General features: G+C 72.1%; 52 protein-coding genes, 3 tRNA genes and 2 pseudogenes (1 of these 57 only partly in view). 36 read left to right on the top strand and 21 right to left on the bottom strand.

Translation table 11 applies throughout. The features are described from left to right. Positions 1 to 1,162: the 5' portion of a Wzz/FepE/Etk N-terminal domain-containing protein gene (locus tag IEY96_RS33220; protein ID WP_189197389.1), read on the bottom strand. Its footprint begins 632 nt before the window's first position; 1,162 of the gene's 1,794 nt are visible here — the first part of the coding sequence; it begins with the start codon at positions 1,160 to 1,162; the stop codon falls past the left edge of the window. Positions 1,163 to 1,661: 499 nt separating this feature from the next. Between IEY96_RS33220 and IEY96_RS25670 the strand changes: the two genes are divergently transcribed. The 4 genes from IEY96_RS25670 to IEY96_RS25655 all read left to right on the top strand — a co-directional run bounded on the left by IEY96_RS25670 (position 1,662) and on the right by IEY96_RS25655 (position 4,758). Then, positions 1,662 to 2,138, top strand: a complete 477-nt coding sequence (locus IEY96_RS25670) for a glycosyltransferase family protein (RefSeq protein ID WP_091265599.1) — start codon at positions 1,662 to 1,664, stop codon at positions 2,136 to 2,138. Positions 2,139 to 2,252: 114 nt separating this feature from the next. Beyond that, the gene (locus IEY96_RS25665; protein WP_189197388.1) at positions 2,253 to 2,834 is read left to right on the top strand and encodes a glycosyltransferase; all 582 of its coding nucleotides are present in this window, start codon (positions 2,253 to 2,255) and stop codon (positions 2,832 to 2,834) included. Continuing rightward, positions 2,831 to 3,847, top strand: a complete 1,017-nt coding sequence (locus tag IEY96_RS25660; protein ID WP_189197387.1) for a sulfotransferase family protein — start codon at positions 2,831 to 2,833, stop codon at positions 3,845 to 3,847. Before IEY96_RS25665 ends, IEY96_RS25660 begins: the two co-directional genes overlap by 4 nt. Beyond that, positions 3,844 to 4,758, top strand: coding sequence for a glycosyltransferase family 2 protein (locus IEY96_RS25655; RefSeq protein ID WP_189197386.1), 915 nt, complete (start codon positions 3,844 to 3,846; stop codon positions 4,756 to 4,758). Before IEY96_RS25660 ends, IEY96_RS25655 begins: the two co-directional genes overlap by 4 nt. Positions 4,759 to 4,816: 58 nt before the next feature. Here IEY96_RS25655 and IEY96_RS25650 read toward each other — a convergent pair whose 3' ends face one another. Continuing rightward, on the bottom strand, positions 4,817 to 6,466 hold the full coding sequence (locus IEY96_RS25650) for a hypothetical protein (protein ID WP_189197385.1): 1,650 nt from the start codon (positions 6,464 to 6,466) through the stop codon (positions 4,817 to 4,819). Between the two features lie 103 nt (positions 6,467 to 6,569). Next, positions 6,570 to 7,448: a 3'(2'),5'-bisphosphate nucleotidase CysQ gene (locus IEY96_RS25645; RefSeq protein WP_189197384.1), complete on the bottom strand. Its 879-nt coding sequence runs from the start codon at positions 7,446 to 7,448 to the stop codon at positions 6,570 to 6,572. A gap of 199 nt (positions 7,449 to 7,647) precedes the next feature. Here IEY96_RS25645 and IEY96_RS25640 point away from each other — a divergent pair, with 199 nt between their 5' ends. Then, positions 7,648 to 8,742 (top strand): aminotransferase-like domain-containing protein, encoded by a 1,095-nt coding sequence (locus IEY96_RS25640; protein ID WP_091316567.1) that lies wholly within the window; start codon positions 7,648 to 7,650, stop codon positions 8,740 to 8,742. Positions 8,743 to 9,112: 370 nt separating this feature from the next. After that, a complete protein-coding gene (corA, locus tag IEY96_RS25635; RefSeq protein ID WP_189197383.1) occupies positions 9,113 to 10,261 on the top strand; it encodes a magnesium/cobalt transporter CorA in 1,149 nt (382 codons plus the stop codon). A gap of 73 nt (positions 10,262 to 10,334) precedes the next feature. On the opposite strand, the gene IEY96_RS25630 is transcribed toward corA, so the two are convergent. Next, a complete protein-coding gene (locus IEY96_RS25630; protein ID WP_189197382.1) occupies positions 10,335 to 11,171 on the bottom strand; it encodes a hypothetical protein in 837 nt (278 codons plus the stop codon). An 84-nt stretch (positions 11,172 to 11,255) separates the two neighbouring features. On the opposite strand from IEY96_RS25630, the gene IEY96_RS25625 reads away from it, so the two are divergent. Together IEY96_RS25625 and IEY96_RS25620 are read left to right on the top strand one after the other, a co-directional pair. Further along, the gene (locus IEY96_RS25625) at positions 11,256 to 11,786 is read left to right on the top strand and encodes a peptidylprolyl isomerase (RefSeq protein WP_107075444.1); all 531 of its coding nucleotides are present in this window, start codon (positions 11,256 to 11,258) and stop codon (positions 11,784 to 11,786) included. A gap of 25 nt (positions 11,787 to 11,811) precedes the next feature. Further along, positions 11,812 to 12,756, top strand: a complete 945-nt coding sequence (locus IEY96_RS25620) for a rhomboid family intramembrane serine protease (RefSeq protein ID WP_189197381.1) — start codon at positions 11,812 to 11,814, stop codon at positions 12,754 to 12,756. A gap of 14 nt (positions 12,757 to 12,770) precedes the next feature. Here IEY96_RS25620 and IEY96_RS25615 read toward each other — a convergent pair whose 3' ends face one another. After that, entirely contained in the window at positions 12,771 to 13,205 is a 435-nt protein-coding gene (locus IEY96_RS25615) for a PH domain-containing protein (protein ID WP_229791904.1), read from the bottom strand. A gap of 99 nt (positions 13,206 to 13,304) precedes the next feature. Here IEY96_RS25615 and IEY96_RS25610 point away from each other — a divergent pair, with 99 nt between their 5' ends. The 6 genes from IEY96_RS25610 to IEY96_RS25585 all read left to right on the top strand — a co-directional run bounded on the left by IEY96_RS25610 (position 13,305) and on the right by IEY96_RS25585 (position 18,991). Further along, the gene (locus IEY96_RS25610) at positions 13,305 to 14,477 is read left to right on the top strand and encodes a thiolase family protein (RefSeq protein WP_189197380.1); all 1,173 of its coding nucleotides are present in this window, start codon (positions 13,305 to 13,307) and stop codon (positions 14,475 to 14,477) included. 42 nt (positions 14,478 to 14,519) lie between these two features. After that, positions 14,520 to 15,497, top strand: a complete 978-nt coding sequence (locus IEY96_RS25605) for a phosphotransferase (RefSeq protein ID WP_229791903.1) — start codon at positions 14,520 to 14,522, stop codon at positions 15,495 to 15,497. 116 nt (positions 15,498 to 15,613) lie between these two features. After that, positions 15,614 to 16,126, top strand: coding sequence for a hypothetical protein (locus tag IEY96_RS25600; RefSeq protein ID WP_189197378.1), 513 nt, complete (start codon positions 15,614 to 15,616; stop codon positions 16,124 to 16,126). A 69-nt stretch (positions 16,127 to 16,195) separates the two neighbouring features. Then, complete coding sequence (locus tag IEY96_RS25595) at positions 16,196 to 16,888, top strand: response regulator transcription factor (protein ID WP_189197377.1); 693 nt, start codon at positions 16,196 to 16,198, stop codon at positions 16,886 to 16,888. After that, positions 16,881 to 18,326 carry a sensor histidine kinase gene (locus IEY96_RS25590; protein WP_189197376.1) on the top strand — a complete coding sequence of 482 codons (1,446 nt, stop codon included), beginning with the start codon at positions 16,881 to 16,883 and terminating at the stop codon, positions 18,324 to 18,326. The genes IEY96_RS25595 and IEY96_RS25590 overlap by 8 nt, the downstream gene beginning before the upstream one ends. 56 nt (positions 18,327 to 18,382) lie before the next feature. Continuing rightward, entirely contained in the window at positions 18,383 to 18,991 is a 609-nt protein-coding gene (locus IEY96_RS25585) for a hypothetical protein (protein WP_189197375.1), read from the top strand. A 49-nt stretch (positions 18,992 to 19,040) separates the two neighbouring features. Here IEY96_RS25585 and IEY96_RS25580 read toward each other — a convergent pair whose 3' ends face one another. Next, positions 19,041 to 20,639, bottom strand: a complete 1,599-nt coding sequence (locus IEY96_RS25580; protein ID WP_189197374.1) for a ricin-type beta-trefoil lectin domain protein — start codon at positions 20,637 to 20,639, stop codon at positions 19,041 to 19,043. A 239-nt stretch (positions 20,640 to 20,878) separates the two neighbouring features. Between IEY96_RS25580 and IEY96_RS25575 the strand changes: the two genes are divergently transcribed. After that, positions 20,879 to 21,586, top strand: coding sequence for a glycosyltransferase family 2 protein (locus IEY96_RS25575; protein ID WP_091316602.1), 708 nt, complete (start codon positions 20,879 to 20,881; stop codon positions 21,584 to 21,586). A gap of 69 nt (positions 21,587 to 21,655) precedes the next feature. On the opposite strand, the gene IEY96_RS25570 is transcribed toward IEY96_RS25575, so the two are convergent. Both IEY96_RS25570 and IEY96_RS25565 read right to left on the bottom strand, forming a co-directional pair. Beyond that, positions 21,656 to 22,549, bottom strand: coding sequence for a transketolase family protein (locus tag IEY96_RS25570; protein WP_189197563.1), 894 nt, complete (start codon positions 22,547 to 22,549; stop codon positions 21,656 to 21,658). 8 nt (positions 22,550 to 22,557) lie between these two features. After that, positions 22,558 to 23,250, bottom strand: a complete 693-nt coding sequence (locus IEY96_RS25565; RefSeq protein WP_189197373.1) for a thiamine pyrophosphate-binding protein — start codon at positions 23,248 to 23,250, stop codon at positions 22,558 to 22,560. 46 nt (positions 23,251 to 23,296) lie between these two features. Between IEY96_RS25565 and soxR the strand changes: the two genes are divergently transcribed. Beyond that, positions 23,297 to 23,755, top strand: a complete 459-nt coding sequence (gene soxR / locus IEY96_RS25560) for a redox-sensitive transcriptional activator SoxR (protein ID WP_189197372.1) — start codon at positions 23,297 to 23,299, stop codon at positions 23,753 to 23,755. 4 nt (positions 23,756 to 23,759) lie between these two features. Here the strand turns inward: soxR and IEY96_RS25555 are convergent, their stop codons facing one another. Together IEY96_RS25555 and IEY96_RS25550 are read right to left on the bottom strand one after the other, a co-directional pair. Beyond that, entirely contained in the window at positions 23,760 to 24,734 is a 975-nt protein-coding gene (locus IEY96_RS25555) for an NAD(P)H-quinone oxidoreductase (RefSeq protein WP_189197371.1), read from the bottom strand. A gap of 9 nt (positions 24,735 to 24,743) precedes the next feature. Further along, positions 24,744 to 25,283 carry an AAA family ATPase gene (locus IEY96_RS25550; RefSeq protein WP_229791902.1) on the bottom strand — a complete coding sequence of 180 codons (540 nt, stop codon included), beginning with the start codon at positions 25,281 to 25,283 and terminating at the stop codon, positions 24,744 to 24,746. Between the two features lie 98 nt (positions 25,284 to 25,381). Here IEY96_RS25550 and IEY96_RS25545 point away from each other — a divergent pair. After that, positions 25,382 to 25,470: transfer RNA gene (locus tag IEY96_RS25545), tRNA-Ser, on the top strand. Positions 25,471 to 25,552: 82 nt separating this feature from the next. Here the strand turns inward: IEY96_RS25545 and IEY96_RS25540 are convergent. Continuing rightward, a pseudogene (locus IEY96_RS25540) lies at positions 25,553 to 26,290 on the bottom strand (class I SAM-dependent methyltransferase); the annotation flags it as partial. 203 nt (positions 26,291 to 26,493) lie between these two features. On the opposite strand from IEY96_RS25540, the gene IEY96_RS25535 reads away from it, so the two are divergent. Continuing rightward, positions 26,494 to 27,027 (top strand): YbhB/YbcL family Raf kinase inhibitor-like protein, encoded by a 534-nt coding sequence (locus tag IEY96_RS25535; protein WP_189197370.1) that lies wholly within the window; start codon positions 26,494 to 26,496, stop codon positions 27,025 to 27,027. Between the two features lie 40 nt (positions 27,028 to 27,067). Here the strand turns inward: IEY96_RS25535 and IEY96_RS25530 are convergent, their stop codons facing one another. Then, a complete protein-coding gene (locus IEY96_RS25530) occupies positions 27,068 to 27,778 on the bottom strand; it encodes a class I SAM-dependent methyltransferase (RefSeq protein ID WP_148428940.1) in 711 nt (236 codons plus the stop codon). A 210-nt stretch (positions 27,779 to 27,988) separates the two neighbouring features. Here IEY96_RS25530 and IEY96_RS25525 point away from each other — a divergent pair, with 210 nt between their 5' ends. Next, on the top strand, positions 27,989 to 29,800 hold the full coding sequence (locus tag IEY96_RS25525; RefSeq protein ID WP_189197369.1) for a glycosyltransferase family protein: 1,812 nt from the start codon (positions 27,989 to 27,991) through the stop codon (positions 29,798 to 29,800). Positions 29,801 to 29,814: 14 nt separating this feature from the next. On the opposite strand, the gene IEY96_RS25520 is transcribed toward IEY96_RS25525, so the two are convergent. Then, the gene (locus IEY96_RS25520) at positions 29,815 to 30,597 is read right to left on the bottom strand and encodes an IucA/IucC family C-terminal-domain containing protein (RefSeq protein ID WP_189197561.1); all 783 of its coding nucleotides are present in this window, start codon (positions 30,595 to 30,597) and stop codon (positions 29,815 to 29,817) included. 322 nt (positions 30,598 to 30,919) lie between these two features. Here IEY96_RS25520 and IEY96_RS25515 point away from each other — a divergent pair, with 322 nt between their 5' ends. Further along, positions 30,920 to 32,452 carry a peptide deformylase gene (locus IEY96_RS25515; RefSeq protein ID WP_189197368.1) on the top strand — a complete coding sequence of 511 codons (1,533 nt, stop codon included), beginning with the start codon at positions 30,920 to 30,922 and terminating at the stop codon, positions 32,450 to 32,452. Between the two features lie 116 nt (positions 32,453 to 32,568). Here IEY96_RS25515 and IEY96_RS25510 read toward each other — a convergent pair whose 3' ends face one another. Then, positions 32,569 to 33,690, bottom strand: coding sequence for a globin domain-containing protein (locus tag IEY96_RS25510; RefSeq protein ID WP_189197367.1), 1,122 nt, complete (start codon positions 33,688 to 33,690; stop codon positions 32,569 to 32,571). 144 nt (positions 33,691 to 33,834) lie between these two features. On the opposite strand from IEY96_RS25510, the gene IEY96_RS25505 reads away from it, so the two are divergent. Beyond that, entirely contained in the window at positions 33,835 to 34,608 is a 774-nt protein-coding gene (locus tag IEY96_RS25505) for a CPBP family intramembrane glutamic endopeptidase (protein WP_189197366.1), read from the top strand. Positions 34,609 to 34,698: 90 nt separating this feature from the next. Here the strand turns inward: IEY96_RS25505 and IEY96_RS25500 are convergent, their stop codons facing one another. Next, positions 34,699 to 35,370: a hypothetical protein gene (locus tag IEY96_RS25500; protein ID WP_229791901.1), complete on the bottom strand. Its 672-nt coding sequence runs from the start codon at positions 35,368 to 35,370 to the stop codon at positions 34,699 to 34,701. 406 nt (positions 35,371 to 35,776) lie between these two features. Here IEY96_RS25500 and IEY96_RS25495 point away from each other — a divergent pair, with 406 nt between their 5' ends. From IEY96_RS25495 to IEY96_RS25460, 8 genes are all read left to right on the top strand, one after another. Then, positions 35,777 to 36,553: a hypothetical protein gene (locus tag IEY96_RS25495; protein WP_189197581.1), complete on the top strand. Its 777-nt coding sequence runs from the start codon at positions 35,777 to 35,779 to the stop codon at positions 36,551 to 36,553. Next, a tRNA-Ser gene (locus IEY96_RS25490) sits at positions 36,539 to 36,629 on the top strand. The genes IEY96_RS25495 and IEY96_RS25490 overlap by 15 nt, the downstream gene beginning before the upstream one ends. 35 nt (positions 36,630 to 36,664) lie before the next feature. Beyond that, positions 36,665 to 36,737: transfer RNA gene (locus tag IEY96_RS25485), tRNA-Arg, on the top strand. Positions 36,738 to 37,171: 434 nt separating this feature from the next. Beyond that, positions 37,172 to 38,710, top strand: a complete 1,539-nt coding sequence (locus IEY96_RS25480; RefSeq protein ID WP_189197365.1) for a type I restriction-modification system subunit M — start codon at positions 37,172 to 37,174, stop codon at positions 38,708 to 38,710. Continuing rightward, positions 38,707 to 39,903, top strand: coding sequence for a restriction endonuclease subunit S (locus tag IEY96_RS25475; RefSeq protein WP_189197364.1), 1,197 nt, complete (start codon positions 38,707 to 38,709; stop codon positions 39,901 to 39,903). Before IEY96_RS25480 ends, IEY96_RS25475 begins: the two co-directional genes overlap by 4 nt. A 45-nt stretch (positions 39,904 to 39,948) precedes the next feature. Continuing rightward, entirely contained in the window at positions 39,949 to 43,365 is a 3,417-nt protein-coding gene (locus IEY96_RS25470) for a DEAD/DEAH box helicase family protein (protein ID WP_189197363.1), read from the top strand. A gap of 233 nt (positions 43,366 to 43,598) precedes the next feature. Continuing rightward, positions 43,599 to 43,862, top strand: a complete 264-nt coding sequence (locus IEY96_RS25465) for a hypothetical protein (RefSeq protein ID WP_189197362.1) — start codon at positions 43,599 to 43,601, stop codon at positions 43,860 to 43,862. Between the two features lie 569 nt (positions 43,863 to 44,431). Next, the gene (locus tag IEY96_RS25460; RefSeq protein WP_189197361.1) at positions 44,432 to 44,578 is read left to right on the top strand and encodes an EamA family transporter; all 147 of its coding nucleotides are present in this window, start codon (positions 44,432 to 44,434) and stop codon (positions 44,576 to 44,578) included. 210 nt (positions 44,579 to 44,788) lie between these two features. Here the strand turns inward: IEY96_RS25460 and IEY96_RS32895 are convergent. Further along, positions 44,789 to 45,121 (bottom strand): annotated as a pseudogene (locus tag IEY96_RS32895) (NUDIX domain-containing protein); the annotation flags it as partial. A 192-nt stretch (positions 45,122 to 45,313) separates the two neighbouring features. Then, entirely contained in the window at positions 45,314 to 45,874 is a 561-nt protein-coding gene (locus tag IEY96_RS25450; RefSeq protein ID WP_189197360.1) for a metal transporter, read from the bottom strand. A gap of 164 nt (positions 45,875 to 46,038) precedes the next feature. On the opposite strand from IEY96_RS25450, the gene IEY96_RS25445 reads away from it, so the two are divergent. From IEY96_RS25445 to IEY96_RS25425, 5 genes are all read left to right on the top strand, one after another. After that, positions 46,039 to 47,043: an ABC-2 membrane transporter-related protein gene (locus IEY96_RS25445; protein ID WP_189197359.1), complete on the top strand. Its 1,005-nt coding sequence runs from the start codon at positions 46,039 to 46,041 to the stop codon at positions 47,041 to 47,043. Between the two features lie 172 nt (positions 47,044 to 47,215). Beyond that, on the top strand, positions 47,216 to 48,133 hold the full coding sequence (locus IEY96_RS25440; RefSeq protein ID WP_189197358.1) for an ABC transporter ATP-binding protein: 918 nt from the start codon (positions 47,216 to 47,218) through the stop codon (positions 48,131 to 48,133). Next, positions 48,130 to 49,149 carry an ABC-2 membrane transporter-related protein gene (locus IEY96_RS25435; protein WP_107075419.1) on the top strand — a complete coding sequence of 340 codons (1,020 nt, stop codon included), beginning with the start codon at positions 48,130 to 48,132 and terminating at the stop codon, positions 49,147 to 49,149. Before IEY96_RS25440 ends, IEY96_RS25435 begins: the two co-directional genes overlap by 4 nt. 172 nt (positions 49,150 to 49,321) lie before the next feature. Then, positions 49,322 to 49,507 carry an SRPBCC domain-containing protein gene (locus IEY96_RS25430; RefSeq protein ID WP_189197560.1) on the top strand — a complete coding sequence of 62 codons (186 nt, stop codon included), beginning with the start codon at positions 49,322 to 49,324 and terminating at the stop codon, positions 49,505 to 49,507. Positions 49,508 to 49,588: 81 nt separating this feature from the next. Beyond that, a complete protein-coding gene (locus tag IEY96_RS25425) occupies positions 49,589 to 49,954 on the top strand; it encodes a VOC family protein (RefSeq protein ID WP_189197357.1) in 366 nt (121 codons plus the stop codon). 84 nt (positions 49,955 to 50,038) lie between these two features. Here the strand turns inward: IEY96_RS25425 and argS are convergent, their stop codons facing one another. The 4 genes from argS to IEY96_RS25405 form a co-directional block, all read right to left on the bottom strand. After that, entirely contained in the window at positions 50,039 to 51,757 is a 1,719-nt protein-coding gene (gene argS / locus IEY96_RS25420) for an arginine--tRNA ligase (RefSeq protein WP_189197356.1), read from the bottom strand. A 282-nt stretch (positions 51,758 to 52,039) separates the two neighbouring features. Beyond that, on the bottom strand, positions 52,040 to 53,098 hold the full coding sequence (gene trpS, locus IEY96_RS25415; protein WP_189197355.1) for a tryptophan--tRNA ligase: 1,059 nt from the start codon (positions 53,096 to 53,098) through the stop codon (positions 52,040 to 52,042). Between the two features lie 89 nt (positions 53,099 to 53,187). Then, a complete protein-coding gene (locus IEY96_RS25410) occupies positions 53,188 to 53,355 on the bottom strand; it encodes a hypothetical protein (protein WP_167364291.1) in 168 nt (55 codons plus the stop codon). A gap of 86 nt (positions 53,356 to 53,441) precedes the next feature. Further along, positions 53,442 to 53,888, bottom strand: coding sequence for a PRC-barrel domain-containing protein (locus IEY96_RS25405; protein ID WP_189197354.1), 447 nt, complete (start codon positions 53,886 to 53,888; stop codon positions 53,442 to 53,444). 287 nt (positions 53,889 to 54,175) lie between these two features. On the opposite strand from IEY96_RS25405, the gene IEY96_RS25400 reads away from it, so the two are divergent. Beyond that, the gene (locus tag IEY96_RS25400) at positions 54,176 to 54,643 is read left to right on the top strand and encodes a hypothetical protein (protein ID WP_189197353.1); all 468 of its coding nucleotides are present in this window, start codon (positions 54,176 to 54,178) and stop codon (positions 54,641 to 54,643) included. Positions 54,644 to 54,868: 225 nt separating this feature from the next. After that, the gene (locus tag IEY96_RS25395; RefSeq protein WP_189197352.1) at positions 54,869 to 55,123 is read left to right on the top strand and encodes an SCO4848 family membrane protein; all 255 of its coding nucleotides are present in this window, start codon (positions 54,869 to 54,871) and stop codon (positions 55,121 to 55,123) included. Positions 55,124 to 55,752: the final 629 nt, after the last annotated feature.

Raw genomic sequence — 55,752 nt, 5'->3', positions numbered from 1 at the left:
GGAGCACCGAGGCCAGGCTGTGCCGTCCCTCGGCCACCCCGGTGATGCTGCTCAGCGCCGAGTCCGGCTTGGTGGTGATCAGGGCGACCTGCTGGCCGGTGCGGGCGTACGCGGCGGCCAGGTTGGCCGCCACGAACCCGGCGGCGGTGCCGGCCGAGCCGTCGCAGAGCAGCAGCTGGCGCCCCCGACCGGCCTGCGCCGGCTCGGGCACCGCGGAGAGCAGCACGTTGCGCAGCCGGCCCAGCTCGCGGGAGATCTTGTGGGTGGCCGGCAGCACCGTCAGCGACTGGGTACGCCCGGGCAGCTCCAGCAGCAGCGGCAGGCCGACCCGGTCGGAGATGTCGCGCCCACGGCGGATGCGGGTGTCGAGCCGGTCCAGCACCAGCGCCAGCACGATGCCGAGCAGCAGGCCGGCACCCATGCCGCTGGCCAGGTTCAGGGTGCGGTTCGGCGAGCTGGGGCTCTCCGGCAGCCGGGCGTCCGAGATGATCTCGCCCGGGTCGGAGTCGGCGGAGAGCAGCGGGCTGAGCCGGTTGTTCAGCGAGGTGAGCTGGTTGGTCAGCACGTTCCGGTCGGCCTCGGCGCGCTCGCGCTCCGGGCTGTTGGCCGGCGCCGCGGCGATCCGCCCGGCGACCGCGCTGAGCTGCTTGTTCACGTCGGTGATCTGCTGCTTGAGGGCGGTGGTCTCGTTCTCCAGCGCCTTCTGCGCGGTGGCCTTGCGCAGGTCGAGGTAGGCCTGCGCGAAGGCGTGCGACCCGGACTGCGCCTGGGCGGGGCTGTCGGCCTCGTAGGACACCTGGAGGATCTGGCTGTTCGGCGGGACGGTGACCGTCACCGACTTCACCAGCTGGTCGGCCCCGGTGCTGACCTTCATGAGGCCCTTGGCCCGCTCGGCCACGACAAGCGAACGGACCACCTGGGCCTCGGTGTCGAGGTTCACCTTGGCGTTGGGGTTGCTCTCCGCGCCGGCGCTGAGCGGGCGGACCAGCAGCGACGTGCCCGACGTGTAGCGCGCGTGCTGGAGCTGGCTCACCGCCAGGCCGCCGGCCAGGCCGAGGACCGCGGCGAGCACCAGGATCCACCAACGGCGGCGCAGCCAGCCCAGGTAGGCCATCAGGGCAAGACCGTCGGAGTCGCTCTCGGCCAAATGGGGTGAGGGCATCAGAGTCTGTCGCTCCCTTTCGACCGAGCCGGGCAGTCCACGGCGCAGCTGGACCTGACCGTGACCTTGAGTGTCCCCGATCCGAACGACGAGGGAAAGTCTGCTCACGTTCCGGTAAGCCTGCCCAGGTGTAGGCAGCCCGCGTAGATATGGCCGATCGGCGCTGGCCATTCGGCGGGTTTCCCGGCATGGGGCCCGACCTGCCCCCGTGGCCGGCGTCGTCGCCGGCCCTCGTGCGGAGCGGTGACGGAATCCTGACACATGCCCGGCCCGCGTGGTTGGCCCGGCCCGTCGTGCCGGTCGTGACCGGGCTGACCTCGGCCGTCGCACGCCCGGCCGGATCCCGGCGCCGGGAGTCCCGGGGTGACCCGACCGGTAGGTGGGGATCCGTCCAACGGCCCCTTCAGTTGGCCACCCCCGCGCCAGTAGGTTGTCATGGCGCGTCCGAGGGTCATTCGCGAAAATCCGGACGCGGTCGCGGCCTACGGGGAGGAACGTTTTGGTGAGCGGGTCAATCGACGACTCGGGGCAGGTCCTGCTGGTCGGCTCCAGTGGCGGGCATCTCGCCCAGCTCCTGGCGCTGGAGCCCTGGTACCGGGAGCGGCGACGGGCGTGGGTCACCTTCGACACCCCGGACGCCCGCTCGCTGCTCGACGGCGAGGACGTGGTCTGGGCCCACCACCCCACCACCCGGAACGTCCGGAACCTGGTCCGCAATGCCTTCCTCGCGCTGAAGGTGATCCGCCGGCGCCGGGTCGACGCCGTGGTCACCACCGGCGCCGGGGTCGCGCTGCCGTTCGTGGTCGCGGCCCGGCTGCGCCGGATCCCGACGGTCTACATCGAGGTCTACGACCGGATCGACAGCGCGACGCTGACCGCCCGGCTCTGCCGCCCCTTCCTCTCCGCGATGCTCGTGCAGTGGGAGGAGCAGCGCCGCATGTACCCGGAGGCGACCGTCGTGGGGAACCTCCTGTGAGCGCGAGGAGTGAGCCGGTTCTGCGAGCCCCGCAGTCGCGAACGAAGGTGGCGCTGTGAGCGCGAGGAGTGAGCCGGTTCTGCGAGCCCCGCAGTCGCGAACGAAGGTGGCGCTGTGACCGTTAATCTGCCCCGGCAGCGCGACGGCCGGCCCGCGCCCTACGTGCTGGTCGTCGTCGGCACCGACGTGCACCGGTTCGATCGCCTCGTGGGCTGGCTGGAGCGGTGGCACGCCGACCGGCCCGGCGTCCGGCTCGTCCTCCAGTACGGCCACAGCCGCACCCCGGCGCTGCCCGAGGCCACCCCGTTCCTCGGCCACGAGGAACTCCAGCGGGCGATGGCCGAGGCGACGCTCGTGGTGAGCCACGGCGGCCCGGCCACCATCACCGAGGCCCGGCGCACCGGCCACCTGCCGATCGTGGTGCCCCGCGACCCGGCCCACGACGAGCACGTCGACAACCACCAGCAGCTCTTCTCCCGACGGTTGGGCGCGGCCGGCATGGTCCGGCTCTGCGAGACCGAGGCCGACCTGGTCGCCGCCCTCGACGAGGGGCTGGCCGACCCGGCCCGGTTCGTCCTGGCCGCCGACCCGGGTCGGCCCGATCCGCGCGCCGAGGCGGTGGCCCGGGTCGGCGCGGTGATCGACGACCTGGTGGCCCGCCGGGTACGCCAGCGCGCCGGCGGGCGGCGCGGGTGAGCGCCGCGGAGACGGCTGAGCCCCGCGTCCTCTTCGTCGGCGGCCTCGGCCGCAGCGGCTCCACCCTGCTGGAGCTGCTGCTGGCCCAGAGTGCCGACGTGTGCGCGGTCGGTGAGGTGGTGCACCTCTGGGAGCGGGCGCTCGGCGCCGACGAGCGGTGCGGCTGCGGTGAACGCTTCACCGTCTGCCCGTTCTGGCAGCAGGTCGGCGAGCACGCCTTCGGCGGCTGGTCCGCCGTCGACCGGGACGACGTGCTGGCGCTCAAGGACCGGGTCGACCGGACCCGGCACATCCCCCGGCTGGCGAAGAACTCGCTCTCCGCGGAGCAGCTCGCCGACGTCCGCCGCTACGCCGACCTCTACACCCGCATCTACCGGGCCGCCCTCGCGGCGACCGGCGCCCGGGTGGTGGTCGACTCCAGCAAGCACGCCTCGCTGGCCTTCGCGCTGAGCTGGGCAGAGGGCCTCGACCTGCGTGTGCTGCACCTGGTCCGGGACAGCCGGGCCGTGGCGTACTCGTGGGGCAAGCAGGTGCGCCGGCCCGAGGTGGTCGACGGCGAGGACTTCATGCCGACCTTCTCGCCGTTCGAGGTGAGCAAGCTGTGGACCGCGCAGAACGCCGCGTTCCACCTGCTCGCCGCCCGGGCGCAGGTGCTCCGGCTGCGCTACGAGGACTTCACGGCCGACCCGGCCGGCACGGTCCGCCGGCTGCGCGAGTTCGCCGGCCTGCCCGACGACCCCGAGGCGCTGAGCATTCTCACGTCCGGCGACTCCGGCTCGCCGCGCCCCGACCTGGCGCCGTCGCCGCCCGCCGCCCCCTTCCGGGCGCACAGCGTTGCCGGCAACCCGCTGCGGTTCAGTGGTGGCCCGTTGACCGTGCGGCGGGACGAGGCGTGGCGGAGCCGCCTGCCGCGCCGCAGCCGGGCCGTGGTCAGCCTGGCCACGCTCCCCTTCCGAGTCCGCTACGGCTACCTGGGCCAGCGGGGATCCGACGAGTCCGTGGAGAAATCATGAGTGGGCCGAGCATCTCGGTCGTCGTACCGACGCGGGACCGTCCGGAGCTGCTGCGCGCGGCGCTCGACGCGATCCTCAGCCAGGCGCACCCCGGGTTGATCGAGGCCATCGTGGTCTACGACCAGTCCGAGCCGGACCGGTCGCTGGAGCGGGACCGGGGCGACCGCCGGGTCCGGGTCATCACCAACACCCGCAGCCCGGGGCTGGCCGGGGCGCGCAACACCGGCATCGAGGCGGCCACCGGCGACCTGGTGGCGTTCTGCGACGACGACGACGAGTGGCTGCCGGGCAAGCTCGCCGCCCAGCTCGGCGCGCTCGACGTGCACCCGGACGGCGCGCTGGTCAGCTGCGGCATCCGGGTCAGCTACGACGACCGCACGGTGGACCGCTCGCTGGACCGGTCCCGGGTGTCGCTGGAGGCGCTGCTCCGTGACCGGCTCACCGAGCTGCACCCGTCCACCTTCCTGATCCGCCGGGCCGCCCTGCTCGACGCGATCGGGCTGGTCGACGAGCAGATCCCGGGCAGCTACGCGGAGGACTACGAGTTCCTGCTCCGCGCCGCCCGGTACGCCCCGCTGGTCAACGTGGAGAGCCCGTACGTGCTGGTCCGCTGGCACAAGCGGTCGTACTTCGCGCAGCGCTGGGAGACCATCTCGACCGCGTTGCAGTGGCTGCTGCGCCGCTACCCGGAGTTCGCCACGGTGCCGCACGGCGAGGCGCGGGTGGCCGGCCAGATCGCCTTCGCGCAGGCGGCCATGGGCAACCGGCGGGACGCCGTGCGCTGGGCCCGGCGCACCCTGGCCCGCAACCCGCGGGAGCCGCGCGCCTACCTGGCGCTGGCGGTGGCGAGCCGCGCCGTGCAGGCCGACCGGGTGCTGCGCACCCTGCACAAGCGCGGCCGGGGCATCTGAGCCGTACGCCGAACGGGCGGGCGACCAGCAGGTCGCCCGCCCGTTTCCGTGCGCGGGGTCAGGCCACGCAGAAGGACTTCCACGCCTGGATGCTCGGCTGGTCGAGCAGCCGGAAGTCACCCTGGCTGACCACCTGGTTGTAGTAGGCCACGAACTCCGGCCGCTGGCCGTTGAGGAAGCCGGTCATCGAGCGGATCCAGGTCGCCCGGCCGCTGCCCGAGTCGCCCGGCACCAGGTCGCTGCCGGTCTCGGCGACGCCCCAGGGCTTGCCCAGCGCCTTGGACTTGCTGATCATCTCGCCGTAGATCTCCTGCGGCGAGGCGTACCGCTTCCACTTCGCGCCCCAGTTGTAGCAGTCCCAGCCGAGCGTCTCGATGACGTCGCCGCCGGGGTAGAAGGCGTCGAAGCTGCGCCCGGACTTCGGGTCGAGCGTCCAGCACATCAGGATCAGCGTGTTGATCAGCTTCGGGTTGTTCGCCCGGTTCGCCAGACCGGCGACCCGCTTCCAGGCCGTCCGGTACGCCGCCGTGGTGAACGCGCCCCGCTCGACGTCGTCCTCCGGCTCGTGGAAGTACGACCAGTACACGTTGTGCTCGCGCGGGATCGAGGCGAACCAGGAGGCGAGCCGGGAGTCGTACTTGCCGGAGTTGATCTCCTGCGGAGAGGCCTTGAAGGAGACCACCACGGTCCGGTCCACCACGTCGGCCCGGCTGCCGTTCCAGGCCGGCGGAAGCCCCGGGAAGAAGACCCGGGCCATGCGCAGCTTGCCGAACGTCCGGTCGGAGCGGCTCAGCGCCTGCCCGAAGGTCTCCCCGTTCTGCACGCCGATCGACGCGCCGGGGAGGGTCAGCCGGGTCCCGGCGAAGCCCGGGGTCGAGCCCGCGGAGGTCGACGGCGACGCGGCCGGCTTGCCGCCGAGGCCCTGCTCGGCGCTCGGGGTCGGGGCGCCGGGGGTGGCCGCGCCGCTCGGGCCGGCCGACTGCGCCGGGGCGACGGTGCCCGGCGCCTCGCCGGCCTGCCGGGTCTCCTCGGGACGCAGGGTCGCCACGGCGACCCCGCCGCCGGCGACGGCGAGCACGAGGGCCGCGGCGATGGCGACCCGCCAGCGGCGCCGGGATCCCCCGGGCGGTGTCGGAGTCGGCGCGACCGGGGGAGGCGGCGGCTGGTCGACGCCACCGGTGCCGGTACGCGGCTCGGCCCAGAGGTCCCCGGGCGGCGGCCCGGGCAGGGTGGCGGTGGCGGTGGGCGTGCCCTCGGCCCAGCCGGCCTCCGGGCCGGGACCGGCCGGCGGCCCCCAGCCGTCGTGCCCCCCGGGACCGCCCTGCGGCGTCAGGCCCACCGGACCGCCCTGCGGCGCCCAGTCGGCGTCCCCGCCGTGCGGTGCCCAGCCGGCATCCCCGGTCTGCGGCGCCAGGCCCGCCGGAGCGCCCTGCGGCGCCCAGTCGGCGTCGGGGTGCCCGGCCGGGCCGGCCTGCCGCGCCGGCCAGGCGTACCCCCGATCGGCGCCGGCCCACTGGGGATCGGCGTGACCGGCGGCCGGCCCGCTCTCCGGCCAGGGCAGGCTGGATCGCGCCTCGGCCGGTGGCACCGGCGGCGCGGCCTCGGGCCAGGGCAGGGCGGGCGCGCCCTGCTGGCGCGGTACGTCCTGCCCCGGCCAGAGACCGGTCGGCTGTTCGAAGGCGTTGTGCTGGTCTCGCTCGGCCGGCATGACCCTCCCTGGCTGGCGGCGGCCCGTCTCTCGGGGCTCAGGTCGGACGTGCATTCCGACCGACGATACTTCCCGGTCACCTGGGCCGTGCGTACCGCAACACTCAGCCGAACGCCCCACCCGGGGTGCCGGTAACGGTCGAAGCGGGCATCTCGACCCCGGTGCGGGCGATCGCGTCGAGCAGTTGGTCGGCCAGCTCGGGCCGGCAGACCAGCAGGTCGGGCAGGCGCGGGTCGGCCCGGTTGTAGCGCAGCGGCGACCCGTCGATCCGGGACGCGTGCATCCCGGCGCCCAGGGCCACCGCCACCGGAGCGGCGCTGTCCCATTCGTACTGGCCGCCCGCGTGCACGTACGCGTCGACCTCACCGGTCACCACGGCGCACACCTTGACCCCGGCGGAGCCCATCGGGACGGCCTGCGCGCCGAGCAGCTCGACCAGCTCGCCGACGAAGGCAGGCGGGCGGCTGCGGCTCACCGCGATCCGGATCGGCCCGTCGACCGCCTTCGGGGTCGGGCAGCCGGTGCCGAGGATGAGCTGGTCACCGTCCACCGTGGTGCGGGCCGGCATGCCGACCGCGCCGGCGACCAGGGCGCCGTCCGGGGCGGCGGAGCGCTGCCAGAGCGCCACGTGCACCGCCCAGTCGTCCCGGCCGGCCTCGGAGAACTCCCGGGTGCCGTCCAGCGGGTCGATGATCCAGACCCGGTCGGCGTCGTGCCGGGGCGCCCGCTCGCCGTCCGCCCAGGCCCGGCGCGAGTCGGCCTCCTCCTCGGAGAGCACCGCGTCCGCGGGTCGCCAGCGGGCCAGCGCCGCGGTCATCAGCTCGTGCGACGCGCGGTCGCCGGCATCCTTGAGCGCCTTCGGGTCCGTGAAGCCCTGCCGGTCCCGCAGCGCGGTGAGCGCCTCGCCCGCCCGCCCGGCCAGCCACTGCGCGAACTGCTGGTCGTCGAGCCGTCCGGCCTCGTCCTCGGTCACGAGCCTCACCACCTGTCTCCCCGGGTCTGCCGCGACCCGCAATCCTTCGGCGGCCGGTGGTTCCGGCGCCAGCTTCCGGTCGGATGGTAGACAGCCGTGAACCTCGTTCGGATCTCCGCCGGCCCTGGTGGACGGAGCGGCCGCCCGCATGTTGAACTTCGCGTGTATGGCGGTCGGACCCGCCGGACCAGGCCCTAGGCTCGTGCGCATGACCGCCGAGCAGCTGATCTCCTTCGCCCGTGGCGCTCCCTCGCTGGACATCGTCGATGTCGAGGGGCTCAAGGCCGCCGCCGTCCGCGCCTTCGACGCCGACCCCGCCGGGATCACGGCGTACGGCACCTCCGTCGGTTACCCGCCCCTGCGGAAGTGGATCGCGGAGAAGCACGGCGTCGAGGCCGACCAGGTGCTGATCACCAACGGTTCGCTCCAGGCCGACGCGTTCCTCTTCGACCACCTGGTCCGGCGGGGTGACGCCGTGGTGGTCGAGCGCCCGACGTACGACCGGACGCTGCTCAACCTCCAGCAGATGGGCGGCGAGATCCACGGTGTGACGATCCAGCCGGACGGTCTGGACACCGCCGAGCTGCGCAAGCTGCTGGAGTCCGGGGTCCGGCCGCGGCTGGCCCACGTCATCCCGAACTACCAGAACCCGGCCGGCGTGACCCTCTCCCTGGAGAAGCGTCGCGAGCTGCTCGACCTGGCCGCCGAGTACGGCTTCACGATCTTCGAGGACGACCCGTACGCGGACATCCGGTTCCGGGGCGAGCCGCTGCCCTCGATGCTGTCGATGGACACCCGGGGCGTGGTGGTGCACGCCTCCAGCTTCACCAAGACGGTCTGCCCGGGCGTCCGGGTCGGCTACCTGGTGGGCCCGGCCGACGTGATCGCGACGATCGCCAAGCGGGCCACCAACCTCTACATCTCGCCGGGCATGGTCTCCGAGGCGATCGTGCACCAGTTCTGCGTCTCCGGGGAGATCGAGCGGTCGATCCACACCGTGCGGACGGCGCTCGGCGAGCGCGCCGTGGTGCTCGCCGAGTCGCTGCGCCGGCACATCCCGGAGGCCCGGTTCGTGGAGCCGGACGGCGGCTATTTCCTCTGGGTTGAGCTGCCCGAGGACGTGGAGGTCGACCGGCTGGCCCCGGCCGCCGCGGAGCGCGGCGTGGCGGTGGTGAAGGGAAGCGACTTCATGATCGACGGCGGGCGGCACGCCCTCCGGCTGGCCTTCTCCGCGGTGACCGCGGACCGGATCGACGAGGGCGTCCGGCGGCTGGCCGAGGCGATGGCGGCCGTCCGAGGCTAGATTTCTGTCGGGTTTCTGACAGAACGGCGATACCGGCCGGCCCGGGTCTCCCGCTGGGCCGGCCGGCGGCCCACAATGCTGCGAGCGCCGCTCACCTTTTGCCGGTGACCGGTCCGCCGACCGGCAGCCGCATGGGCTGCCCCGGTCCGGACCGTCGGCGCTCACAGCAGAACTCCCGCCCCCAATGGGTGCCGGGTGGGCCGTGTCGCCCCTCACCCCCCTGACGCGGCCGGCCCGCCCGGCGCCGTCACCGTCTCCTGCCCGGTGTGACGCGGCTCGCAGCCCGGTCGCCGGCTCCGCGCTCGCCCACGCTCCGCCCCGCCCTCACCGGCGTAACCTGCAAGCCGCAGCTTCGTGGAGAGGGGGCGAGATGACGGACCGGGTGGCACGCGACCGCACCGCCGGGCAGAACGGTGACCGGGCGCCCAGACCACGGGCCTGGGCCGCGCCGGTACGCGCCATGTCGCGCATCCTCAACGCCGACGGCTCCCCCCGCACGCCCCAGCCGGCCGACCCCGGCCGGAGCGGGATCGTCGACTGCGGCCTCTACGTCGACGGCGAGCGCCAGCCGGGCGAGTGGCACTACGCGGACGCCCTGGCCGCCGCCCGCCAGGAGCGCAGCGGCTTCGTCTGGCTCGGCCTGCACGAGCCGGAGCTGGACGAGATGACCGCGATCGCGGCCACCTTCGGCCTGCACGAACTGGCCGTGGAGGACGCGGTCAAGGCCGAGCAGCGGCCCAAGCTGGAGCGCTTCGGCGAGGTGGTCTTCCTCGTGCTGCGCACCGCCCGCTACTGCGAGCACACCGAGCTGACCGAGAACTCCGAGGTGGTAGAGACCGGCCAGGTGATGCTCTTCATCGGGCCGAACTTCCTCATCAGCGTCCGGCACGGGGACGCCTGCCGGCTGTCGCCGGTCCGCGCCGACCTGGAGGCGAAGCGGGACCTGCTGGAGCACGGCCCGTGGGCCGTCGCGTACGCGATCACCGACCGGGTGGTGGACCTCTACCTGGAGGTGGCCGACCGGCTGGAGGACGACCTCGACGTGCTGGAGGCGGACGTCTTCGACCGGCAGAGCAGCGGGCGGATCCAGCGGATCTACCAGATGAAGCGGGAGCTGGTGGAGTTCAAGCGGGCGGTGGTGCCGTTGCAGCGCCCGCTGCTCACCCTCACCTCGCAGGTCAACCGGGAGGTGCCGCAGGAGGTGCGGCGCTACTTCCGGGACGTGCAGGACCACCTCAGCCGCACCGTCGAGCAGGTGAACTCCTACGACGACCTGCTCAACTCGATCCTCCAGGCGCGGCTGGCCCAGGTCACCGTCGACCAGAACAACGACATGCGCAAGATCGCGGCCTGGGCGGCGATCGGCGCGGTGTGGACAGCCATCGCGGGCATCTACGGCATGAATTTCGAGAACATGCCGGAGCTGAAGTGGACGTACGGCTATCCGGGCATCTGGGCCGTGAACCTGGGCCTGTCGTTCGTCCTGTACCGCTGGTTCCGCCGCAACGGCTGGCTGTAGCCCGTCCGCACACGGAAGCGCCGGCCGCGCGGGGCGTACCCGCGCGCGCCGGCGCTTTCCGTGACCGTGCGGGTCAGCGGCGGCCGCTGGCCTTGGCGGTGTTCTTGCCGTTCTGCATCGCCTTGGTGACGTCGTCGGCCGGGCGGCCGGAGACGTCCCGGGCGCCCTCGGCGACCGAGGGGACCTTGTCGCTCGGGTGGATCTTGGGCTGGGTGCCCGGGGTGGTGGTCGAGGCGCTGTCGCCCCCGGCCACCGCCGAGCTGCCGGCGCCGGTGGGGCCGCCGGCCACGCCCGACTTGCTGGACATGGTGGACGCGTCGGTCACCTTCGCGGTCGCGTCGGGGGTCTCCACCACGATGGTGTCCACGTCCTCGCGCATCGGCTCCAGCTTGCCGGCCGGGTCGTACTCGGCCCACTCCTGCTGCTCGCGGCGGCGCCGCATGGCCATCGCGCCGGCCAGGCCGGCGACCGTGCCGGCGAGCAGCAGGCCAGTCGTCATGCCGCGCGACTTCTTCTGCTTCTTCTTCGCGGCCTTCATGTTCTTCGCCTTCACCTTCTTGCTCATGGCGGCCTGCTTGGCGGTGGCGGCCTTCCGGCCGGTCAGGGCCTTGCCGGCGGCCTCGGCCTGCGCGTTGCGCATCGCCATGAGCAGCGGCGCGAGTGCGGCGGCTGTCGATGCGACACCGCTCGACGCCCGGTCCCGGACGACGATCGCGGTGGGCGCGACGGCGCCCCGGGCTGCCTGGACCCGCGGGCCGACCGAGGCGCCGGCACCCTTCGCCGCGTGCGTGGCGGCCTGCCTCAGGTGACCGATGCCCTGGTTCAGCTCCGCCTTCGCGAGCTGCCCCTGGGTCTTACGCCGCCCGATTCCAAACACGGTCCCACCTCCTGGGAGTTGTTCCTTCGTCATCCTCCACCTTCGGATGCCTCCGCATGGCCAGATCGGGCACATGGGAGGATCCGCATGGAACTGACCAACGAGTGAGGAGTACCCGTGGCCGAGGCTGTCTACGCCACCTTGCACACCAACGCTGGCCCGATCCGGCTGGAGCTCTTCCCGAACCACGCGCCGAAGACCGTCCGCAACTTCGTCGAGCTGGCCGAGGGCACCCGCGAGTACATCGACCCGCGTACCGGCCAGCCGGGCAGCGGGCCGTACTACGACGGCACCATCTCGCACCGCGTGATCAGCGGCTTCATGGTCCAGATGGGCGACCCGACCGGCACCGGTCGCGGTGGCCCGGGCTACAAGTTCGCCGACGAGTTCCACCCGGAACTGCGCTTCGACCGGCCGTACCTGCTCGCCATGGCGAACGCCGGGCCGGGCACCAACGGCTCGCAGTTCTTCATCACGGTGGGCCCGACCCCGCACCTGAACAACCGGCACACCATCTTCGGTCAGGTCGCGGACGAGCAGTCGGCGAAGGTCGTGGACTCGATCGCGAACACCCCGACCGGCCCGAGCGACCGGCCGCTCCAGGACGTGGTCATCGAGCGCGTCGAGATCGAGCGCAAGCCGGCCTGAGCGTCGCGCGGGTACCTTTGCTCGCATGACTGAGCGCTCCGGGCAGGCAGGTGACGCCACAGGCGGGCCGGTGCCGACCACTCCGGTCTGCTACCGGCACCCCGATCGGGAGACCTACGTCCGGTGCACCCGCTGCGACCGGCCGATCTGCCCGGAGTGCATGCGGGACGCCTCCGTGGGCCACCAGTGCCCGGAGTGCGTCAGCGAGGGACGCCGTAGTGTGCGGCCGGCGCGTACCGCCTTCGGGGGCGGTGCGGCCGGCCGCCAGGGCTACGTCACGAAGACGCTGATCGCGCTGAACGTGCTGGTCATGGTCCTGTCCATCGCCTCCGACCGAGGCGGGGACGCGGCCGCCGGCGGGTCCGGCTTCGGCGGCCTGATGGGCGGCTCGACGCCGCTGACCGACTGGGGTGCGGTGCTGGGGCTGGCGCGCTTCAGCGACGGCACCATCGGCGGGGTGGCCGACGGCGAGTGGTACCGGCTGGTCACCGCGATGTTCCTGCACTACGGCGTGGTGCACCTGCTGCTCAACATGTGGGCGCTCTGGGTGCTGGGCCGGACCCTGGAGGCGGTGCTCGGCCCGCTGCGGTTCCTGGCGCTCTACCTGATCGCCGGGCTCGGCGGCAACGTCGCGGTCTACCTGTTCAGCGCCCCCAACTCGCCGGCGGTCGGTGCGTCGACGGCCATCTTCGGCCTCTTCGCCGCGATCTTCGTGATCATGCGCCGGCTGGGCCGGGACACCTCGGCCATCGTGCCGATCCTGGTGATCAACCTGATCTTCACGTTCACCGTGCCGGGCATCTCGGTGGCCGGACACCTCGGCGGGCTGGTGGTCGGCGCGCTCATGGCGCTCGTCCTGGCGTACGCCCCGCGGATGCGGCGGACCGCCTTCCAGGCCGCCGGCGGGGCGATCCTGCTGGTGGCGCTGCTCGGGCTGGTCCTCGTCCGCACCGCGGCGCTGACCGGCTGACCGGACGCGGCGGCTCAGCGCGCGGCGGCCCGGGCGGCCTCCAGGGCGGCGGCGACCTCCTCGGGCGGCGCGTCCAGGTCGTAGCGGCCGAACAGGTGCAGTGACTCGCCCGCGTCGATCTCCAGCGTCTCGGCGGTGATCCCGCGCCGGGTGCGGCGCTCCACCCGGACCGACTCCACGGCCGCCCAGGGCAGCCGCCGCCGGCGGGCGAAGCCCTGGATCACGGTGATCCCCTCCGGGTCGGCGGCCAGCCGGACCGGCGCGACCAGGTCGCGCAGCGCCCAGCCGAGCAGCCCGGCGGCGGCCAGCCCGGCGAGCACCAGCTGGATCCGGTCCTCGCCGGCGAAGAGGAGGCCCAGCGCGACCAGGACGAGCGCGCCGAGCGCCTTGACCGCCGGCAGCACCGGCGGCACCCGCCACTGCCGGGCCGGGGACGACTGTGGAGTCACCGCCCCAGCATGCCAGCCGGGTGGCCCCGGGAACGGGGGAGGACGATCGGCCGGGTCAGCACGTAGTATCGGGCCAAGCCAGGTTACCGGGGAGTAGACATGAGTGACGCGGTCATCGTCGGTGCGGTACGGACCCCGGTCGGGCGGCGCAAGGGCAGCCTTGCCGGCGTGCACCCGGTCGACCTCTCGGCGCACGTGCTGCGCGCCCTCGCCGAGCGGACCGGCATCGACCCGGTCGACGTCGACGACGTGGTCTGGGGCTGCGTGTCGCAGGTCGGCGAGCAGTCGTGGAACGTGGCGCGCAACGCCGTCCTCGCCGCCGGCTGGCCCGAGTCGGTCCCCGGCACCACGCTCGACCGGCAGTGCGGGTCCAGCCAGCAGGCGCTGCACTTCGCCGCGGCCACCGTGCTCTCCGGCCAGGCCGACCTGGTGGTCGCCGGCGGGGTCGAGTCGATGACCCGGGTGCCGATGGGCTCCAGCGTGGCCGGCGGAATGCCGTTCAGCCCGGCGATCCTGGAGCGCTACCGCGGCGTCGAGGGCGTCGCCGAGGGCAGCCCGCTCCCGTTCAACCAGGGCGTCGGCGCCGAGCTGATCGCGCAGCGGTGGCGTTTCTCGCGTACGCAGCTCGACGAGTTCGCGCTGGCCAGCCACGAGAAGGCGGCCGCCGCCCAGGACGCCGGGGCGTTCGACCCCGAGCTGGCCCCGGTGGCGCTGGCCGACGGCGGCAAGTTCACCGCCGACGAGGGCATCCGGCGGGACACCTCGCTGGCCAAGCTCGGCGAGCTGGCCACCCCCTTCAAGGCGGACGGCGTGGTCACCGCCGGCTCGGCCTCACAGATCTCCGACGGCGCGGCGGCGCTCGCGGTCACCACCAGCGAGTGGGCCAGCCGGCACGGCCTGCGCCCGCTGGCCCGGGTGCACACCGCCGTGGTGGCCGCCGACGACCCGGTCACCATGCTCACCGCCCCCATCCCGGCCACCGCGAAGGCGCTGCGCCGCGCGGGGCTGGGCATCGAGGAGATCGGGGTGTACGAGGTGAACGAGGCGTTCGCCCCGGTGCCGCTGGCCTGGCTCGCGGAGACCGAGGCGGACCCGGAGCGGCTGAACCCGCGCGGCGGTGCGATCGCGCTCGGCCACCCGCTCGGCGGGTCCGGTGCGCGGATCATGACCACCATGCTCCAGCACATGCGGGACAACGGGATCCGCTACGGCCTCCAGACCATGTGCGAGGGCGGCGGCATGGCCAACGCCACCATCGTCGAGCTGCTCTGAATTCGCTGGCCGGCGCCAGGGGCAGCGCCTAGCGTGCGGACCGTGACGACACCGGACTGGTCCGATCCGCAGTGGCGGGACGGCGCGCTGGCCTGGGTCGGTGACGCCCTCGGCGGGCACGGCCGGCGGGTGACCGGCCCGGTCGAGCCCCGGGTGCGCCCCTGGTCGCTGGTCTGGCGGGTGCCCACGGAGGCCGGTCCGGTCTGGTTCAAGGCGAACAACCCGGGCACCCGCTACGAGGCGGCGCTCCTGGCCGAACTGGCCCGGCTCGCCCCGGGGACCGTGCTCGACCCGCTCGCCGTCGACGGCGCCCGCGGCTGGGCGCTGCTGCCCGACGGCGGCCCGAGCCTGCGCGACGTGCTCGCCGGGGACCTGACGCACTGGGAACGGGTGCTGCCCGCGTACGCGGCGCTGCAGATCGCCGTCGCGCCCCGGGTCGACCGGCTGCTGGCCGCAGGGGTGCCCGACCACCGCCCGGAGCCGATGCCGGAACTCCTCGACCGGCTGCTCGACGACTCCGACGCCCTGCTGCTCGGCGAGCCGGACGGGCTGACCCCGGAGCTGCACGCGCGGCTGCGGGCGTACCGGCCGGAGTTCGCCGCGGCCTGCCGGCGCCTGGCGGAGTTCGGCGTCCCGGCCAGCGTGCAGCACGACGACCTGCACGACGGGAACGTCTTCGTCACCGATGCCGGCTACCGCTTCTTCGACTGGGGGGACGCTTCGGTCGCCCACCCGTTCGGCAGCCTGCTGGTGACGCTCAACTCCGTGGCGCACGGCGCCGGGCTGGCACCGGGCGACCCGGTGCTGGGCCGGCTGCGGGACGCCTACCTGGAGGCGTGGACCGACCGCCACGACCGGGCCGCCCTGCGGGAGGCCGCCGGCCTGGCCATGAGGGTCACCACGGTGAGCCGGTCGCTGTCCTGGCGGCGCGCCCTGGCCACCCCCGACCCGGCCCGTGCCGAGTACGCCGCCGCCGTCCCCGGTTGGCTCGGTGAGGTGTTCGCCGACCCGCCGGCCTGACCGGGCCGCCCGACCGGGGCTCGACGTCGCACCGGCTGTGCGATTTGCACGGGTGGAAGTTCCAGAAATCGGGAGTGACCCATATCACTCCTGCTCACCTGCTCGTTGCATCTTGCATGGACGTGTTCTCGCGAACGTTCCTTCCGGCCGCCGCCGACACCGGCCTGGCGACCCAGACCGTCAGCCGGCACATGCCGGTCTTCCGCCGGTGCGTCGGCTCCGGCGATGCCACCATCCTGGTCACCCGGTGCAGCCGTCCGGACCACCCGATCGGCGGCGACTACCTGATGCTGCTCACCCACCGCCGCCTGGTGGTCACCCGGCAGACCCGGGTGCTGCACCGGCTGCGCCTGCACCTCAACACCGAACTGCGCGAGCTCAGCAACGTCACCTGGAGTCCCGACCCCCGGTCGCACAGCCTGGAGCTGGCGGCCACGGCGATCGACGGGGTCCGGGAGCGGTTCCTCATCCGGACCCACCATCCGAAGCAGGTGTGGCAGCTCGACGCCCTGCTCAACCACGCCTTCCGGACCCGGCTCCGTACGCCCGCCGAGCGGCTTGTCGCCACCATCGGCGAGCCGCCGGCCGGCGCCCGCCCGGCCGCGTTCCGCCCCGCGCCGGTCCGCTGACCGGCTCTTTACCGAATCCGAACATTCCCCTGACCGTCCGGGCGGCCCCCGTTCGGTCATCATGGGCCGGTGACCGCCGACGACGCACCGCGCGGACTCGTCCTCGTGGTGGAGGACGAGCCGGCCATCGCCGACCTGGTCCGGCTCTACCTGACCCGGGACGGGTTCGGCGTACACCTGGAACGGGACGGGGCGGCCGGGCTGGCCGCCGCGCGGCGGCTGCGCCCGGTGGCCTGCGTGCTCGACATCGCGCTGCCCGGCCTGGCCGGCACCGAGGTCTGCCGGCGGCTGCGTGAGGCCGGCGACTGGACGCCGGTCATCTTCCTCACCGCGCGGGACGACGAGGTGGACCGGGTCGTCGGCCTGGAACTGGGCGCGGACGACTACGTGACCAAGCCGTTCAGCCCGCGCGAGCTGGTCGCCCGGGTGCGGGCGGTGCTGCGCCGCACCGCCGGCGCGCCCGCCACGACCGAGCGGCCCCGGGTGGTCGGCCCGGTCACCCTCGACCCGGCCCGCCGCACGGTCACCGCCGCCGGCGCCCCGGTGCAGCTCACCTCCACCGAGTTCGACCTGCTCGCGCACCTGATGGCCCGGCCCGGCCGGGTCTTCACCCGGGAGGAACTGCTGGCCGGCGTCTGGGGGTACGCGGCCCACGCCGGCACCCGGACCGTCGACGTGCACGTGGCGCAGGTCCGGGCGAAGCTCGGCCCGGCCAGCGTGATCCGCACCCACCGCGGCGTCGGGTACGCGGCCGATGCCTGAGCAGCCCACCATGGCGCTGCCGGTCGTCGGTCCCGGCCCGCCGGCCCCGCCCCGGCGGCGGTTCGCGCACACCCTGACCGCCCGCGCGGTGCTGGTCACCTGCGCCGTGGCGCTGGTGTCGGTGCTGGTCACCGCGCTGGTCGCGGTCCCCCTGGCGGTGCGCGGCGCCGAGCGGCGCGACCAGGTCGCGCTGGCCGCCCAGGCCCGGCTCGCCGCCGATGTGCTCCGGGTCCGGGCGGTACGCCAGCGGGACACCGCGGGGGATCGGCTCATCCGCCAACTCCGCCAGCAGCAGATCGAGGTGTACCTGATCCGGGCGGGCCAGGCCGACCGCGCTGGCCTGCCCCGGCAGGTGGTGAGCCGGGTGGCGGCTGGCCGGGACGTCTCCGGCCGGCGGCTGGTCGGCGGCGAACGGGCCCTGGTCGAGGGCCGGGCGCTGCCCGGCGGGGACGGCGTGGTGCTGACCCGGGCGACCCGGGACGGACCGTGGCGGCAGGTGCTGCTCAGTCTCTGGTTGCCGTTGCTCGCGGGGCTCGCCGCCGGGGTGGCCGCCGGCCTGTTCCTCGCGCGCCGGCTGGCCCGGCCGATCCGGACCGCGGCCACCGCAGCCGCCCGGCTGCGCGCCGGGGACCGGGCGGTCCGGGTGCCGGTCGAACCGCCCGACGAGGTGGCCGACCTGGCGTACGCGCTGAACGGGCTGGCCGCCGCGCTGGCCACCAGCGAGGGGCGGCAGCGCGAGTTCCTGCTCTCGGTCTCGCACGAGCTGCGCACCCCGCTCACCGCCATCCGCGGCTACGCCGAGGCGCTGGCCGACGGGGTGATCGAGGCCGACGCGGTGCCGGCCACCGGCCGGACCGTGCTCGCCGAGTCCGAGCACCTGGACCGGCTGGTCAGCGACCTGCTGGCGCTGGCCCGGCTGGAAGCCGCCGACTTCCCGCTGGAACCCGGGCCGGTCGACCTGACCCGGCTCGCCGCCGACGCGGCCCGCACCTGGACGGACCGGTGCGCGGCGGTCGGCGTGCCGTTCCGGGTGGAGGCGCCGGCCGCGCCGGTGCCGGCGTACACCGATCCGGGGCGGATCCGGCAGGTGGTGGACGGGTTGCTGGAGAACGCGCTGCGGGTCGTACCCCCGGGGGCGCCCGTGGTGCTCGCGGTCCGGCCGGCCGGCACGGACCCGGCGGAGGGCGGCGTCGTCGAGGTCCGCGACGGCGGACCCGGCTTCACCGACGACGACCTGGCGGTGGCGTTCGAGCGCGGGGCGCTGCACCAGCGGTACCGGGGGGTGCGCAAGGTGGGCAGCGGTCTGGGGCTGGCGCTGGCCGCCGGGCTGGTCCGCCGGCTCGGCGGCGAGATCACAGCCGGGCACGCCCCGGAGGGCGGCGCGGCCCTCACCGTCCGGCTGCCCGGCGATCCTTACCTGACCCGAACATCGGCCTGACGATCCGCTCGTGCGCGCGGGAGAGGCTGAGGGCACCACGGACGAGAGGAACACTGATGGCACGTCAGGGAATCGTCACCGGCGTCACCGCGCTGCTCGCGGCGGCCGCGCTCGGCCTCGCCGGCTGCGGCCAGGCCCAGGTCGCACAGGACTCGGCGAAGGAGACCGCCGTCGAGGTGGCCGCCGCGATGGGCGCGGACGGCCAGGCGCTGGCCGCGCTCGGCGTCGACGCCGCCGACCTGGACGTCGACCCGGTCGCCGCACCGGCTCCCTCGGCCTCCGGCGCGCCCGGTGAGCAGGCCGGCCCGCAGGACAAGCGGGGCGAGCGGGCGCAGGAGTGGCGCAAGCGGCACCGCGCCCGGGTGCTGCTGCGCAAGAACACCCTGCACGGCGAGGTCGTGGTGCAGACCAAGGACGGCGGGACGAAGACCGTCGCCGTGCAGCGCGGCCAGGTGACCGCGATCGACGCGAAGTCGATGACCGTGAAGTCCACCGACGGCTTCACCATGACCTGGACCTTCGACGAGAAGCTCCGGGTGGTGGAGCGGCGCACCACCGTGCAGTCGAGCGACATCAAGGTCGGCACGACGGTCGGCGTGGCCGGCGCCAAGGACGGCGACAACGGAGTGGCCCGGCTGATCGTGGTCCCGTTCGCGCAGAAGTGAGGCGGGAGCACCGGGGCCGGCGCGGTCGCGCCGGCCCCGGTGGCGTTCCTCAGTAGACGCGGGACCCGATGAAGTCGTCGTGCCCGTAACCGACGGGGTTGGCGTACGACCGGGACTCGAAGGACCACTGCTGGCGGGTGCTCGACGAGCAGGTCGCCAGCCGCAGCCGCGGGGTGCCCAGCCAGGGGTTGTCGAAGGCGACGCAGAGGTTCGTCGCGCCGGCCGGCTTGAGCTGGTTGCCGGCGAAGACGAACTTCTGGTTCGCCCCTCCGTGACAGTCGTAGATGTTGACCGTGGTGCCGGCGGTCAGGCTGCCGCCGCTCACGTCCAGGCAGCGGTCGTGGGAGAGCTCGGAGTGCAGCGACTGCCGCGCCGGGTCGTACCAGAAGCCCTGGTTGCGGCCGCCGTGGCAGGCGTACGACTGCTGCACCGTGCCGTTGCGGGAGTTGTACCCCTTGCCGTCCACACAGGTCCCGGTGGCCGCGTTGCGCAGCTGCCGGAACTCCAGCAGCCCGTCGACCAGCACACCCTGGCCGGTGCTGGCCGGGTCGACGCAGGTGGCCCGCTGGGCGCCCGAGTTCCAGAACTGGGTGACGCACTGGGCGAACATGCCGTGCCCGCGGTAGTTGGGGTGGAACGACTGCCGGGCGGCGTTCTCGTCCCAGATCCCGACCTCGATGAAGAGGCCGCGGACCGAGGTGTTGTCGGTGCACACCTCGTGGCCGTGGAAGAGCCGGCTGGCGTCCAGGTAGCGGGTGCCGGTGTTGGTGGCGGCGGCGCGCAGCGCCGACTCGAACATCGGCACCGCCTTGTTCCGGGCGAACGCCATGTCGGCCAGGTAGAGCAGGCAGCCGCCGGAGTACCAGCCGGGGAAGTTCGGGTTGTCCTCCACGTCCGGGCTGCCCGGGCTCGGGTACGACATGAGCACCAGCTCGTAGTCGGTGCGCAGGTAGCCGGCGGCGGTCATGGTCTGCCGGATCGAGTTCAGCGCGTCCTCGACGGCCTGCCGGCTGCCGTCGGTGCGGATCGTCCACTGGTCGGTGTAGGTGGGCCAGCACGCGCCCTGGAAGAAGACCCGGCGCACGGCGCAGTCGGTGGCCACCGGCCCGAACTGGATGGTGCCGTCGCCGTTCGCGCCGACCACCACCCAGATGAGCCGGACGTGCGTGTTCCGCGCCTTGATCGCGAGCTGGTCGCCCTGGTTCAGCTCGTTGTGCTGGGTCGGCCCGCCGGCGATCAGGTTCCACGGGGTCGCCCCCGAGCAGGCCAGGTTGTACTTCTGGTCGGCGGGGATGCCGGTGCGGAAGACCGCCTGGTCGTACGAGCGGTCGCACCAGTTGCCGGCCTGGTGGGTGCCCGGCACGTAGTTGCCGACGCCCTCTCCGGAGATCTCGCTGTCACCCATGGTGACCAGGGCGGTGCGCCGCTGTTCCAGCGGCCGGATGTCGGGGGAGCCGTAGAGGGCGGTGGCCTCGGCGGCGCGGACGGTCTCCAGCGCGGCGGGGAGCGGCTGGACGGCGGGCCGGTCGGCGGCGGCCGCGGGGGCGGCCGGTCCGAGCAGCAGCGGCAGGGCGAGGGCGGCGGCGGACACGGCGGCCAGGGTGCGGCGTCGGATCGTCCGTGCGCGCCTGGTGGGGGTACCAGACATCGACGCACTCCTTTCGCCTCAATCGCGGGACGTCGATTGAGTTACCAGACGGTAACCGTCCGATGGCGAGATGTGAATACGTCTCGGAAACGTTGCGGCGGGGTGCGGAAGGGCACTTCTCCGGCAGATCGGGCGGGCGGTGCGGGGTGTCCGGCCAGGTCGGGGGCGGGCTGTGGTGACCTCGGCGACCAGCCGGGTTACGCTAGGCCCCGACTTGCCGTCGCCACCGTGGAGAACCCGTGAAGCTCTCGATCCTCATGCCGGTCTACAACGAGGAAGAACGCATTGCGGATGCCCTCAAGCAGGCATTGGCGGTGGACTACCCGTGCGAGATCGAACTCGTCGTCGTGGACGACGGCAGCCGTGACGGCACCGGCGAGGTGCTCGGCCGGGTGGACGACGCCCGGCTCCGGGTGATCACCCACCAGCGCAACGCCGGCAAGGGCGCGGCCATCAAGACCGCCGTCGACAACGCCGAGGGTGAGTACATGGTCATCCTCGACGCCGACCTCGAGTACGACCCGCAGGACATCCCGCGGCTGCTCGAGCCGGTGCTCGACGGGCGGGCCACGGTGGTCTACGGCAATCGGACCTTCGGCAGCCACAGCTCCTACAGCTTCTGGTACGTGATGGGCAACAAGGGCGTGACGCTCGCCGCCAACGTGCTCTACAACTCGTACATCGGCGACCTGGAGACCTGCTTCAAGCTGATGCCGCTGGAGCTCTACCGCTCGCTCCAGGTCCGCTCGCGCGGCTTCGGCATGGAGGCCGAGGTCACCGGCAAGCTGCTGCGCCAGCGCATCCGCCCCTACGAGGTCCCGATCAGCTACCGCGCCCGGGGCCGCGAGGAGGGCAAGAAGATCACCTGGAAGGACGGCGTCGAGGCGATCTGGATCCTGGCCCGCGAGCGGGCCCGGCGCCGCCCGGTCGGCCCCGCCGCCCGCTGACGCCCCACGACGACACGGACCCCGCACCCCGGCCCAGGCCGGTGTCGCGGGGTCCCGTCGTCTCGTCGTTCAGGCGGCCGCCCGGGCCGGGGTGAGGAACGCGTCGACCGAGCGGCGGAGGCCGGCCGCGTCCAGGCCGTGCCAGCGGTCGTGGTCCTCGGGCGTGCCGTAGCGGCGCAGGTCGGACCGGCCCACCCCGAGGGCGAGCAGCCGGTGCGGCCGGTCGGCCAGCGCCGCGCCCACCACCCGGGCCGAGGTGCCCGCCAGGTACGGCTCGACCAGGATCACCTCGATGCCGGCGAGCGCCCGCAGCCCGGCCGTGTCGAACGGGCGCGGCCGGTGGGTGTAGGCCACCGTGACCGGCCGGTCGGCCACCGCCGCGAGGGCCGCGTCCAGCAGCGGCCCGACGGCCACCAGCAGCGGCGCGCCCGGCCCGGCGTCCCGCACCACCCGCAGCTCACCCGCCTCGGGGTACGCCCGCGCGTTGGCCTGCGTGGACAGCCGCAGGTACGCCGAGTCCCGCCCGCACACCAGGTCGCGCAGTAGCCCGGGCACCTCGTCCGGGTGACCCGGCACGTGCACGGTCCAGTCGCGCAGGGTGTCGATCAGCGCCACGTCGGCCGGCCCGAGGTGGGTCCGCCCCGCCGCCGCCCGGTCGTACGACGCGCCGACGCTGACCAGCACCGCGCCGACCCCCTGGTGGTCGAGGTCCAGCTTGATCTGCTCGTACGCCCGCTCGACGAGGAACGGCGCGTAGCTGTGCACGATCGGCCGCTGCCCGGTCAGCGCCAGCCCGCCGGCCACGCCCACCATCAACTGCTCCCGGATGCCGACGTTGACCACCCGGCCCGGGTACCGCGCGGCGGCCGGGGCGAACGCGGCCGCCGAGATGTCGGCCAGCACGATCGTGGTGCGGGGATCCGCCAGGACCTCCTCGGCCGTGGTCACGAAGACTTCGCGCATGTCCATGGTCACTCCCCGTCGGTGACGACCGCGACGACGACGTGCGGCCGGTGGTGGTCGTGCCCCGTCAGGGCGGTGTGCAGGGCGGCGTGGTCCCGGCCGTCGACGGTCTCGGCCGTCCACCCGTTCACGGTGAACCGGCTGGCCGCGCCGCCCGGCCAGCCGTGGCTCGCCGAGCGGTTGTCCAGCACGATCGCGGTCAGGTTGCCGAGCCCGGTGGCGCCCGCGTACGCGATCGCCTCGTGGTTCGAGCCCTCGTCCAACTCGGCGTCGCCGAGCAGCACGTACACCCGGGGGTCGGTGCGGCCCTGGGCGCGCAACCCGAGCGCGGTGCCCACGCCCAGGCCGAGACCGTGGCCGAGCGACCCGGACCCGATCTCCACCCCGGGCACCAGCAGCCGGTCCGGGTGGTCGCCGAGCCGGCTCTCCGGGCCGCCCTGGTCGTCCAGCCACGCCACCGGCACGAAGCCCTTGGCGGCGAGCAGCGCGTAGTAGCCGGCGACCGCGTGCCCCTTGGAGAGCAGGAAGCGGTCCCGATCGGGGTCGTCCACGGTCTCCGGGGTGATCCGTAGCACCCGGTCGTAGAGCACCTGGAGCACGTCCAGCGTCGAGTACACGTTGGCGCCGAACTCGCGGCCGGCGCGTACCCGGTCGAGCAGCGCCCCGAGCAGCGCGGGGTCGGTGGCGGTCGTGGTGGTCATGCGGATAGCCTCGGAGTTGAAGCACACTTCAACTCAAGGCCCTGTGATGCACGAAGCAACACTGACCATCGGGCAGCTCTCCGCCCGCAGCGGCGTGGCTGCCTCCGCACTGCGCTACTACGAGCGGCTCGGGCTGATCCGCGCCGAGCGCACCGGCGGCAACCAGCGCCGGTACGCCCGCACCGAGCTGCGCCGGGTGGCCTTCATCCGCATCTCCCAGCAGGTCGGCGTCTCGCTGGAGGAGATCCGGGAGGCGCTGGACTCGCTGCCGTCGGGGCGTACGCCCACGCCGGACGACTGGGCCGCCCTCTCGAAGAGCTGGCGGGACCGGCTGGACGAGAGGATCCGGTTGCTCGGCAAGCTCCGCGACGACCTGGACGGCTGCATCGGCTGCGGCTGCCTCTCGTTGCAGCGCTGCACCCTCTACAACCCCGGCGACGCGCTCGCCGCCGAGGGCCCCGGCGCCCGGCTGATGCTCCCCCGCGAGGGCTCCGGCGCGGCCTGACCGGTCAGCGGACCAGGAGCACCTTGCCCAGGTGGTCGCTGGTCTCCACCAGCCGGTGCGCGTCGGCGGCGTCGGCCATCTTCGCCCGCGCGTGCACCACCGGCCGGATCTTCCCCGACTCGACCAGCGGCCACACCTGCTCGCGGACACCCCGGACGATCTCCGCCTTCTCGGCGAGCGGGCGGGAACGCAGCGCCGTCGCGTGCACCGAGGCCCGCTTCGCCAGCAGCATCCCCAGGTCCAGTTCGCCCTTGCGGCCGCCCTGCATGCCGATCACCACGAGCCGCCCGCCGGTGGCCAGCGCCGCCACGTTCCGCGGCAGGTACGCGGCCCCCATGATGTCCAGGATCACGTCCGCGCCCCGGCCGTCGGTGACCCGGCGGACCTCCTCGACGAAGTCCTGCTCCCGGTAGTCGATGGCGTGCGCGGCGCCCAGCTCGCGCAGCCGCTCGTGCTTCGCCGCCCGGGCGGTCACCACGACGGTCGCGCCGAGCGCCACCCCGAGCTGGATGGCGAACGTGCCGATCCCGCTGCCGCCGCCGTGCACCAGCAGCGTCTCGCCCTCGGCCAGGCGGGCCAGCTGCACCACGTTCGAGAAGACCGTGCAGGCCACCTCGGGCAGCGCCGCCGCGTCGACCGGGTCCACCCCGGCCGGCACCGGCAGCAGCTGGCCGGCCGGCACGGCGACCCGCTCGGCGTACCCGCCGCCGGCCAGCAGCGCGCAGACCTCGTCGCCGACCGCCCAGCCGGTCACCTCCGGACCCAGCGCGGCCACCACCCCGGCACACTCCAACCCCGGGTACGCCGGCGCGCCCGGCGGAGGCGGGTACTGCCCCTGCCGTTGCAGCAGGTCGGCCCGGTTCACGGCACTGGCCCGCACCTCGACCACCACCTCGCCCGGGCCGGGCTCCGGATCGGGCACCGCCGCCCAGACGAGCGCCTCGGGTCCACCGGGTTTCGGGATCGTGATCGCGTGCATAGCCCAGTCTTACCCGATCCGACCGGCCGTCCACGCCCGGGCCAGGATCTCGTCCACCGTCTCCTCGGGGGTCTGCGCCGAGGTGTCCAGCCAGAGCCCGATCCGGGGCGTGTCGGCCCGGAACCCGGCGTCCAGGTCGGCGACCGGCCAGTCGCCGTACCCCTGCTTGGGCCGGTCCCGCTCGCGGGCGGCGACCACGTCGGCGCGGGGCGCGAGCACCACGACGGCGAGCGGTCGGTGCCGGATCCGGTCGACCAGGGCCGGCAGCTCCGGGCCGAGGACCACGTCCTGGAGCACCACGGTGAAGCCGGCGGCGGCGTACCGGTCGGCGGCCGACGCGGCGAGGTCGTAGCGGAGCCGGAGCTGCCGCCACGCCTCGTCGCTGAGCTCGGCGGTCATCTCGGCGCGCCCGCTGACGATCATGCGACGGAACACGTCACCGCGCAGGTGCACGGCGCGGGGCAGCCGTCGGGCCAGCAGCTCGGCCACAGTGGACTTGCCGGCCGCCATGATTCCACTGATCAGCACCACCGCCGGGGTTTCCCACACGGGAGCATCCTGCCAGCGGGGGTGGGGACGGCGGCTCGCCGGTTCCACCGGCCGTGGCAGACTAGGCACGGCCACGCACCCCGTCGGGGGCGTGGCAGGGAGGGTTCGCCTAGTGGCCGATGGCGCTGGTCTTGAAAACCGGTAAGGGCAGCGATGTCCTTCGTGGGTTCGAATCCCACACCCTCCGCTCGCCTGGGCGGCAAAACGCCCCTGACCAGCGCGAACGCCGGTCAGGGGCGCGTCCGTCCCGCACCCGGGACGGGGCGGGCTCAGGCGATGAGCAGACGAAGGCCGAGCTCTGCCGCGTCGAGGTCGACGAGGTCGCGGTTGCGTTCCGCCCACCGGCCTGAGGCGAGGTCGTCGCGGAGGCTGTCCACCGCCCTCCGCTCGGCGTCCGGCCCGACCCTGGCCCAGACCGACACCCCGCGACGGACGTTCTCGTCCAGGTACGCCTCGGGCCGGCGCCAGTAGGCCTCGAAGAAGCCGTCGACGCAGTCCCACGGGATGGGTACCGGCTCCACGCGGGCCCCGATCGCGCCGGCCAGCTCGGCCAGCGAAGGCCGGCCGGCAACGAGGTCCGCGACCTCGGGAAGGTAGTCGCGAGTGAGCCAGAACCGACTCAGCCATCCGGCGTCAGTGGTGTCGTGCGTGAACACCACCACGCGCCGCGCGACCCGCCGCATCTCGCGCAGGCCGGCGATCGGGTCCTGCCAGTGATGGATGGTGGCGAAAGCCATCGCCGCGTCGAACGACTGGTCCTCGAACGGAAGGCTCTCCGCGGCGGCGGCCACGCACGGCGCCGAGCCTGCGGGGCGCTGCGCCCGCATGAGCGCCGACGGCTCGACCGCGGTGAGGTCCCGGTCGGCCGGCTCGTAGGAGCCCGTACCCGCCCCGACGTTCAGTACCGTCCGCGCGTCGCCGAGCGCGGCCCAGACCTGTGCGGCGATCCGCGGTTCGGTGCGTCGCGTCACGGTGTACGTGGCTCCGATGGTGTCGTACAACTGCGCGCTGGACATGTCGTCGCCTCCCTGGCTCGCACCAGCCCCACGCCGCGCACGGGGCCTGGCGTCGCTGCCCTGGAGAGTAGGTCAGTTGTCACTGGATGGTGAGCCGGTGGACCCGGACACGGGGCGCTTCGGGTTCGATCGGGGCCGCGGAGGGGGTATGAAGGGGCGCAGGACATTCGCGTGCACCCGGAAGGACCGTTTCGATGAGCCTGGAACGACCGATCGCCCCGGACCCGTACGAGCTGCTGCCGACGGTGCCGTCGTTTCACCTGACCAGTGACGACGTGCACAACGGCGAGCCGATGGACGCCCGGTACGCGCACGGCAGCACCGGCGGCGAGAACCTCTCCCCGCACCTGGCCTGGTCGGGCTTCCCGGACGAGACCAAGAGCTTCGTGGTCACCTGCTTCGACCCGGACGCGCCGACCGGCAGCGGCTTCTGGCACTGGGTGCTGGTGGACGTGCCCGCCTCGGTCACCGAGCTGCCGACGGGCGTCAAGGAGAGCGACCTCGGGGCCGCCTTCAGCATCCGCAACGACTACGGCGACACCGGCTACGGCGGTGCCGCCCCGCCGCCCGGTGACCGGCCGCACCGGTACGTCTTCGCCGTGCACGCCGTGGACGTGGAGCGGCTCGACGTTGGCAAGGGGGCCAGCCCGGCGTACGTCGGCTTCAACCTGGCCTTCCACACCCTGGCCCGGGCGGTGATCCGCCCGACGTACCAGGTCAAGGAATGAGGCGACGGGGCCTCCGCACCACGCGGAGGCCCCGTTCCGGTCAGCTCGGGACGCGGGCGACCGCGAAGACGGACTGGCCGAACGGCGGCCGGACCCGCTGCTCGGCGGCCTTGGTGGCCGGGAGGACCAGCGTGTCGTAGACCTTCACCATCGGGCCCTCCTTCGGCATCAGCCGGAAGACCTTGGTGGCCATGAAGTAGCCGATCAGGCCGAGCGCGTTCGCGTAGTGGATCTTCTCGACGGTGAGGCCCGCCTCGGTCATGGCCGCGGCCAGGGTCTTCTTCGTGTAGCGCCGGACGTGGCCGGTGGCGACGTCTGCGGGGCTCATGGCGAACTGGAACGCGGGCACGATGATGATCACGGCCCCGCCGGGGCGGACCAGGTCGCGCATGCTGCGCAGCGCGCTCACGTGGTCCTCGATGTGCTCCAGCACGTTGTACGACACGGCCGCGCTGTAGTCGCCACGCTCGGAGTGCGGCAGCAGCATCTGCCGGACCTCGATGCCGGGGTGCTCGGCCAGCCGCTCCTTGAGCCGGACCAGGCGGTCCGGGTCCGCCTCGGTGGCGGTGATCCGGGGCAGGCGCTCGGACCACTCCAGGGCGTAGTCGCCCAGGCCGCTGCCGATCTCGATGGGATTGTCACCGAGGTAGGGCACGGCGAGCTCGACGAACCAGCGGCGGTGGTTGACCGCCGTGGCGAGTCCCTCGAGCACCTCCGACTGGACGCGCTGGTCCCCAGTGATATCTGCCATGCGTCGATTCCTCACGATATGACTGACCCGCGCCTGGACCGACAGAGTCAACCATCCGAAGGGATGGCGGGGGAATCGGGGCACCGGGGGTGGCCGAAATGCGGTCGGGGGTGGGCACGTGATCGGCGGTCGGCGAACCCGGCACATAGTACGCCAGTACCCAGAAACATGTCACGGCCCTGCCATACCCTGACTACGCTCTGAATTGCCATGACTACTCCTGAATCGGACGCCGCTCCGGGTGGTGCCGCCGAGGACGGGCCCGACGAGGGCGGACGACCGGGGCAGGACAGGCGGGTCGACGCCCTCGCCGTGCTCAGTTTCGTGCTGCTCGCCTTCTGGGTGACGGCCCGGGTCTGGCTGGACCCGGCCAACGGCGTCCGGGACAACCGCACCGATCAGGCGCAGTTCGAGTGGATGATGGCGCACGGCGCGCGAGTGGTGACCGATTTTGCCTATCCGTTCACCTCGGACCGGATGAACGTGCCGGACGGCGTCAATCTGATGGCAAATACGTCCGTATTATCCATTTCGCTGCCAATGACGCCCGTCACCGTCCTGTTCGGGCCCCGCTGGTCATTCCTGCTCTTTCTCACCCTCGGAATGGCGGCCACGGGCGTGGCCTGGTATTTCGTCCTCTCCCGCGTGTTGATCGGGGCCCGCGGTCCGGCCTGGCTGGGCGCCGGCTTCTGCGCGTTCGCGCCGGCCATGGTCTCGCACGCCAACGCCCACCCCAACATCGTCAGCCAGTTCGTCGTGCCGCTGCTCGTCTGGCGGACGCTGCGCCTGGCCGAGCCGGGCCGCTGGCTGCGCAACGGCGTGCTGCTCGGGCTGCTCATCGTCTGGCAGGCATTCCTCAACCTGGAGATCCTGCTGATGACCGCGATCGGCCTGGGCGTGGTGGTGCTGGCGCTCGCCCTCGGCCGGCCCGAACTGCGCAGCGCGGCCCGGCCCTTCACCGCCGGGCTCGGGGTGGCCGCCGTGTTCTCCGGAGTGCTGCTGGCGTACCCGCTCTCCGTGCAGTTCTTCGGACCCGGGGCCTACCGGGGGCTCTCCACGCTGATCCGGGGCTACCGCACCGACCTCGCCTCCTACGTCGCCTGGTCCCGCGAGTCCCTGGCCGGCGACGCCCGCGGCAGCGTCTGGCTGGCCAAGAACGCCACCGAGGAGAACGCCTTCTTCGGCTGGCCGCTCGCCGTGCTGGTGGTCGCGCTGGTCTGGTGGCTGCGCCGCAACGCCGTGGTGCTCGGCCTGGCCGCCGTCGGCGCGGTGTTCGTGCTGTTCTCGCTCGGCCGCGAGATCCGCTTCGACGGGCGGGACACCGGCATCCCGGGCCCCTGGGCCGCGCTGGAGCACCTGCCGATCCTGCACTCGGTGGTGCCCACCCGGTGGTCCCTGGCGCTCACCCCGATCGTCGGCATCCTGCTCGCGCTGGGCGCCGAACACATCCGGCGGCTGGCCCGGCGGCACCCGGCCGCCCGCGGGCGGATCCGGTTCGTCACCGCCACCGTCCTCACCATGGCGCTGCTGCCGCTCCTGCCCACCCCGCTGCCCGCGGTGCGCCTCGACCCGACCCCGGCCTTCGTCACCTCCGGCGCCTGGCGCCCGTACGTGACCGGCGGGCACAGCATCGTCACGCTCCCGCTGCCCGACACCACGTACGCCGTCCCGCTGCGCTGGTCCGCCGAGACGCGGCTGGACATGCCGCTGGCCCGGGGCTACTTCCTCTACCCGGACACCCGGCCCGGCGCCGGCCGGGTCGCCCTCTTCACCGCCCCGCCCCGCCCCACCAGCACCTTCTTCACCACCATCCGGCAGACCGACGCCGTGCCGCCGATCACTCCGCAGGACCGGGTGGCCGCCGTGGACGACCTGCGGTACTGGCGGGCGGGCGCGGTGGTCCTCGACCCGCGACTGCGGCAGGCCGGGTCACTGCACCGGGGGATGACCGAGCTGACCGGGATCACGCCGACCTTCACCGGCGGGGTCTGGCTCTGGGACGTGCGTGCCCTGGTGGGCTGACCGAACCCGGCCGGTCAGGCCTGGCGGACGCAGCAGCCCTGGCAGATCTTCGGCCGGGGCAGGGTGAAGGCCAGGCAGCAGGTGCGCCGCTGCACGGTCGGCTCGCCGGCGGGGCCCGGCACCAGTTCGACCAGGTCGCTCAGGTCGAGCGCGTCGAGCAGCGTGCCGATGGTCGCGGTCGAGGAGCCGGGAAGCGCGTCCGAGGCCCGCAGGATGCCGTGCGCGATGCCGGACGCGACCGAGCCGAGCAGCGTACGGGTGCCGATCCGCACCTCGCCCTGGATGGCCGCGATCAGCGGGGCGAAGTGGGCGTCGAGCAGGGAGGCGCGCAGCGCGTCGAGCAGCGCCGCCTCGTCGGCGACCACCCGGACCTCCGGTGCGCCGGCCAGCGCCAGCGGGTCGCCGGGGAGCACCGCGACCGTGGTCGAGCTGCGCAGGCCGAGGGTGAGGAGCTGGTGGTGGTCCTCGAAGTGGACCAGCACGTCGGCCGGGTCGAGCAGCGGCACCCGCCGGGCCGAGGCCCAGCCGAGCACCGCCGGCAAAGCCGTCCAGTAGCTGTAGGACTTCCAGGCGAGCGCGGCGCAGGCGTGCGGGGTGCCGCCCCAGCGCCGGCCCGCTGCCCGCAGGAACTCGGGGAGCAGGGTGCCGTCGACCAGCCGGGTGGCCGGGGTCCAGTGGGGCGCGCCGTCGGTGACCAGCAGGCCGGGCGCGAGCCCGGGCAGGTCGTCGGTGCCGAACATGGCCCGCAGGGTCGCGGTGACCGGGGCGAACGGGGTGGCGGCCTCCCGCCCCGGCATCACCGCAGTCACCTGGCCGTCCCCTGTCTGGTCGCCCCACCGGCCGACATCTACCGTCGGCCCGGACTAAGGCTAGCCTAACCACAGCTTCCCTTCGAGGGGAAGCGGTCCCGAAGGCTCCGGCGAGAGGTCCCGGTCACTCCGTCGCCCGTCGCGTACTACCCGGCGACGTGGACGGAAAACGCCGCCCAGCGGGGCGGCGGACCGCGCAAGCATCGACGGATGCCGCTGAATTGTCAAGGCGAGTGTCGAATACGAGGCAGTTTCCGTACACGTTCGGCCACTGAACGTGAAAATGGTCTTCCCGCGTACGAGGAAGCCGATGACGACCTCACCCATCGAGCGTGCCGCCGACTCGTTCGCGGCCGAACTCGCCCGGCACCGCACCGGCCGAGGGCTGTCCAAGAAGCAGTTGGCGACGCTGATGGGCTTCGACCCGTCGTACGTCAGCCACGTCGAGGGGCGCCGGCACCGGCCCACCGAGGACTTCGCCCGCCGCGCCGAGGCCGTGCTGGAGGCCAGCGGCGCGATCTGGCAGCGCTTCCGGGAGTACGACGAGCTGCGGCACGGCCGCTCCGGCGGTCCGCACCGGGACCCGCCCGTGCCCGGCCAGTGGCTGCCGCCCGGCACCGGGCTGGTGGTCGAGCGCGAGACGGCGACCCTCACCTACACCGACGACGGCTGCTACCACTGCGCGATCCGGCGCGAGCTGTACAACGCCGGCACCGAGCCGGTCACCCGCTACCTGGTCCGGGTCGCCGTCGACCGCTACCCCAACGACCCGGGCCGCTCCAACCGGCACCACCGCGAGCACCCGCTCACCTTCGCCGAGCTGCAACTGGCGGCCTTCCGGGACGACGGGGGCACGCGGGAGCCGATGCACTGGCGGGCCAAACACGACCGGGACGCGTTCAAGGAGATCTGGCTGCTCTTCGAGAACGACGAGGGGCGCTTCCCGCTCTACCCCGGCGACCGGGCCACCATCGAGTACGCCTACCGGGTCGGGCGGGACAAGTGGGGCCCCTGGTTCCAGCGCGCCGTACGCCTCCCCACCCGGCATCTCGCCGTCCGCCTCGACCTCCCCGCCGACCTGGACCCCAAGGTGTGGGGCGCGGAGACCTCCCTCTCCGCCGAGGAGGGGCCGCTGCGCACCCCGATCCAGCGCAGCGACGACGGCGGCCGGGCGATCTTCGACTGGGCGACCGACGACCCGCCGCTGAACGCCCGCTACCGGATGCAGTGGCGCTTCCGCAGCCAGCCCCCGGACGTCGAACCCGAGGGGGCCGCCCCCGGCGCCCGGGTACGGGCCAGCGACCGGATGCGGGCCGTCGGCATCCTCCAGCGCGGCGACGACCTGCTCCGGCAGCCCGCCCGCCAGTTCGACCTGCCCCGGGAGGAACAGCTCGCCCGGGACGTGGTCGACCGACTCGCCGGCCTGCTGGTCCGCCTCGACGAGCTGCACCCGTTCAGCAAGGGCGTCGGCATCGCCGCGCCGCAACTCGGGCTCGGCTGGGCCGCCGCCCTGGTCCGCCCCGCCGACCGGGTGGCCGAACCCGTCGTCCTGCTCAACCCCCGGGTGGTCGACAGCGCCTCCGACACCGACGAGCAGTACGAGGGCTGCCTCTCCTTCTTCGACCACCGCGGGCTGGTGCCCCGGCCGCTACGGATCGACGTCGAACACGCCCTGTGGGACGGCAGCCGGGTCATCACGTCCTTCGAGTACGCGATGGCGCGGCTGGTCGCCCACGAGATCGACCACCTGGAGGGCCGCCTCTACGTCGACCGGATGGCCCCCGGCGTGCCGCTGGTGCCGGTCGAGGAGTACCGGGAGACCGGCAACCCCTGGCGCTACTGACGCCGGAACTTCGGTACGCGGGCCGGTTGCCGGCCCGGCCCGCGCACCGTGAACGGGGGCCGGGTCGCGTGCCCCAGGGGGCAGGGGCACGCGACCCGGCTCGGGGGGAGCAAGGTCTACAGGTTGCCGAAGGTGTCGTAGCGGATGTTGTCCGGCGGCACGTCGTCGGCAGCCAGCGCGCGCAGGGTCGCCCGGACCATCGCGGCAGAGCCGGAGACGTAGCAGTCGTGCGTGGTCCACGGGCCGTACCGGGTGACCACCTCGGAGATCTCGCCGAGTTCGCCGTCGAAGTCCGGGTCCTCGCTGCACGCCGGGGTCACCGACAGCCACGGGTGGGCGGCCACCAGCTTCTCCAGGCCGGGCAGCCCGTACAGCTCCGCCGGCCGGCGGGCACCGTAGAAGACGTGCACCCAGCGGGTCCGGTTGACCCGGGTCAGCTCCTCCACCAGCGCCTTGATCGGGGCCAGCCCCACCCCGCCCGCCACGCAGAGGATGTCGCGGGTGGAGGCGCGGTCCAGGGTCATCGAACCCATCGGCGCGGCCACCCGCAGCAGGTCGCCCGGTCTGGTCCGGCGGACCAACGCCCCGGAGACCCAACCCGCCGCCCCGGCCGGCGTCCGCACGTGGAACTCCAGCACGTTCTCCTCGTTCGGGGCGTTCGCCACCGAGTACGTCCGCCACACCCGCGGGTGGTGCCGGGGCGCCTCGACGCTCACGTACTGGCCCGCCTGCCAGGTCATCGGGTGCTGGAGGGCGCGCACGGTCAGCACGGCGGTGTCCGGGCCGTGCCGCTCGTGGGTGAGCACCTCGGCGTGCCAGAACGGCGGGTTGTCGTCGGCCGCCGCGCCGGCCAGCATCCGCGCGCTGATGCTTGCGTACGCCTCCCGCCACGCCTGGTCGTACTCCAGGTTCCAGCCGTCCCCGGCGGTGCTGCGCAGCGCGTCCAGCAGGGCGACGCCCATGGTCTCGTAGTGGCTCGCCTCGACGTGGAACTTCCGGTGGTCCCGGCCCAGCGCGCGCAGGTACTCGTCGAAGCTCTCCGGGTCGTCCACCGTCTGAGTGGCGGTGACGATCGCCTCCAGGATCCGGTCGCCCTGCCCGGCCATCTGCACGGGGAAGAGGCCGCGCAGCGCCGGGTCGAGGAGGAACAGCCGGGCGTAGAAGTGACCGCTGAGCCGCTCCCGGTCCTCCTCGACGAGGGTCCAGCTCTCCTTCAGCAGCCGCGCGAAGTTCTCCACGAGGGCACGCTCCTTCTCCTGACGGGCGGATCGGCCCCCATAGAATCTCCACGGAGCGTGCGCACCGGTCGCACACGATGTGCGATCGGCTCACCTGGCCGCCGGGACGTGCCGACCGGTCCCCGAGTGCGGCACAGTGGTCCGGTGACGGTTGACGAGCTGACCCGCCCGGTCTCCCGCCGGACCCTGGGCAGCGAGACGCTGCTCGTGCTCGGCCTCTCCCTCGGCCAGTCGGCCGTGTACGCCCTGGTCTCGCTGGTCGCCAAGCTGACCGCCACGGGCGGGCTGTCGAAGCAGACCGCCTCGCTGAACACCTCCGTGTCGGCCCGGCCCTACCTCGACCTCACGTACCAGCTGCTCGGGATCGTCTTCGCGCTGCTGCCGGTGCTGCTCGCCGTACACCTGCTGGCGCGCGACCCCGGCGACCCGGCGCGGGCGCTCGGCGCCGACCTCACCCGGCCCGGGTCGGACCTGGCCCGGGGCGCGGGCCTGGCGGCACTGATCGGCCTGCCCGGGCTGGCGCTGTTCTGGGCCGCGGCCCAGCTCGGCATCAACGCCACCCTGGTCCCGGCCGCCCTGCCGCACCTCTGGTGGGCGGTGCCGGTGCTGATCCTGGCCGCCGTGCAGAACGCCGTGCTGGAGGAGGTGATCGTGGTCGGCTACCTGTTCACCCGGCTGCGGCAACTCCAGTGGCGGGTCGGCGCGGTGCTCGCGGCGAGCGCCCTGCTGCGCGGCTCCTACCACCTCTACCAGGGGTTCGGCGCGTTCCTCGGCAACGCCGTGATGGGCGTGATCTTCGGGCTCTTCTACCTGCGCACCCGCCGGGTGGGGCCGCTCATCGTCGCGCACACCCTGCTCGACGTGGTCGCCTTCGTCGGCTACGCACTCCTGCCGAAGTCCTGGTTCAGCTGGCTCTGACCGGCCGAGCCCGCGATCTTGCACTTGGTGCCCCGACAGAAGGGGCCAAAGGCTCAGAAGCGGGCCCAAACTGCATGATCGCGGAGCGGGTCAGCGGCGGGGTGGGCGGTAGAGGGTGATCGCGCGGGCGGCCAGGCGCTCGGCGGAGGCCGTGTCGCCGGCCGCCGCGGCCAGCGCCGCCGCCCCGGGAAGCAGCCGTGCGGCCAGCCGCAGACCCAGCCAGCCGGCGGCCTGCGCGGCCAGCGGGGTGGCCAGCCGCCAGGCCGCCTCGGCCGTCCGGGACCAAGGGCCCTCCGCGGGAGCCCCGGCCGAACGGGCCGCGTCCAGCGCGGCGCGGGCCGTGCCGCCGTCCGGGTGCACCTGGGTCAGCACCAGCAGCTCGGCCACCCGGTCCGGGTGCGCCGGATCCCGGCCGTAGACGGCAGCCAGGTGCAGCACCAGGTTGGCCTGGGTCCAGAGCACCGCCGTGAGCTCCGCCACCGGTGCGAACAACCCGGCACCCGCCGCGAGCGCGCCACCCGTACCGGCCAGCCGGACGAACCGCCGGGTCACCAGCCGGGCCAGCCCGTCGGCGTCCGCGTCGGGGTAGGCGTCGCGGGTCCGCTGCACCCAGTCGGCGGCGCGCGGCCCGAGGGCGTCCACCGCGGCGAGGGCCAGCAGCTCGGGCGCGAAGCCCGGATGATCGAGTACGCGCGCGCCGACCGTCCGCCAGCTCGCGCCGGCGTCACGCGCTTCCGCCTTGGGGATGACCTGGGCGGGCACGACCGGAATGACCTGGCCGGCGGCGGTCTGTTGATCGGCGGTCCGCGTCGCGGCCGGTTCGGCCTCGGCCTGCGGGTCCCGCTGGTCGACCTGTTCGGCCCCCGGTTCGGCGGAGGGCTGTGCGGCAGTGGTCAGGGTCTCTGCGGCGGTCGGTTCGGCTGGGACCTGTCCGGCACTGGGCTCGGTCGGGGCACCCGTGGCAGTCGGTTCTGCCGGGGTGTGTGCGGCAGTGGGCTGCGGCGGGATCTGTGCGACGGACGGCCGGCGAGCGGGTGTCCGTTTCGTCGGTGCGGCCTTCTTCGCCGGGGCTCTGGTGCTCTTCCGCGGCCGTCCGGCCGGCGGCGACGCGACGGCTTCCGGCGTTGCGACGGCAGGCTCTGCCGCCGGGCGTCGGGGTGCAGTCTCTTTGAGCGCCTCGTTCTCCTCGGGTGCTGTGGTCTCGGGTGCTGTGATTCCGGGTGACTTGATCTCGGGCGCCTTGACCTCGGGCGCCTTGACCTCGGGTGCCTTGGTTTCGGGTGCCTTGGTTTCGGGTGCCGCCGGAGCCGTGGGGATTGCGATCTCGGGCGTCGCCGGAGCCTCGGGCGCTGTCGTGGACTTCCGCGCTGCCGAGGTGGCCTTCTTCGCCGGGGCGGCCTTCTTCGCGGCCGGCGCACGGCGCGGCCGCTTCGGGGCCTCCTCGATCACCGGCTGGTCGATCACCGGCTCGTTGTCAGCGGCGATGGCCCGGCGTGGCGAGCCGGCCGGCGTACCCGGGTCAGCGCTGCCGGCCGCGACCTCGGCGGACGGGCGCGGGCGTGGGGCCGCCGGCACGTCGGCGGCGGGCGGCGTGGCCTGCGCGGGGTCGGGTGGCTGGAAGAGGACGGTCGGCGCGGCCTTTGCCCGCCTGGGCCGCGGCGGTGTGTCCCCCGCCACCTCCGCGGGAGCGGGCTCGGGCGCGGGCGGCGGCGTGAAGGTCGGCTTGGCGGAGCGGCTCCGCCGGGCCTGGACGGCGGGCTCGCGACGGGGCGGATCGCTCGGCGGCTGCTCCTGCATATCGATGGAGCGTAGACCCGAGCGTGACGTGGCACACGATGAAAACGCAGGGGATGGCCCCTTCCCGGTAGTCGCTTTGCTCCGGGTGGGTACGGACCTGTATCCTCGGGCGCGGTGGTCTCCGGGCCACCAGGGAGACTTCGCCTAGTCTGGTCTATGGCGCCGCACTGCTAATGCGGTTGGGGTCTTAAAGCCCCTCCCGGGTTCGAATCCCGGAGTCTCCGCGCGAAAGCCGGTGTGTAGACTGGCCGAGCAGCAAGCGCCCGTAGCTCAATGGATAGAGCATCTGACTACGGATCAGAAGGTTAGGGGTTCGAGTCCCTTCGGGCGCACAGGGTTTGAGCAGGGAAAGCGCTCCTCTTGTCATCGACAACAATCGACGGGAGGGGCGTTTTTCGTGCATCCATGGATGCACGATCACCGCTAAAACAGGCCGATCGTGACCAGGAGTCACCAAGTGCATCGTTCCTGCAGGATGCGGGGGCGGTCGGACGTGGTGGCGGGGCTTGTCGACGAGTCAGATGCTCGGGTGGTCGCAACCTCTGCTGATGTTGGTCGCGGTTTCGTCGTCCAAGTCCACGATCCCAGGGAGACACACGGACCAGCGCGACGCCCGCGAGCTCGGGCGCAGGTCGAACGCATCCTTGGCTGGGTGCTTGTGTGCCGGTGGGCGGAGCCTTCGCCCCAACACCCGATCCCGCCCGACGGGGAGGCGGGATTAACCTAGGCCAACTTGGCAGTACGACGGGGTGGGGACCGAAGCTACGTGATCACCGGTGAATTGAAGAGCAAGATCGACCGCGTCTGGGATGCCTTCTGGTCGGGTGGCATCTCGAACCCGTTGGAGGTGATCGAGCAGATCACCTATTTGCTCTTCATCAAGCGGCTCGATGACCTGCACACGCTGGAGGAGAACAAGGCGAACCGGCTGGGCAAGCCGATGGAGCGCCGAATCTTCCCGGAGGGCTGCGACGAGCAGGGGCGCAAGTACGACGACCTGCGCTGGTCGCGCTTCAAGAGCGCTGCGCCAGCCGAGATGTTCGAGATCGTCGGCGAGCGGGTGTTCCCGTTCCTGCGAACGCTCGGCGGTGACGGGTCGACGTACTCGCACCACATGAAGGACGCCCGGTTCACCATCCCCAACCCGGCCCTGCTGGCCCGCGTGGTCGACATGCTCGGCCAAATCCCGATGGAGGACCGGGACACGAAGGGCGACCTCTACGAGTACATGCTCAGCAAGATCGCCACGGCCGGGCACAACGGACAGTTTCGTACGTCGCGGCACATCATCCAGCTCATGGTCGAGATGACGGCTCCGACACCGACCGACGAGATCTGTGACCCGGCCTGCGGCACCGCGGGCTTCCTCGTCGAGGCTGGCGAGTACGTCCGCCGAACGCATCCGAACGCGCTGTTCGACGCGGTGCAGCGGAAGCACTTCCACGAAAGCATGTTCCACGGCTTCGACTTCGACAGCACCATGTTGCGCATCGGCAGCATGAACATGCTGCTGCACGGCGTGGAGAACCCGGACATCCGTTACCGCGACTCGCTGGCCGAGAACGTCAGCAACGAGTCGGAGAAGTACTCGCTGATCCTGGCCAACCCGCCGTTCGCCGGCAGCCTCGACTACGAGAGCACGTCCAAGGACCTCCAGCGAGTCGTCAAGACCAAGAAGACTGAGCTGCTCTTCCTCGCCCTCTTCCTCCGGCTGCTCAAGCCCGGTGGCCGGGCGGCGGTCATCGTGCCGGATGGCGTGCTCTTCGGATCGAGCAAGGCGCACAAGGAGCTGCGCCGCATGCTGGTCGAGGAGCAGAAGCTCGACGGCGTGGTCAAGCTGCCAGGTGGATCCTTCAGGCCCTACTCCGGTGTCTCCACCGCAATCCTGCTCTTCACCAAGACCAACAGCGGCGGCACCGACAACGTCTGGTTCTACGAGGTCACCGCGGACGGGTGGAGTCTGGACGACAAACGCACTCCGCTGCTGGCGGCCGACAAGCTCGGCCCGGCGCCCGACGTAGCGCTGGCCGAGGACGAGCACGCCAAGAACAATCTGCCCGACGCGCTGGCTCGCTGGTTCCGGCGCGACGGCGAGGAGCTGCAGCGGGCCCGGACCGAGCAGAGCTTCTGCGTGCCCAAGGCGGACATTGTCGAGCAGGGCTACGACCTCAGCCTCAATCGATACAAGGAGGTCGTCCACGAGGAGGTCGAGCATCGCTCGCCGCTCGACATTCTGGCCGACCTGGAGCGCCTGGAGGCTGAGATCCAGCAGGGCATGTCCGACTTGAAGGCGTTGCTGGCATGAGCGCATGGCCAAAGGCGAGGCTGAGCGACTGCTGCGAGATCGTCTCCGGTGCTACGCCCAAAACTGGTGTCGAGGAATATTGGGATGGTGAGATTCCCTGGGCAACACCGAAAGACCTAAGTGTCCTTCGCGGCACCTACATTCATGACACGCCCCGTAAGATCACCGCAGCCGGCCTGAGAAGCTGCGCGGCATCGGTACTTCCGGCTGGTTCGGTTCTGCTCAGCTCCCGGGCGCCAATCGGACACGTCGCCATCAACACCATTCCGATGGCCACGAACCAGGGCTTCAAGAGTCTCGTCCCTGACGCCCGGGCGGTGGAGGCGAAGTACCTGTACTGGTGGCTGAAGGGAAACAGATCCTATCTGGAGGGTCTTGGCAACGGCGCGACCTTCAAGGAGATCTCCAAAGCCGTCGTCGCGCAGGTAGAGATACCCCTGCCTCCGCTTGAAGAGCAGCGGAGGATAGCGGAGGTGCTGAACCGGGCGGACGAGGTGCGCACCAAGCGCCGCGAAGCCCTCGCCCACCTCGACGACCTCACCCAGTCGATCTTCCTCGACATGTTCGCTACCGAAGCCTCGAACGCATGGCCAACGGTGACGGTTGCTGACGTGGCCGACCAGCGCAAGGGCTCGATTCGGACGGGTCCGTTCGGCAGCCAACTGCTGCACAGCGAGTTCGTCGACCACGGGGTTGCCGTTCTTGGGATCGACAACGCGGTCAGCAATGAGTTCCGGTGGGACGAACGAAGGTTCATCAGCGAGGAGAAGTACCAGCAGCTCGCGCGGTACGCCGTTCATCCCGGCGATGTCCTGATCACCATCATGGGGACCTGCGGTCGTTGCGCTGTTGTACCGGACGACATCCCCCGGGCCATCAACACAAAGCATCTGTGCTGCATCACGCTGGACGCTGGCCGCTGCATGCCGGCATTTCTCCATCGGTACTTTTTGACGCACCCAGCCGCTCGGCGCTACCTGCAGCAGACAGCGAAGGGAGCGATCATGGCAGGGCTGAACATGGAAATCATCAAGGCCCTGCCCGTCGTGCTGCCGCCACTCGCCCTGCAGCAAGCGTTCGTTAAGCGCCTTCGAGGCGTCGAACGCATGAAGGCGTCACATCGAGCAAGCTTGGCGGAACTCGACGCGCTGTTCGCGTCCCTGCAGGATCGGGCCTTCCGGGGGTTGCCCTGACGTGAGACGATCGAGGGCTGTCGACTGTGGGGGGTTGGCGCTCGGATGAGCAACTTCGCGTTCCTGCGGGCCGAGTGGCCCGGACTGTTTGGCGAGGCCCTGCGGGCCGAGCGGCTGGCTGTCGCCGACCCACGGGCTTCGTGCTTCTACGCCCGGCGCGCGCTCGAACTCGCCCTTACCTGGCTCTTCGAGGCCGACGGCACGCTCAGCAAGCCGTACAAGGACGACCTGTCGGCGATGATCCACGAGCCGTCGCTGCGGAACCTGGTGGGCAACAGCCTGCAGGCGAAGATGAACATCATCCGCAAGCAGGGCAACACGGCCGTTCACAAGAGCACGCCGGTGACGTCGAAGGAGGCGGTGCCGGTCGTCCGTGAGCTGTTCCACGTCATGTACTGGATCGCTCGGCACTACACCCGCGACCAGGCGGTGGTTCCGGCGAGCGCGCTCGCCTTCAACCCGGACCTGATTCCCCGGCCGGTCCCCTCGCAGGTCCGGCAGCAGACCCAGGCCGAGCTCAAGGCGCTTGCTGACAAGCTCGCCGCCCAGGACGCGGCGTTGGCCGCCGAGCGGGAGAAGTCGGCCACCCTCGACGCCGAGTTGGCGAAGCTGCGCGCTGAAATCGCCGCCGCGAAGGCCGCCAACGAGGCTCGCCCCGACGACCACGACTACGACGAGGCGAAGACTCGCGACCTCTACATCGACCTCATGCTGCGGGAGGCCGGCTGGCACCTCGACCGCCCAGAGGACCGCGAGTTCGAGGTCACCGGCATGCCCAACACCACGGGCACCGGGTACGTCGACTACGTCCTGTGGGGTGACGACGGTAAGCCGCTCGCGGTGGTCGAGGCCAAGCGCACCCGCCGGGACGCCACGGTCGGCCAGCAGCAGGCCAAGCTGTACGCCGATTGTCTGGAGCAGCGGTACGGGCAGCGCCCGGTCGTCTTCTACACGAACGGCTACGAGACCTGGCTCTGGGACGACACCGCCTATCCTCCGCGCCCGGTGCAGGGCTTCTACACCAAGGAGGAGCTCCAGCTCCTGATCCAGCGCCGCGACACCCGCAAGGCGCTCGCGGACGTGCCCATCAAGCAGGAGATCGTTGAGCGGTACTACCAGCACCGGGCGATCCGGGCCATCGGCGAGGCGTTCGAGACGCAGCGGCAGCGCCAGGCACTCGTCGTGATGGCCACCGGCGCTGGCAAGACCCGCACCGTGATCGCCCTGGTCGACCTGCTGATGCGCGCCAACTGGGTCAAGCGGGTGCTCTTCCTCGCCGACCGCAACGCGCTGGTCAACCAGGCGGTCAACGCGTTCAAGGCGCACCTCTCCGACGCGGCGACGGTCAACCTGGTCACCGAGAAGAACACCGAGGGCCGGGTGTACGTCTCGACGTACCCGACCATGATGGGCCTGATCAACGAGACCGCGAGCGGCGAGCGCCGGTTCGGGCCCGGCTACTTCGACCTGGTCATCATCGACGAGGCGCACCGCTCGGTCTACCAGAAGTACCGGGCGATCTTCTCCTGGTTCGACAGCCTCCTGGTCGGGCTCACCGCGACCCCGCGCAACGAGATTGACCGCAACACCTACAGCCTGTTCAACCTCGAAGACGGCGTCCCCACCGACCACTACGACCTCGACGACGCGGTCAACGAGGGCTTCCTCGTCCCGCCGCGAGCGGTCTCCGTACCGCTGAAGTTCCAGCGCGACGGCATCCGCTACGACGACCTCACCGAGGAGGAGAAGGACGCCTGGGATGCCCTCGACTGGGGCGAGGACGGGCCGCCGGACAGCGTCGACCCGGACGCGGTCAACAAGTGGCTGTTCAACGCCGACACCGTGGACAAGGTCCTGGAGACGTTGATGACCCACGGCCACCGTGTGGCCGGCGGCGACCGGATCGGCAAGACCATCATCTTCGCCAAAAACAACGCCCACGCCGACTTCATCCAGAAGCGGTTCGACCTCGCCTACCCGATGCACCGCGGCCACCTGGCACGGGTCATCACCCACAAGACCGAGTACGCCCAGAGCCTCATCGACGACTTCTCGGAGAAGGAGAAGGACCCGCACATCGCGATCTCGGTAGACATGCTCGATACCGGCATCGACGTCCCCGAGGTCGTCAACCTGGTCTTCTTCAAGATCGTGCGGTCGAAGTCGAAGTTCTGGCAGATGATCGGCCGTGGCACCCGGCTTTGCAAGGATCTCTACGGCCCGGGGCAGGACAAGGAGAACTTCTTCATCTTCGACTTCTGCCAGAACTTCGAGTTCTTCAACCACAACCCGAAGGCGGCAGAGGGCACGCTGGGTGAGTCGCTGACGGAGCGCCTGTTCAAGGCGCGGCTCGAACTGATCTACCGCCTCGACCAGCGCCTCCCCTCCGACGTCGGCGCGGAGGTTGAGGCCGACGGGACGCAGAGCGAGGCGGCGCTGCGCTGGGACCTCGCCCACAACCTCCACCGCCGGGTGGAGAACATCCACCTCGACAACTTCGTCGTCCGCCCCAAGCGGCGCCTGGTGGAGTACTACATCGACTTCGAGCACTGGCACCGGCTCAGCCCCGAGGCCGTGGACGAGATCGGCAGCAACCTCGCCGGCCTGCCCACCGCCGTCAAGGACGAGGACGAGGCCGCCAAGCGGTTCGACCTGCTGGTGCTGCGCCTCCAGCTCGGCCAACTCGAGGTCGAACCCGCCTACGACCGCCTGCAGCGACAGGTGCAGGACATCGCCTCGACCCTGCTGGAACAGACCAGCATCCCCGCGGTCCGCGAGCAGCAGCAGCTCCTCGACGAGGTGGCCGGCGACGAGTGGTGGCAGGACGTCACCCTGCCGATGCTGGAGCTGATGCGCCGCCGCCTCCGCGGGCTGGTCAAGCTGATCGAGAGGTCCAAGCGGGCCATCGTCTACACCGACTTCACCGACGAGCTGGGCGAGATCTCCGTCGTCACGCTGAACGACATCAAGATCGGCACGGACTTCGAGCGGTTCCGCGCGAAGGCCCGGGTGTACCTGCGCGCCCACGAGGACCACCTGGCGTTGCAGAAGCTACGCCGCAACAAGCAGCTCTCGCCCACAGACCTCGATGAGCTGGAACGGATGCTCGCGGCCAGTGGCGGCGGCACCGAGCACATCGACGAAGCCCGCCGCTCGGCGCACGGGCTCGGCCTGTTCATCCGGTCGCTGGTGGGCCTCGATCGGGAGGCGGCCAGCGAGGCGTTCGGCGAGTTCCTCGCCGGTCGCACCCTGACCGCGAACCAGATCAACTTCGTCAACCTGATCATCACCCACCTCACGCAGAACGGCGTGATGGAGCCCGCGCGGCTCTACGAATCCCCGTTCAGCGACATCGCCCCGCACGGCCCAGACTCGATCTTCCCGTCCGCCGACGTCGACCGCCTGATCACGATCCTCAACTCCGTCCGAGACACCGCCGCTCCTGCGGCCGAGGTGGCTTAGCCAATCGAAGAGATGCCGCTGCTCACCTTGCCGATTGAGCTCTCGGACAACCATGTGGCCCGCAAGCGGGCGGTGCCGCCTCGATCCCGGTCCTGCTGGCGGCCTTTCGCCAACATCGGCCGGGTTGCCCGGCCATGCTGACGGCCGGCGGGGGTTTTGTCCTTCTCAGCGGTAGGCAGCTGCACAAGAATGAGACGTGAGTGGGCCGGAAGATGTTCGGAGGGGCCATGAGCATGAGTCGTGAAGAGGCGCTGCGGTTGGCGGACGAGCCGGTGACCGCCTGGACCAACGCCGAGGTGGAGTACGAGCCCCGCCCGGTGAGGAACACCTTCTTGGTGGAGCTGAGTGAGGGCGACCTCACGTGGCTCTTCGAGGAGGCCCAGCGCCGCGGCGTCAAGCCGTCGGCGGTGATCCAGGCCCTGATGAGCCAGGCGCGCCGAGCGGCAGAAAGCTTGCCAGCAGATCAAGAAGCCGGCGACGGATCCAGGGAGGATTGACCCTGCATCCATGGATGCACTCTACGGGAAGGAAACGCGTTCTAGCGTCACGTTCCGTCGACACTGCTACATATCGAATCCGGACAAACCTGCATAACTGCAGGTCACGGGTACCCTCTCCTTCTGGCTACGGATCAGAAGGTTAGGGGTTCGAGTCCCTTCGGGCGCACAGCAGGTCAAGGGCCGGTTTCCCATCACGGGAGACCGGCCCTTGATCGTCTGACCCCCACGGCTGACCCCTACGCCTACGCGTCGAAGAGGAAACCGAGCCGGTCGACCGAGTCCTGCTGCACCCGGCCTGTCGCCTCCACGTAGATCGACTTGGTGACCGTAGGGAGCTGTCCTGAGCACGTCCTGAATCCGGCGGAATCCCTCCGCCCATGCTGTCGGCGGCCCAGCTCGGCGCAGCCAGTCCTGCTAGCCCTAGCGTTGCCATTCGCCGGGCTCGAATCATCGACATGGCGACCCGACGCCGTCGCAAGCCCGCTCGTCCTCGGCGCACTCGGCACCGGCGCCGCCTACGTCCTGAACTACCGCATCGTTGATGACGAGGCCGGACTGCCGCATCAGTGGTCACCTACCTCCTGCCGATCGTCGCCGTGATCCTCGGATGGCTCATCCTCCACGAAGCCATCACCGCCGCGATCGCGGCCGGCATCGCGCTGGTCCTTGCCGGGGTCACCCTCACCCGGAAGCGGTCGGCCGAGACGCGGTAGGAGCTGTGATCCGACAGCTGACGTGGGTGTCTGGTCCCACCACCTGCTTGACGAATCCGTCCCAGCACATGCACGACAGTCGGCCTTGGTTCCTCGGTCGTCCTGGTTGCCGTCGGTGACATCTGGGTGCCTGCGGGCCCACTCAAACTCAGGCAGAGAACGAACCATTGCCGCCAAGACGCCATGCACGAGGGGAAGGCCGCCCAGCTCGCTGATCCCGACCCACGCGATGTCGTCATGCTCGTCAGGTGCACGGTTGGTCGGAGAGCCAACCCAGTCTCCAATTTGCCAGACGCCCACGTGAAGGGCGTCCTCACCACTGCCGGCATGCAAGACGCCCAACCGTGAAGCGGACTCCGCCACAATGTGAACACCGAGCTCCTCGTGCATCTCACGCGCGAGGGCTTGTAGTTCCGACTCACCCGCTTCGACTTGCCCCCCGGGCAGATCCCAGACATCTGGGTATGCCCGTTTGGTCGGCCTGCGGTGTACTAGCAGGACCGCGCCGTTTTCAACGAGTGCGCCTGTGACGACGACATGCATGACGGGATTAGAGCAGAGGGATAGGACAAGCTCGCTCCAGCCAAAGGGGACGCCCAGACGCCCAAATCTGCCGCGATCCGATCGCTACGAGGCGTGGCGGCCCATCGCCGGCGGTTCGGCCAGATAGGCAGCCGAACCAGCAGGCCGAGGGCCGGCCGCCCGTTCGGGAGACCGGCCCTCGGGTTCGCAGGGTCAGAAGGTGCGGGTCGGGTCCCACTGCCGGTTGGCCTCGTCGGCGGCCCGGCGGCGCTCGGCCGCGGCGCGCTTGCCCGCGTCCGCCCCGCGCATCGACGCGCCGACCGCGACGGCGCCGAGCCAGGCCAGGGTGCCCATCACCGCGACGGCCCGGAAGCCGCCGGTGATCCAGCAGGCGAGGATGACGGCGAGGCCGCCGGCGGCGATGCCCCAGCCCCACTGGGTGGGCAGGTGCCGCAGCGCCGAGGCGACCAGCACGGCCAGCGCCAGCGAGGCGATGGGGCTGGGCTCCTGCGGCAGGTCGGCGACCTGCGAGACGAGGATCGCCACCGCGACCACGACCAGGCCGGCGACGGCCGTCCAGGTGCGGTTGATCCGGCGACCCAGCGCGAGCAGGGACACCACCGCGGCCACGGCGGTGTCGAAGACCGCATAGCTGCCGCCCCAGCTGTCGCTGATCATGTAGGCGGTGAAGGCCATGCCCAGCAGAGCCGCCAGGGCGAAGGCGATGTCGAAGGCGATTCCGGCCCCGCGGGCCGACCGGTCCGAAGTGTCCATGCGACCCACGCTAGGTACTCGCCGGGCCGGCCGAACCGGTCAAAAGTACGGTCCGGGGCGCGGCGAACCGTGCTTTGGGCCGATGTTGGGCGGCGGCCACCTCTCCAGGATGTGGTCATGCCTATTGATGAGTCGTGTCCGTTGCCGCGGGTCGAGGTGCCGCGATGATCTGGATGAGTTGGCGGCAGTTCCGCACCCAGGCCCTCGTCGGCGTCGTCGCGCTGGCGCCGCTGGCGGCCTACCTCCTGTTCACCGGTCTGGACATCCGGCAGGCGTACGACCGTTACCAGTCCCGCTGCGAGGTCGCCGACCGGTGCCTGGACGCGATGAGCCAGTTCCAGGACGACTACCGCACCCGGCTGCTCTTCCTCGCCCTGCTGCTGGCGATCATCCCGGCGGTGCTGGGCGTGTTCTGGGGTGCGCCGCTGATCGCCCGGGAGTTGGAGTCGGGCACCCAGCGGCTGGTCTGGAACCAGAGTGTCACCCGGCGCCGCTGGCTGGCGGTCAAGCTGCTCTTCGTCGGCTTCGCCAGCATGGCGGTCGCGGCCCTGGCCAGCCTGCTGCTGACCTGGGCGGCGAGCCCCTACGACAAGGTGTCCGGGGAGCGCTTCGCGGCGCTGGCGTTCGGCGCCCGCAACCTGACGCCGATCGCGTACGCGGCGCTGGCCTTCGTGCTCGGCACGGTCATCGGGCTGCTGATGCGCAAGACGGTGCCGGCGATGGCGTTGACCATCCTGGCCTTCACGCTGCTCCAGTTCCTGATGCCGAACATGGTCCGGCCGCACCTGATGGAGCCGGTCACCGTGACGAAGGCGATGACCGCCGACGCGTTGCGCGAGCTGCGCGGGGTGGGCACCGACGCCACGGTGAAGGGCCTGAGCATCCCGAACGCCTGGGTCACCGGCACCAGCAAGCTGCTCACCGCCAGCGGCCAGCCGGTCGACGCGCGGACCATCGACACCTGTCTGACCAAGCCGCCGCAGACCGCCGGGGGCGGCGCCGGCGACACCGCGGGCTGCCTGGGTGACCTGAACCTGCACGTCAAGGTCGACTACCAGCCCAACAGCCGCTACTGGTCGTTCCAGTGGATCGAGTCGGCGTTCTACCTCGCGCTCGCGGGGCTGCTGGCCGGCTTCGGCCTGTGGCGGATCCAGCGGCACGTCAGCTGACCGCGCGCATCAGACGGCGGCGCCGGGGAACCCGTTTCCCCGGCGCCGCCGCGCGTGCTTTCGCGCCGTCGGGGGCGGGCGGAGGGAAACCAGTCAAAAGTACGGTAGCCAAGAGCGCCGACCCTACTTTGGACCGATGCTGCGGCAGACCGCGATCCGCAGGATTGACGCTATGCCACAGGAGAATTCCTATCCCGCACTCCAGGCCGAGGGTCTGACGAAGCAATACGGCAAGCGGCTGGCGCTGGCCGACTGCAACCTCAACGTCCCCCGCGGACGGGTGGTCGGCCTGGTCGGGCCGAACGGCGCCGGCAAGTCCACGCTGCTGAACCTCGCCTGCGGCCTGATCACGCCGACGGCGGGGATGCTGCGGGTGCTCGGTTCGCCCCCGGCGGCGAACGCGGCGCACCTGGCCAAGGTCGGGTTCGTCGCGCAGGACACCCCGGTCTACGGCACGTTCACCGTGGCTGACCACCTGCGGATGGGCGCGAAGCTGAACCCGTCCTGGGATCAGTCCCTGGCCGACCGGCGGATCGCGCAGGTCGGGCTCAACCTCAAGCAGAAGGCCGGCCGGCTCTCCGGCGGCCAGCGCGCCCAGCTGGCGCTGACCATCGCCGCGGCGAAGCGCCCGGAGCTGCTGATCTTCGACGAGCCGGCCGCCGCGCTGGATCCGCTGGCCCGGGACGGGTTCATGCAGAACCTGATGGAGTTCGTCGCCGAGCTGGGCGCCAGCGCGATCCTCTCCTCGCACCTGCTCAGTGACGTGGAGCGGGTCTGCGACTACCTCATCGTGCTCTGCGCCTCTCGGGTGCAGGTCGCCGGCGAGGTGAAGGACCTGCTGGCCCAGCACCACCGGCTGGTCGCCCCGCGCGGCGAGCTGGACCGGCTGCCGGCAGAGGTCGAGGTCATCCGCATGCAGCACACCGACCAGTACAGCCGGGCGGTGGTACGGGTGGCCGGCGCGCTGCCGCGTACGCCGTGGAGCGTCGAGCCGGTCTCGCTGGAGGAGATGGTCCTCAGCTACATGACCCGGGCGGCGGGCGTCTCCGCCGGCCTGACGGACGCCATGGCGGGGGAGGCCGTACGGTGATCTGGACGACCTGGCGGCAGTTCCGCGGGCAGGCCCTCGTCGGCGTCATCGGCCTGGCCCTGATCGCCGCGTACTTCCTCTACCTCGGGTTCGACATCCGCGAGTCCTACGACAACTACCGGGCGCAGTGCGCCAGCCTGGCCGACTGCGGCCCGCAGCTGAGCCAGTTCAGCGCCGACTACGAGAACACCCTGCTCTACCTGGCCGCGCTGCTCGGGCTCATCCCGGGTCTGGTCGGCATGTTCTGGGGCGCGCCCCTGGTGGCCCGGGAGCTGGAGGCCGGCACCCAGCGGCTGGTCTGGAGCCAGAGCGTGACCCGCCGGCACTGGCTGGCGGTCAAGCTGGCCCTGGTGGGGCTGGCCAGCATGGTGGTGGCGGGCGCGGCCAGCCTGCTGCTGACCTGGGCGGCCAGCCCGGTCGACCAGGTGGCCGACAACCGGTTCAGCACGATCCTGTTCGGCGCCCGGAACATCGCGCCGATCGCGTACGCGGCGTTCGCCTTCGTGCTCGGGACGCTCATCGGCCTGCTGGTGCGCCGGACCGTGCCGGCCATGGCGCTGACCATCCTGGCCTTCGTCGTCTTCCAGTTCCTCGTGCCCAACGTGATCCGGCCGCACTTCCTGCCGGCGGAGCACCTCACCATGCCGATGACCGTGCAGGCCATCAACCAGGCCCGCAGCCTGGGCAGCATCACCGGCGCCCCGGTGGTCAAGGGCCTGACCGTGCCGGACGCCTGGGTCACCGACGTCAGCGAGCTGCTCACGAAGACGGGCGAGCCGCTGGACGAGGGGATCTTCAACGAGTGCTTCACCAACGCCCCGGAGACCGGCACGGCCGAGGGCCCGTACGGGGACACCGCGGTGTGCCTGGCGAAGCACGACGTGCACGTGGAGATCGCGTACCAGCCGACCAGCCGGTACTGGTCGTTCCAGTGGCTGGAGTCGGCGTTCTACCTGGTGCTGGCCGGGCTGCTGGCCGGCTTCGGGTTCTGGCGGCTCCAGCGCCGCCCGAGCTGAGCCCCGGCGCGTGTCGTCCGGCCGGCGGTCTCCAGGACCGCCGGCCGGACGCCTTTTCCAGCAACGGAGAAGAAGATCCGGTACGTCAGTTCGCGCCTCCCGTGCCCGTGACCTGCTGCTTTCCATGCGGGATCGGGGGCCTCCCGTCGCCGGCAGTTTCTGACAGGTAGGAATCGGCCTCGACTCGGTCGTCACGTGGCGGCTGGAGCACGAGGGCCGGGGCACCCGGATGCTGATGGAGCACTCCGGCTTCGACCTCGACAGCCCGTTCCAGGCGGTCGCCCACCGCACCATGGGCAGCGGTTGGCGCTCCTCCGTGGTGCGCTCCATGCTCACCGTGCTGGAGCAGGAGTCCTGACCCACCACGGCGGTGGCGGCGCACCCCTCTCCGGCCTGTCCGGCAGCATCCACGCGGACGCGCGCGGCTAGGGTCCGGATCATGAGCGTGCATCCCCGCATCGTCGCCGACGACTTCCCGGCCACCGTCCGTTTCTACGCCGACCTGCTCGGCGAGCCGGAGAAGGTGGTCGCCGATTTCGAGTACGCCAGCTTCGACTCCGCCGGCGAGACCGTGCTGGCCGTGCTGGGCCGCCGGGCGGCCGAGACGGTGCTGCCGGTGGGGCGGGGGGACGGCGGTGTGCTCGTGGTGGTCCCGGTGCCCGACGTGGACACCACCGTCGCCGCCCTCCCCGCCGGGACGGTCGTCGCCGCCCCGGCCGACCGCCCCGGCTGGGGCGTCCGCTCGGCCTACCTGCGCGATCCGGAGGGCAACCTGGTCGAGGTGCAGACCTGGCTGCCGCGCTGAGCGGCCCGGTCGATCCGGTCCCGCTGCCCGGCGCCGTCCATCAGGCCGGCCGCCGGGCAGCGGACGTACCGCTCCTCCCCCGGATCACAGCCGCTCCGGCGTGCGGATGCCGAGCAGGTGCAGGCCCTGCCGGAGCACCCGCGCGGTCAGGTCGCAGAGCACCAGCCGGCTGTCCCGGACCGGCTCGTCGGCCCGCAGCACCGGGCAACGCTCGTAGAACGCGCTGAACGCGGCGGCCACCCGGGACAGGTACGCGGTCAGGTGGTGGAACTCCAGGTTCTCCGCCACGGCGCCGACCACCGCCCCGAAGCCGACCAGCTCGAAGGCGAGCGCCCGCTCGGCGGGCTCGGCCAGCGAGACTCCCGCCTCCGGCCGGGCCGCCACCCCGGCCCGCCGGAAGATCGACCGGATCCGGGAGTGTGCGTACTGGAGGTAGGGCGCCGTGTTGCCGTCCAGCGACAGCATCCGCTCCCAGTCGAGCACGTAGTCCTTGTGCCGGTCGCTGGACAGGTCGGCGTACTTGACCGCGCCGATGCCGACCGCCCGGCCGACCTCGGCCGCCTCCGCCTCGCCCAGCTCCGGGTTCCGCTCCCGGGCCAGCGCCGTGGCCCGGGCCACCGCCTCCTCCAGCAGCCCGACCAGTTTCACCGACCCGCCGGCCCGGCTGCGCAGCATCCGCCCGTCCGGGCCGAGGATCGAGCCGAACCCGACGTGCTCGGCCCGGGCCGGCGGGGCCAGCCAACCGGCCTGCGCGGCGGCGGCGTAGACCATCTCGAAGTGCCGCCGCTGCGGCAGCCCGACCACGTAGAGCAGCCGGGTCGCGCCCAGCGTGCCGGTCCGGTGCCGGATCGCCGCCAGGTCGGTCGCCGGGTAGCCGTACCCGCCGTCGGACTTCCGCACGATCAGCGGCAGCGGCTCGCCGTCCCGGCCCACCGAGCCGGGCGGGAACACACACGCCGCGCCGTCGCTCTCCCTCAGCAGCCCGAGCCGGTCCAGCTCCTCGACGACCGGGCCGAGCAAATCGTTGTAGCTGCTCTCGCCGTGGAAGTCCCGCTCGGTGAGGGTCACGTCGAGCAGGTCGTACACGGTCAGGAAGTAGCGCTCGGACTGCTCCACCAGCAGCCGCCAGAGGCGCAGGGTCGTCGCGTCGCCGCCCTGCAACGCCACCACCCGCTGCCGGGACCGCTCGCGGAAGGCCGCGTCGGCGTCGAACTTGGCCCGGGCCGCCTTGTAGAACGAGTCCAGGTCGCCCATCGACAGCTCCTGCGCCGCTTCGGCCTCACCCAGGTCGACCAGGTGCTCGATCAGCATGCCGAAGGGCGTCCCCCAGTCGCCGAGGTGGTTGGCCCGCAGCACCCGGTGCCCCAGCCACTCCAGCAGCCGGGCCGCCGCGTCGCCGATCACCGTCGACCGCAGGTGCCCGACGTGCATCTCCTTCGCCACGTTCGGCGCCGAGTAGTCGACCACCACGGTCTCCGGCGCGGCGGCCTCCGGCACCCCGAGCCGCGGGTCGGCGGCCAGCGCGGAGACCAGCCCGGCCAGGGCGTCGTCGGCCACGGTCAGGTTGAGGAAGCCCGGTCCGGAGACCTCCGCGGTGCTGCACAGGCCGGCCAGTTCCGCGCGCTCCAGCACCTCGGTGGCGATGGCGCGCGGCGGCCGGCCGAGCCGCCGGGCCAGTGCCAGCGCCGCGTCGGACTGGAAGTCCGCGCGCTGGGAGCGCCGCACGACCGGGTCCACCGGCCCGCCGGCCACCGCGGCGAACGCCGGCGCCAGCCGGTCGGTCAGCAGTTTCTCCAGATCCATGGGTACGCCGATCTCGCTCGGATCCGCCGCTCGCGGATCACCGGATGGGGATGCGGGCGGACCGAGGACGATCGGCGATGACCGGCGGCTCGATCCGCCGGTCGCAGTGAGGAATGCTCAGCGCAGGCGGTCGCGGGACCGCCGGCGTCGCAGCGCGCCGAACAGGACGTCGGAGGACGCCGTCGGGAACGCGTGCGAGCTGGTCATGCGAGCAGCCTAACCGGCCGGCCCGGGGGCGGCGCAAGGCCGTACCCGGGCCGGCCGGCCGGCGTACCCGAAATCTCAGGCCGGCGTGCCGACGGCCTTGCGGTAGCGCTCGGCCCGCCGCCGCATCTGGGTGTACGCGCTGGTCAGGCCCATCGCCCGGCGCACCTCGACCAGGGTGCGGCGCACCTCGGCGCGGGTCCGCTCGGTGCCCTCGAAGATCAGTTCGTCGATCAGGCCGCGCTGCCCCTCGAACCGGGCCCGCCGCTCCCGGACGGGGTCGAGGAACCGGTTGAGCGCGCCCGCCAGTTCCTCCTTGACCTCGACGTCGCCGACCCGACCGGCCCGGTAGCGCGCCTTCAACTCCTCGACCGTCGCCCGGTCCGGGTGGAACACGTCGAGGTACGCGAAGACCGGGTTCCCCTCGACCGTGCCCGGCACGTCGGCCCGGACCCGGTTCGGGTCGGTGTACATCCCCATCACCTTGCGCCGCACCGTGGCCGGGTCGTCGGAGAGCGCGATGGCGTTCCCCTTGCTCTTGCTCATCTTCCCCGCGCCGTCGGTGCCGACCAGGGCCGGCGTCTCCGACATGATCATTTCCGGCACCGGGAAGACCTCGCCGTAGAGGTGGTTGAAGCGCCGGGCGATCTCCCGGGTCACCTCCACGTGCGCGGCGTTGTCCTTCCCCACCGGCACGACCTGCCCCTTCACGCAGAGGATGTCGGCGGCCTGGAGGACGGGATAGCCGAGCAGCCCGTACGGCATCTCCTCCTTGCCGGCGTCCCGGCTCATCTCCTTGAGCGACGGGACCCGTTCCAGCCGGGGCACGGTGACCAGGTTCTGGAACAGGGTGTTCAGGTCGCCGACCTCGGGGATCGCCGACTGGAGGTAGAAGGTGGCCCGGTCCGGCTCGACACCGGCGGCGAGGATGTCGGTGACCATCTCGCGGGCGTTGTGGGAGACCTGCTCGATGTCCTCGCGGCTGTTGCGCGTGGTGAGCATGTGCAGGTCGGCGATGATGAAGAAGCTCTCGTGGCGCTGGTGCAGCTTCACCCGGTTGGCGATGCTGCCGACGTAGTGGCCGAGGTGCAGCCGCCCGGTCGGGCGGTCACCGGTGAGCATCCGTGCTGCGGACATGGTCGTACGCCTCTCATGGCTGGTCGGTGGAGGACGCGCGGGCGCGCGGAGGAGACCCGGGGTGTGCCCGGATCAGTGGAGGTGGCTCGTCAGTGCGAGCGCCGCCATCGCCCGCCGGCGCGGAACCGCAGCCCACCGGCACGGAGGACGTCGAGGATCTGCTCCCGACCGTCGTCGACACGGGCCGGGAGAACCGGAGCGGCAGCCGCCGGGAGACCGTCGAGGGTCTCCGGGGCGCAGGTGCTCGGCCGGACCATGTCTGACACGGTAGCCGGTCCACCGCTGCCGGCGCAGACCGGAACGCGCGACGGCCCGACCGGCCGCCGCGCGTCTCGCGCCCTGTTCAGCCCCGGCGGTAGCTCTCGGCGTAGTAGTTGCCGACCTGCTCGCGGTACTCGGTGCGACCGAGGTCGTCGGGATCGAAGGCCGGTGACTCCTTGACCTGCTCCCGCGTCCGGTCCACGTGCACGACGCGCTCCAGGTGGTCGACCCGGGCCACCGTGCCGACCGGCAGCAGCACCTTCCGACCGAAGATCCACGGCCCGGTGTCCACCACCAGGTAGGCGGCGCCGGCGTCGTCGCTCGCCTCGTCGATCGCGCCGATGCGGCCGTCGGTCGCCTCCACCCGGTAGCCCGTGAGGTCGATCGGGGTGCCCGGGCCGGGCGCGTCGGGGCCGTCGTCGTCGGCGCCCGCCGGACGCTGCCGCGGCACGTCGTCCGGGCGGGTCTGCTCGTAGCCGCCCGCGAGGGCGGACGGATCCCGCCAGGTCCACGGATTGAACGGTTGCATGGTGGCCACCTCCGGGTGTCGTCGTGTCGCCACTTCGAACAGTGCCCGGAGGTCGAATCCGGGAAACACGAAGGCAATTCCGAATTCATCGGGGTGTGTTTATGCGAGATACCTCATAATCGGTGCTCGCCGATCGATTCCGCCGCTGCCGCGCAGGTGATGGCCTGTGTGCCGGCCGCCCGGCACACCCGGAAACGGGCCGGAGTGGCCACCGCGCACATTCGTCCGGCCCGGAGCCGACACCATTCTGGTCCCGCATCCGTCGGCACCAGTGAAAGGGAATGCAGATGCAGCGACTCATTCGACGAATCGGGATCGCGGCGGCCGTGGCGGCCGTCCTGGTCGGGGTGGCGGGCACCGGCGCACAGGCCGCGGTGGTCAACCCGTACACCCCGGAGGCGCTCTGCGGCCCCGGCTTCGTCGCCGTCGACCAGGACCCGATCCACGACACCGCCACCGGCGCGCGGCTCGGCACCGTCCACCTGCTGCGCAACCCCCTCACCGGGTACGGCTGCACGGTCACCCTCAAGTCCGCGTACGTCGGCACGCTCACTGGGACCCGCGTCTACCTGGACCCGGAGTGGACCGCCTTCGGCATCGACGAGGGCAGCCGGCGCTACGCCGCCGGCCCGGTCCACCGCTACGTCGGCGCGGGCTGCGCGATCTGGGGCGGGTCGATGACCGACCCCGCCGGCGTCGTCCACCACCACGACCGGGCGAACCCGGCCATCGGTGGGGCGGTCACCTGCTTCTGACCCGCGTGCGGCGGGCCGGTTTCGCGGCGCGCGGGCCGGCCCGCCGTCAGGGTGCGCGAGCGGTGCGCGGCGCTCGCCGGGGTACGTGCTCGCCGGCGCGGCCCGGTCCGCGTGGCAGCACAGCATCCCGCCGGTGCTGCGCTACTCGCTTGACCTTCCGCATGCTCCGGCCCACGCGGTCCTGACCTGACCTGCGCCGACGTGCCGCTGGCATACTGGCCAGCCATGGTGTTGTCGCGCGGCTCGTCGCTGTTCCTGGTCGGGGTCGGAGTCTGGACCTGGGTGATCTGGCCGAGGTTCGCGGTCGCCATCTGGAACGACCCGCGGGCGTGGTCGGCCGGCGCGGTCGGCGAGGGCAGCCCCACCAGCTTCCTCTGGGTGCACGCGCTGCTCATCGCGGCCTCGCTGGCCATCGGAACGACCGTCGGGGTGCTCGGCATCCGGGGCTGGCTCGCGTCCCGCCGCCGGCCGACCGCCTGAGTGCCCGCCCGCCCACCCCGCGGTCGGCGGAAGCCCTCGGGCATCGCCGGCACGGCCGGGGAATGCGGAGGCCACCCGAGGCGCTGTTCCTTCCACGCGCGAACAGTCGTCGAGCCGTCGATCGCGGGGGATTCCGCCTCCACAGCGCCGCTGAGCAGGGCAGATAGCTCTGCGGTGATGATGTGACGCGGGACGCTACCCCTGGATTTGACGATCAAACCCGAACCCGCGTAACTTTCTCTCTGCCAGCGCGGAACGGGGCAAACGGGACGAACATCCCGGGGGCCACGGACCGGGCGGCACCCGGCACCAGCGAGGTCCAACCTCGACGGAAGCCGGGCCGGGCGGGGCGCACCGAAACGCCGCAGGGCGGATTTGGTGGAGCGGAACCGACCGGGTAAGGTTGACGACCGGCAGGGCACCGGGCGAGCTAGCGGGAGACCGCAGCGGCCGGCCTGCCAAATCCGATGACCAAGCAAAGCGGTTCGCCGCTGCGCGAGTTCAGCGGCGCCAACCCGTACGAAGCATGACAGACCGGGACACACGGTTTGACACGGCGGAGACGGTGAGGTAACGTAGTAAAAGTGCCCGGCGCGAGAGCGGCGGGTGCGGGTGAACGAAATGCCCCG

Origin of the sequence: Micromonospora fulviviridis, from assembly GCF_014648395.1 — a bacterium.
In the GTDB taxonomy this organism is placed as follows: domain Bacteria; phylum Actinomycetota; class Actinomycetes; order Mycobacteriales; family Micromonosporaceae; genus Micromonospora; species Micromonospora fulviviridis.
Note: the sequence above shows the minus strand (reverse complement) of the source record. Positions and strands in the feature narration are given on the sequence as shown.

Bases quoted from the DNA above. Each gene is read 5' to 3' on its own strand.
- IEY96_RS25465 (WP_189197362.1), top strand. From the start codon at position 43,599: ATGAGTCGTGAAGAGGCGCTGCGGTTGGCGGACGAGCCGGTGACCGCC.
- IEY96_RS25440 (WP_189197358.1), top strand. From the start codon at position 47,216: ATGCCACAGGAGAATTCCTATCCCGCACTCCAGGCCGAGGGTCTGACG.
- IEY96_RS25395 (WP_189197352.1), top strand. From the start codon at position 54,869: ATGGTGTTGTCGCGCGGCTCGTCGCTGTTCCTGGTCGGGGTCGGAGTC.
- IEY96_RS25410 (WP_167364291.1), bottom strand. From the start codon at position 53,355: ATGGTCCGGCCGAGCACCTGCGCCCCGGAGACCCTCGACGGTCTCCCG.
- argS (WP_189197356.1), bottom strand. From the start codon at position 51,757: ATGGATCTGGAGAAACTGCTGACCGACCGGCTGGCGCCGGCGTTCGCC.
- IEY96_RS25610 (WP_189197380.1), top strand. From the start codon at position 13,305: ATGAGTGACGCGGTCATCGTCGGTGCGGTACGGACCCCGGTCGGGCGG.
- IEY96_RS25640 (WP_091316567.1), top strand. From the start codon at position 7,648: ATGACCGCCGAGCAGCTGATCTCCTTCGCCCGTGGCGCTCCCTCGCTG.
- IEY96_RS25630 (WP_189197382.1), bottom strand. From the start codon at position 11,171: ATGACGAAGGAACAACTCCCAGGAGGTGGGACCGTGTTTGGAATCGGG.
- IEY96_RS25580 (WP_189197374.1), bottom strand. From the start codon at position 20,639: ATGTCTGGTACCCCCACCAGGCGCGCACGGACGATCCGACGCCGCACC.
- IEY96_RS25445 (WP_189197359.1), top strand. From the start codon at position 46,039: ATGATCTGGATGAGTTGGCGGCAGTTCCGCACCCAGGCCCTCGTCGGC.
- IEY96_RS25475 (WP_189197364.1), top strand. From the start codon at position 38,707: ATGAGCGCATGGCCAAAGGCGAGGCTGAGCGACTGCTGCGAGATCGTC.
- IEY96_RS25425 (WP_189197357.1), top strand. From the start codon at position 49,589: ATGAGCGTGCATCCCCGCATCGTCGCCGACGACTTCCCGGCCACCGTC.
- IEY96_RS25515 (WP_189197368.1), top strand. From the start codon at position 30,920: ATGACGACCTCACCCATCGAGCGTGCCGCCGACTCGTTCGCGGCCGAA.
- IEY96_RS25565 (WP_189197373.1), bottom strand. From the start codon at position 23,250: ATGACCACCACGACCGCCACCGACCCCGCGCTGCTCGGGGCGCTGCTC.
- IEY96_RS25620 (WP_189197381.1), top strand. From the start codon at position 11,812: ATGACTGAGCGCTCCGGGCAGGCAGGTGACGCCACAGGCGGGCCGGTG.
- IEY96_RS25530 (WP_148428940.1), bottom strand. From the start codon at position 27,778: ATGGCAGATATCACTGGGGACCAGCGCGTCCAGTCGGAGGTGCTCGAG.
- soxR (WP_189197372.1), top strand. From the start codon at position 23,297: ATGCACGAAGCAACACTGACCATCGGGCAGCTCTCCGCCCGCAGCGGC.
- IEY96_RS25650 (WP_189197385.1), bottom strand. From the start codon at position 6,466: ATGCCGGCCGAGCGAGACCAGCACAACGCCTTCGAACAGCCGACCGGT.
- IEY96_RS25585 (WP_189197375.1), top strand. From the start codon at position 18,383: ATGGCACGTCAGGGAATCGTCACCGGCGTCACCGCGCTGCTCGCGGCG.
- IEY96_RS25600 (WP_189197378.1), top strand. From the start codon at position 15,614: ATGGACGTGTTCTCGCGAACGTTCCTTCCGGCCGCCGCCGACACCGGC.
- IEY96_RS25555 (WP_189197371.1), bottom strand. From the start codon at position 24,734: ATGCACGCGATCACGATCCCGAAACCCGGTGGACCCGAGGCGCTCGTC.
- IEY96_RS25405 (WP_189197354.1), bottom strand. From the start codon at position 53,888: ATGCAACCGTTCAATCCGTGGACCTGGCGGGATCCGTCCGCCCTCGCG.
- IEY96_RS25400 (WP_189197353.1), top strand. From the start codon at position 54,176: ATGCAGCGACTCATTCGACGAATCGGGATCGCGGCGGCCGTGGCGGCC.
- IEY96_RS25520 (WP_189197561.1), bottom strand. From the start codon at position 30,597: ATGCCGGGGCGGGAGGCCGCCACCCCGTTCGCCCCGGTCACCGCGACC.
- IEY96_RS25525 (WP_189197369.1), top strand. From the start codon at position 27,989: ATGACTACTCCTGAATCGGACGCCGCTCCGGGTGGTGCCGCCGAGGAC.
- IEY96_RS25535 (WP_189197370.1), top strand. From the start codon at position 26,494: ATGAGCCTGGAACGACCGATCGCCCCGGACCCGTACGAGCTGCTGCCG.
- corA (WP_189197383.1), top strand. From the start codon at position 9,113: ATGACGGACCGGGTGGCACGCGACCGCACCGCCGGGCAGAACGGTGAC.
- IEY96_RS25655 (WP_189197386.1), top strand. From the start codon at position 3,844: ATGAGTGGGCCGAGCATCTCGGTCGTCGTACCGACGCGGGACCGTCCG.
- IEY96_RS25450 (WP_189197360.1), bottom strand. From the start codon at position 45,874: ATGGACACTTCGGACCGGTCGGCCCGCGGGGCCGGAATCGCCTTCGAC.
- IEY96_RS25570 (WP_189197563.1), bottom strand. From the start codon at position 22,549: ATGCGCGAAGTCTTCGTGACCACGGCCGAGGAGGTCCTGGCGGATCCC.
- trpS (WP_189197355.1), bottom strand. From the start codon at position 53,098: ATGTCCGCAGCACGGATGCTCACCGGTGACCGCCCGACCGGGCGGCTG.
- IEY96_RS25590 (WP_189197376.1), top strand. From the start codon at position 16,881: ATGCCTGAGCAGCCCACCATGGCGCTGCCGGTCGTCGGTCCCGGCCCG.
- IEY96_RS25470 (WP_189197363.1), top strand. From the start codon at position 39,949: ATGAGCAACTTCGCGTTCCTGCGGGCCGAGTGGCCCGGACTGTTTGGC.